Genomic DNA, 57,671 nt, shown 5'->3' on the forward strand with positions numbered 1-57,671 from the left:
GCGGCGTTGTCGTCGGCGGGTGTGACCGCTGCCGAGGTGGATGTGGTGGAGGCGCATGGCACGGGGACGCGGTTGGGTGATCCGATCGAGGCGCAGGCGTTGCTTGCGACGTATGGGCGGGAGCGGCCAGCCGAACGGCCGCTCTGGCTGGGGTCGTTGAAGTCGAACATCGGGCATGCGCAGGCGGCTGCCGGAGTGGCCGGTGTGATCAAGATGGTGATGGCGCTTCAACAGCGCGCGCTGCCGAAGACGTTGCATGTGGATGAGCCGACGCCGTTGGTGGACTGGGCTTCGGGTGGGGTTCGGTTGCTGACGGAGCAGCGGGAGTGGGAGGCGGTCGAGGGGCGTCCGCGGCGGGCTGGGGTGTCGTCGTTCGGGATCAGTGGTACCAACGCCCATCTCGTCCTGGAGGAAGCGCCCTCCGCCCCCGAACCGGAAGCCACCCCCGCCCCCGAACCGGAAGCGACCCCGGAACCTGAAGCGACCCCCGAGCCCGACACCTCCCCGGTGCCGCTGGTGCTCTCCGCCCGTACCCCGGACGCGCTGCGCGACCAGGCACGTCGCCTGCTGCCCCTGCTTCGGGACACCGCCGGGCCCGCCGCCCGCGACCTCGCCTTCTCCTTGCTGACGTCCCGTTCGCTGTTCGACCACCGTGCCGTGGTCGGCGGGGACCGGCGGGCATGGGAGGAAGGGCTCGCGGCGCTCGCCGACGGTGCGCCCGGCGCGGACGTGGCGGCGGGCGAGGCCTCCGCCACCGGGCCGGTCGTGTTCGTCTTCCCCGGTCAGGGTTCGCAGTGGGCCGGTATGGCACGGGAGTTGCTGGACGAGTCGCGGGTGTTCGCGGCTCGGATGGAGGAGTGCGAGCGGGCTCTGGCGCCGTTCGTGGACTGGTCGTTGCTGGACGCCGTGCGCTCGGGGCAGGCGTGGGACCGGGTCGATGTGGTCCAACCCGCCCTCTTCGCGGTGATGGTGTCGCTGGCGGAGGTGTGGCGGTCGTTCGGTGTGGTGCCGGACGCGGTCGTGGGCCACAGCCAGGGTGAGATCGCCGCCGCCGTCGTGGCGGGCGCGCTCTCCCTGGAGGACGGGGCCAAGGTCGTGGCCCTGCGGAGCCGGGCGCTGGGTGTGCTGGCCGGACGCGGCGGCATGGTCTCCGTGGCCCTCGCGCACGACCGCCTGGCCGACCTGATCGCCGACCGCCCCGGACTGTCGATCGCCGCCGTCAACGCCCCCTCCGCCGGGGTGGTCTCCGGCGACCCCGACGCCCTGGCCGCTTTGCTCGCGCACTGCGAGGCGCAGGGCGTACGGGCCCGGCGCATCGACGTGGACTACGCCTCGCACTCCGCCCACGTGGAGGAGATACGAGAGACGCTCTTGGAGGCCCTGAGCGGACTGAGGCCGACCGCCGCCCACGTGCCGCTGTACTCCACCGTGGAGGGCGGCTGGCTGGACACCGCTCGGATGGACGCCGACTACTGGTACCGCAACCTGCGCGCCACCGTCGGCTTCGCACCGGCCGTCCGCACTCTCGCCGAGTCCGGGTACACGGGGTTCATCGAGGTCAGCCCGCACCCCGTGCTCACCATGGGCATCGAGGAGACCGTCCACGAGGCGGGCTGTGAGGCCGTCGTGCTCGGTACGCTCCGGCGCGACGAGGGCGGGCTGCGGCGCCTGCACCACGCGCTCGGCGAAGCCTTCGTACGCGGGCTCCCCGTCGACTGGAAGCCGGCCCTCGCCGGCACCGGTGCCCGCCTCGTGGACCTGCCCACCTACCCGTTCCAACGCCGCCGCTACTGGCTGGAGGCCCCGCGGGCGTCGGACTCCGCCGCCCCGGCCGACGACGGACTGTGGCGGGAGATCGAGGCCCAGGACTCCGCGGCCCTCGCCGACACCCTGGGGGTCGACCCCGGGGCGGTCGGCGAGGTGGTGCCCGCCCTGTCCGCGTGGCGCTCCGAACGGATACGGGGGCGGCGCGCCGACAGCTGGCGTCACCGTCTGGGGTGGCGCCCGCTGACGCTCGCGCCGAGGGCGTCGCTGTCCGGGCGATGGCTCGTCGTGCTTCCGGCGACCGACAGCGGTGCCGATGTGCTGGCCGCGCTGACGGCGGCCGGGGCCGAACCGGTCCCCGTCGTCGTCTCCGCCCCCGACCAGGACCGGGAATCCCTCGCGACCTCCCTGCGTGCCGCGTCGGGCGCGGAGCCCGTGGCCGGCGTGTTCTCCTTGCTGGCCGAGGAGACGCGCCCGCACCCCGCCCAGCCCGACGTGCCCGCCGGGCTGTCCCTGACCCTCGCCCTCGTCCAGGCGCTCGGCGACACCGGGACGGACGCCCCGCTGTGGTGCGCCACCCGGGCCCTGGCGGCCGTGGGCGGCGGCGAGCGGCCGGGAGCCGGTGCGCAGGCCGCGGTCGCCGGACTGGGCCGGACCGTCGCCCTGGAACGGCCCGACACCTGGGGCGGCCTCGTCGACCTGCCCGCCGTGCTGGACGAGCGGGCCGCCGACCGGCTGGGCGCGGTCCTCGCCACCGTCACCGACGAGGACCAGGTCGCCGTGCGCTCCTCCGGCGTGTACGGCCGCCGTCTGCTCCCGGTCGGTCCCGGCCGCCCGGCCGAGGCCCGCCACAGCCCGAGCGGCACCGTACTCATCACCGGTGGCACCGGCGGGACCGGGGCGCAGGTCGCCCGCGAACTCGCCGAGCGGGGAGCCGCCCACCTCCTGCTGCTCAGCCGCCGCGGACCCGACGCCCCCGGCGCGGACGAACTGCGCGCCGAACTCGCCGCGCTCGGCGCGCGGGTGACCGTCGCCGCCTGCGACGTCGCCGACCGCGCGCAGCTGGCGGCGGTCGTCGCCGCGATCCCCGAGGAGGAGCCGCTCACCACGGTCGTGCACGCCGCCGGGGTCCTCGACGACGGCACCCTCGACGCCCTCGACCCGGCCCGCCTCGCCACCCTGATGCGCGTCAAGGTCACCGCCGCCCGCACCCTGCACGAGGTCACCGACGGCATCGGCCTCGCCGACTTCGTCGTGTTCTCCTCCTTCATGGGCGTCCTCGGCAGCGCCGGCCAGGGAAACTACGCCGCCGCCAACGCCGCGCTCGACGCCCTGGTCGCCGAACGCCGGGCCGCCGGACTACCCGGCACGTCCGTCGCCTGGGGCGCCTGGGCCGGCGGCGGCATGGTCGACGACCGGATCGCCGAACGCCTCCGCCGCCTCGGCATCACCCCCATGGAACCCCGGGCGGCCGTCCGGGCCATGACCACCGCCCTCGCGGACCACGACGAACTCTGCCTCGTCGCCGACGTGGACTGGCAGCGCTTCCGCGAGGCCGCCGGACTGCGCTCCACGGCACTGCTGAGCAGCCTGCCCGGGGCCGCCGGCGCGCGGACCCCGGCGCAGACCGGACCCGCCGAGCAGGACGGGCAGGTGCGGGGGCAGCTCGCCGCGCTCCCCGCCGCCGAACGGTCCCGCCACATCACCGACCTCGTCCGCACCCACGCGGCGACGGTGCTGCGCCACGGCGCGGCCACCGACATCGCCCCGGGCCGGGCCTTCGCCGAACTCGGCTTCGACTCCCTCACCGCCGTGGAACTGCGCAACCGGCTCGGCACGGCCACCGGACTGCGGCTGCCCACCACCCTGCTCTTCGACCACCCCACACCGCAGGCACTCGCCGCCCATCTCCTCGCCGAACTCGCCCCGTCGGGCCCAGGGACCGAGGAGGCCGACGCGGCCCTCCCCGGGGGGACGGTCGCCGTGGACGACGACCCGATCGCGATCATCGGCATCGGCTGCCGCTTCCCCGGCTCCGCCCACGGCCCGGACGCCTTCTGGCAACTGCTCACCGAAGGACGGGACGTCATCGCCGACTGGCCCGCGGACCGGGGCTGGGACGCCGACAGGCTCTACGACCCCGACCCGGACCGGCCCGGCACCACCTACAGCCGACGCGGCGGATTCCTCCACGACGCCGGCGGCTTCGACGCCGCCTTCTTCGGGATCTCGCCCCGCGAGGCCCTGGCCATGGACCCGCAGCAGCGGCTGCTCCTGGAGACCTGCTGGGAGACCGTCGAACACGCCGGTATCGACCCCACCGCACTGCGCGGCCGCCCGGTCGGCGTGTTCGTCGGCACCAACGGCCAGGACTACCCCGGCGTCCTCCACGGCGCGCCCGGCGTCTCCGAGGGCCACGTCATGACGGGCAACACCGCCAGTGTGATGTCGGGCCGGATCTCGTACGAACTGGGCCTCGACGGGCCCGCGCTGACCGTGGACACCGCGTGCTCCTCCTCGCTGGTGACCCTGCACCTGGCGGCCCAGGCCCTGCGCCGGGGCGAGTGCGCGCAGGCCCTCGCCGGGGGTGTCACCCTCATGACCACGCCCAAGCTGTTCGTCGAGTTCAGCCGCCAGCGCGGACTGGCCCCGGACGGCCGCTGCAAGGCGTTCGCCGCCGGCGCCGACGGCACGGGCTGGGCCGAGGGCGTCGGCATGCTCCTCCTGGAACGCCTCTCGGACGCCCGCCGCGAAGGCCACCGGGTGCTCGCGGTGCTCAGCGGCACCGCCGTCAACCAGGACGGCGCCAGCAACGGCCTGACCGCGCCCAGCGGGCCGGCACAGCAACGCGTCATCCGGGCCGCGCTCGCCGACGCCCGGGTCACGGCCGCCGAGATCGACGCAGTAGAGGCGCACGGCACCGGCACCCGGCTCGGCGACCCCATCGAGGCCCAGGCCCTCCAGGCCGTGTACGGGGCCGGACGGACCGCCGACGAGCCGCTGTGGCTGGGGTCGGTCAAGTCCAACATCGGCCACACCCAGGCCGCCGCCGGCGTCGCCGGCGTCATCAAGATGGCGCTCGCCATCGGCCACGGCGAACTGCCCCGGACCCTGCACGCCGACGAGCCCAGCACCCACATCGACTGGGACACGGCGGGCCTACGGCTCCTCGGCGAGCCCACCCCGTGGCCCCGGACCGGACGCCCGCGCCGCGCCGGCGTCTCCTCGTTCGGCATCAGCGGAACCAACGCGCACGTGATCGTGGAACAGGCACCCGACACGGGCGAGGCGGACGCCACGGACGAGGCGGGCGGCAGGGCCGGGGAGACCGCGACCGGCGGCGCGGGGCGGACGCGCCCGTCCCCGGCCCGGACGCTGCCGCTGCTCCTGTCCGCCCGGACGCCCGCCGCGCTGCGCGCCCAGGCGGCCCGACTGCTCGCCCACCTCGACACGAGCCCCGGCACGCCGCTGCCCGACGTGGCCCTGGCGCTCGTACGCGGACGGGCCGCGCTGGAGCACCGGGCCGCCGTGCCCGGGGACGACGAGACGGCCGCGCGTCGCGCGCTGGGGGCGCTGGCCGCCGGAACATCCGACCCGGATCTGGTCACCGGCCTGGCGGCACCCGGGCGTACCGTGCTGCTCTTCCCCGGTCAGGGAAGCCAGCGGGTCGCCGCCGGAGCCGCGCTGTACCGCGACGAGCCGGTGTTCGCCGACGCGCTGGACGACGTACTCGCCCACTTCGCCCCCCACCTCGACGTGCCGTTGCGCGACATCCTGTTCGCCGCCGAGGGCGACGAGCGGGCCCCGCTGCTGGACCGCACCCGGTACACCCAGCCCGCGCTGTTCGCGCTGGAGGTGGCGCTGTTCCGGCTGCTGGACCACTGGGGAGTCGTCCCGGACCTGCTCATCGGCCACTCGGTCGGCGAACTCGCCGCCGCACACGTCGCCGGAGTGCTGGACCTGCCCGACGCCTGCGCCCTGGTCGCCGCTCGTGGCCGTCTGATGGACGAACTGCCCGGCGGCGGCGCCATGATGGCGGTCGAGGCCGGTGAGGACGAAGTGCTCCGGGCACTCGGCGAACTCGGCCTCCTCCAAGACACCGCCGACGGCACGGTCGGCATCGCGGCCGTCAACGGACCGGCGGCCACCGTGATCAGCGGTGACGAGGACGCCGTGCTGCGCGCGGTCGAGGAGTTCCGCCGCCAGGGCCGCCGGACCCGGCGGCTCACCGTGAGCCACGCGTTCCACTCCGCCCGGATGGACGGCATGCTCGACGCCTTCCGCGAGGTGGCCGAGGGCCTGACGTACGCCGAGCCCCGCATCCCCGTGATCTCCAACCTGACCGGTGAGCCCGCCCCCGCCTCCGAGTTGTGCTCCCCGGAGTACTGGGTGCGGCACGTGCGCGGCGCGGTGCGGTTCATGGACGGCGTACGGCGTCTGGTGGCCGAGGGCGCGACGACGTTCCTGGAGGCCGGGCCGGGCGGCGTGCTCTCCGCCCTGGTGCCCGCCTGTCTGCCGGAGGACGGGCCCGGGGCGCCCGGCGTGACGGCGATCCCGTTGCTGCCCAAGGGCCGGCCGGAGGCGGCCTCGGTCGTCGCGGCCCTCGCCCGCCTGCACGTCCGTGCGGTCGCCGTCGACTGGACCGCGGGGCACGAGGGCACCGCCGCCCCGCATGTCGACCTGCCCACCTACCCGTTCCAGCACGAGCGGTTCTGGCCGCGCCCGGCCGCGCGGAAGGGCGAGGACGGCGCCCCCACGGGCTCCGACGCCTTCTGGGACCTGGTCGGCACGGCCGACGCACCGTCGGTCGCCTCGCTGCTGGGACTCGACGAGCGGGCGCCACTCGGTGACGTACTGCCCGCGCTGTCCGCCTGGCGCGCGCGCCGGGACCAGGAGGCGGCCGCCGCCCGGCACCACTACCGCGTCGCCTGGCAGCCGCTGACCCTGCCCGCCCGCATCCGGTTGTCCGGTTCGTGGCTCCTCGCGGTGCCGGACGACCCCGCGGTCACGGAGACGGCCGAGGCCGTCGAACGAGCCCTCACGGAGCACGGCGCCGAGACGACCGTCGTCCGGATCGGTGCCGGCACCGGGCGCGCGGAGCTGGCCGGACAACTCCCCGCCGGGGCCACCGGTGTCCTCTCCCTGCTGGCCCTGACCGACCTTCCGCACCCGGACCACGCGCCGCTCGGGGCGGGGCTCGCCCTCACCCTGACCCTTCTTCAGGCCCTCGGCGACACCGGCAGCCGCGCCCGGCTGTGGTGCGTCACGTCCGGCGCGGTCGGGGCGGGCCAGGACACGCCGCCGTCGCCCGCCCAGGCCCGGGTGTGGGGACTCGGCAGGGTCGCCGCCCTGGAACACCCCGACCGCTGGGGCGGTCTGGTCGACCTGCCCGAGCGGCTCGACCCCGCAGCCCTGCGCGGTCTGTGCGCATGCCTGGGGGGCGTGGCCGGCGTCGACGCCGGCCACGGCGACGGTACGACGGACGGGCTCGCCGGTGAGGACCAGATCGCGGTCCGCCCGTCCGGCCTGCTCGGCCGACGGCTGGTAGCCGCTCCGGAGAGCCTCCCGGCCTCCGGCGGCCGTGTCATCCCCGGCGACGCCGCCGCCACCGGCGACGATGTCACCCCCGGCGGCGCCCTAGCGGCCCCCACCGGCTGGCGCCCCCAGGGAACCGTTCTGGTCACCGGCGGCACGGGCGGTATCGGCCGGCACGTCGCCCGCTGGCTGGCCCGGGAAGGGGCCGAGCACCTCGTGCTGGCCGGCCGGCGGGGAACGGCCGCCCCCGGCGCGGCGGCGCTCGTCGCAGAGCTGGAGCAGGCGGGGGCCCGGGTCACCGTGGCCGCCTGCGACCTCGCCGACCGGGACGCGACGGCCGCGCTCGTCGGGCGGCTCCGGGCGGCCGGGGACACACCGCGCGCGGTCTTCCACGCCGCGGGCACCGTCTCCGACACCCGCACCGAGCAGTGCGCACCCGCACAACTCCACGCCGAACTGGCCGCCAAGGCGGCCGGAGCCGACCACCTCGACGCACTCCTCGCCGACGAACCGCTCGACGCCTTCGTGCTGTTCTCCTCCATCGCGGGCACCTGGGGCAGCGGCGGCCAGGCCGCGTACGCCGCCGCCAACGCGCATCTGGACGCCCTCGCCGCCCGGCGCAGGGCCCAGGGGCGCACCGCGCTCTCCGTCGCGTGGGGCCCCTGGGAGGGCACCGGCATGGCCGACGGCGACGCAGGCGCCGGACTGCGCCGGCACGGCCTCGTCGGCCTGCGGCCCGAAACGGCGCTGACCGCACTCCGCCAGGCGCTGGACACGGGACGCACCGAGGTCGTCGTCGCCGATGTGGACTGGCGGCGGTTCGTCCCCGTCTTCACCTCCGGGCGCCCCAGCAGGCTCCTGGGAGCACTGCCCGAGACCGCCGGGGCGGCCGGGGCCGCCGAACCCTCCGAGGGCGGGCCCGCGGCCGACGCCGCCCTGCCCGAGGACCACGCCGACGGGTGGCGCGACCGGCTCACGGCTCTCCCCGACGCGGAGGGCGACCGGCTCCTCGTCGAACTGATCACCACCGAGGCGGCGGCGATCCTCGGCCATGAGTCGGCCAGGCGGGTCGACCCCGAACGCCCGCTGCGCGACATCGGCTTCGACTCCATCACGGCCGTCGAACTGCGCAACCGGCTCGTCTCCGCCACCGGCTTCCGCCTGCCGGTCACCGGGCTCTTCGACCACCCCACGGCGACCGGCCTCGCCCGGCACATCCGTGAGGGCCTCACGGGCGCCGCACCGCCCGCCGCCGTCCCGGACACCACCGCACCCCCGGCCCCGCACGCCACCGATCCCGCCGACGACCCGCTCGCCGTGGTCGCGATGGCCTGCCGCTTCCCCGCGGGCGTGCGCGCCCCGGAGGACCTGTGGCGGCTGGTGGCCGACGAGGTGGACGCCATCGGCGCCTTCCCCACCGACCGGGGCTGGGACCTGGACTCCCTGTACGACCCCGACCCGGACCGGCCGGGCACCTTCTACAGCTCCGGCGGCGGATTCCTCGACGGGGCGGGCGACTTCGACGCCGGCTTCTTCGGGATCTCGCCCCGCGAGGCCCTGGCCATGGACCCGCAGCAGCGGCTCCTCCTGGAGACCTCCTGGGAGGTCCTCGAACGCGCCGGGATCGACCCGCTGTCGGTCCGCGGCAGCCGGGGCGGCGTCTTCGTCGGCGTGGCCTCCCAGGGCTACGGCACCGGGCCGGGCACATCCTCCGACGGCGTCGAAGGGCATCTGCTGAGCGGCAACGTCACCAGCGTGGCGTCCGGCCGGATCGCCTACACGCTCGGTATCGAGGGCCCGGCCGTCACCCTCGACACGGCCTGCTCCTCCTCACTGGTCGCCCTGCACCTCGCCGGTCAGGCGCTGCGGGCCGGTGACTGCTCCTTCGCGCTCGTCGGCGGCGCCGCCGTGATGGCCGCACCGGACGTGTTCGTGGAGTTCAGCAAGCAGGGCGGTCTCTCGCCCGACGGCCACTGCCGCTCCTTCGCCGACGGCGCCGACGGCACCGGCTGGGGCGAGGGCGCCGGCATGATCCTCGTCGAGCGGCTGTCCGACGCCCGGCGCCTCGGTCACCCCGTGCTCGCCCTGGTCCGTGGTTCGGCGGTCAACCAGGACGGCGCCAGCAACGGCCTCACCGCCCCCAACGGCCTCGCCCAGCAGCGAGTGATCCGCGAGGCGCTCGCCCACGCCCGCCTGACCACCGCCGACGTCGACATGGTCGAGGCGCACGGCACCGGCACCGTCCTCGGCGACCCCGTCGAGGCACAGGCACTGCTGGCCACCTACGGCCAGGGCCGCCCGGTGGACCGGCCGCTCTGGCTGGGCTCGTTGAAGTCCAACCTAGGCCACACCCAGGCCGCGGCGGGCGTCGCGGGACTGATGAAGACCGTTCTGGCCATGGGGCACGCGACGCTGCCCAGGACCCTGCACGCCGACGACCCCACCTCCCGGGTCGACTGGTCCGGCGGCGCCGTCCGGCTCCTCGACCGGGCCCGCCCCTGGCCGGCCCCCGGCCGTCCCCGGCGCGCCGGAGTCTCGGCGTTCGGCATGAGCGGCACCAACGCCCATGTGGTCCTGGAGGAGGCGCCCCCGGAGCCGGCCGTCCCGGAGCCGCCGACCGCCGCCCAGGACACCGGCGACCGGCCCGACACCCACGCGGCGCCCGCGCTGCCCTGGCTCCTCTCCGCCCGCTCGCAGCCGGCCCTGCGCGAACAGGCCGCGCGGCTGCACGCCCACCTCACCGACCGACCCGAACTGCGGCCGGCCGACGTCGCCCACGCGTTGGCGACCACCAGGTCCGCCCTCCCGCACCGGGCCGTCGTCGTCGGCACCGGCCGCCGTGAACTGCTGGACGCGCTGGCCGCCCTCGCGGACCGGTCGGCCGCGTCCGCAGCCGTCGAGGGACAGGCCCGCGGCGGCGGCCGTACCGTCTTCGTCTTTCCCGGCCAGGGTTCCCAGTGGGCGGGGATGGGGTCGGGTCTGCTGGATGCTGCTCCGGTCTTCGCGGAGCGGGTGGCGCAGTGCGAGCGGGCGCTGTCGCCGTACGTGGACTGGTCGTTGACCGGTGTGCTGCGCGGCGAGCCGGGTGCGCCGTCGTTGGAGCGGGTGGACGTGGTGCAGCCCGCGTTGTGGGCCGTGATGGTGTCGTTGGCGGCGCTGTGGCGGTCCTGCGGTGTGGAGCCTTCGGCGGTGGTCGGGCACAGTCAGGGGGAGATCGCGGCCGCCGTGGTGGCGGGGGCGCTGTCCCTGGAGGACGGGGCCAAGGTCGTCGCCCTGCGCAGCCGGGCCCTCGTGGCGCTGGCCGGGGCCGGCGGCATGGTGTCCCTCGCCGTCTCCGAGGACCGGGCCCGCGCCCTCCTGGCACCCCACGGCGACCGTGTCTGCGTGGCCGCGGTGAACGGCCCCGACGCGGTGGTGGTGGCCGGCCGGCCGGACGCGCTCACGGACCTCCTCGCGGCCTGCGAGAGGGACGGCGTACGGGCCCGGCGCATCCCCGTCGACTACGCGGCCCACTCGGACCAGGTGGCCCGGGTCCGCGACGACCTGCTCGCCGCGCTGGCCGACGTGACGCCCCGCACGGGCGGGACACCGCTGTACTCCACGGTCACCGGCGAACCCCTCGACGGAACGCTGCTGACGGCGGACTACTGGTACCGGAACCTGCGTGAACCCGTCGAGTTCGCGCGTGCCACCGCACGGCTGCTGGACGCCGGATTCGACCTCTTCGTCGAGACGAGCCCGCACCCCGTGCTCACCGCCGGCGTCGAGGGAACCGCCGAACGGGCGGGCCGGACCATCACTACCGTCGGGACGCTGCGTCGCGACGACGGCGAACCCGCACGGTTCCTCGCCTCGCTCGCCGAGGCATGGACCACCGGAGCCACGGTGGCCTGGCCGGACGTCGTGGCCGAGGCCGCGCCCGGCGCCCGACCCGTCCCCCTGCCCACCTACGCCTTCCAGCGGACCCGGTTCTGGCTGCCCACCCCGGGCCGTACCGCCCCGGGGGCCGACGCGGCCGGCGGCGCCGAACAAGACCGCTTCTGGGCGGCGGTGGACAGCGGCGACCCGGCCGGGCTGGCCGCCGCCCTCGGCGCGGACGCCGACGCCACACCGGAGGGCTTCGCCCCGGCGCTGCGCGAGGTGCTGCCGGTGCTGTCCGGCTGGCGTCGCGCCCGGCTCGACCGGGACGCCGTACGGTCCCTCGGCTACCGGGTCCGCTGGCAGCCGGTGGCCGACCCGCCCGCCGCGCCGCTCGACGGCGACTGGCTCCTCGTCGTACCGAAGCAGCACACCGACGACCCGCTCGTCGGCGCGTGCCAGGACGCGCTGCGGCTCGGCGGCGCGCGGGCCCGTACCGTCACCGTCGACGCGGGCGACGCGGCCCGGACCGCGCAGGACGTCGCCGACGCCGTCGCGGACGCGACCCGGCCGGTCTCCGGCGTGCTCTCCCTGCTGGCCCTGGACGAGCGTGCGGCGGCGGACGGGACTCCGGTGCTCGCCGGAACCGCCGCCACCCTCGAACTGCTCAAGGCCCTGGACACCCTGGGGATCGACGCCCCGCTGTGGTGCGTGACCGGCGGCGCGGTCGCCGTCCACCCCGACGAGCGGCTCACCCGTCCGGGCGGGGCCCAGCTGTGGGGGCTCGGCCGGGTCGTCGGCCTGGAACAGCCGGGCCGCTGGGGCGGCATCGCCGACCTGCCGCCGAGCCCCGGCCCCGACGAGGCGCGCCGCCTCGCCGCCTTCCTCGCGGGCGGCCACGAGGAGGACCACCTCGCCGTACGGCCCACCGGCGCTCACGCGCGCCGGCTCGTCCACGCCCCGGCCCCCGACGCCTCGGCGGGCCGCGACTGGACGCCGGCCGGAGGCACCGCCCTGATCACCGGCGACACCGCCGTGCTGGGCGCGGACATCGCCCGCTGGCTGGCCCGGCGCGGCGCCCGCCAGGTCGTCCTGGCCGGGGACCGGAGCGCGGATCAGGTGGCCGTGGCCGCCCTGCGTGACGAACTCACCGAACTGGGAGCCGAGTTGACGGTTCCCGATGGCAGGGACCCCTTGGCCGGCCTGCCCGGCGGGGCGCCCCTGACCGTCGCCGTCCACCTCGCCCGCGCCCACGACCCCGGCGCCTCGCTCGCCGAACTCACCCCCGAGGACCTGGAGGGCGCCCTGCGTTCCGCCCTCGGCCCGGTGGCCGACCTCGACGCGCTGCTCGACGGCCACCCGGCACCGGACTCCGTCGCCCTCGCCGTGCTGTTCCCGCTGAGCGGTGTCTGGGGGGCCGCCCGGCGGGGCGCCGCCACCAGCGCGTACGCCGCCCTCGAAGCGCTGACCCGCGACCGCCGCGACGGGGGGAACCGCTGCGTCACCCTCGCCCTCGGCGGCCTGGAACCCGCGCCCGCCGGATCCGACACGGTGGAGAGCCCGCTGGACGCGAACACCGTCCTCGCGGCCCTGCAACAGTCGCTGGACCACGACGAACCCGCCGCGATCCTCGCCGACGTCCGCTGGGACCGCCTCGTGGCCGCCGTGCCCGACCCCCGAGCGCTGCGGCTGCTCAGCGAACTGCCCGAGGCCGCCTCCGCCCCGGGGGACGCCACGCGGGACGACGAGGACGACGCGGCCGCCGAACTCGCCCGCCGGCTCGAACCGTTGGACGAACCCGCGCGACGCCGGCTGCTGCTCGACCTGGTGTGCGACCACGCGGCCGCGGTCCTCGGCCACACCGGCCGCCAGGCCGTCCCGGCCGACCAGGCGTTCTCCGCCGTCGGGTTCGACTCGATGCTCGCCGTGTCCTTCCGCAACCGGCTGCGCACGGCCACCGGCGTCCCCATCGCCGCGACGGTGGTGTTCGACCATCCCACCCCCACCGCCCTCGCCGACCACCTGTACGACGGGTTGTGCGCCCGTCCCGGACCGGCCGTTCCCGCGCTCGCCGAACTCCGGGCGCTGGAGGCGGCCCTGACCTCCGCAGACCCCCGCGCCGAGGGCGCCGACGAGCTCGGCGCGCGCCTTCAGGACCTCGTACGGACCTGGGCCCGGCGCACGGCGCCCGACACCGGCCCGGCGGACACCGACGCGATCGGTTCGGCCAGCGCCGACGAACTGTTCGACCTGCTGGACAACAACTTCGGAATGGCCTGAGGAGCACCGCGAACATGCCGGACGAACAGAAGCTTCTTGAGTACCTCAGGCGGGCGACCGCGGACCTCGGGCAGGCGCGCCAGCGGCTGCGCGAGGAGGAGGACGCCAGGCACGAGCCGATCGCGATCGTCTCGATGAGCTGCCGCTACCCCGGTGGCGCCGACGACCCCGAGCAGCTGTGGGACATGGTGTCCTCCGGCACCGACGCCATCTCCGAATGGCCGGCCGACCGGGGCTGGGACACGGCCGCCCTCTACGACCCGGACCCCGACCGGCCGGGCACCTCCTACACCCGGCACGGCGGATTCCTGCACCGGGCGGGGGAGTTCGACGCCGCGTTCTTCGGCATGTCGCCGCGCGAGGCCCTCGCCACCGACCCGCAGCAGCGGCTCCTCCTGGAGACCTCCTGGGAGACGCTGGAACGCGCGGGCATCGACCCGGCGGTCCTGAAGGGCACCGCGACCGGCGTCTTCGTCGGCGCCATGACCAACGGCTACGGCGACGGCTCCCGGGACCAGTCAGACGTCCAGGGCCTGCTCCACACCGGCACCGCCGGCAGTGTGATCTCCGGCCGGATCTCCTACACCCTGGGCCTGGAGGGCCCGGCGGTGACGGTCGACACCGCGTGCTCGTCCTCGCTGGTCGCCCTGCATCTCGCGATACGGGCGCTGCGCTCCGGCGAGTGCTCCCTCGCCCTCGCGTGCGGTGTCACCGTCATGCCGCACCCCGACCCCTTCGTCGCGTTCAGCCGCCAGCGCGCCCTGGCACCCGACGGCCGCTGCAAGGCCTTCGCGGCCGGGGCCGACGGCACCTCGTGGTCCGAGGGTGTGGGTGTGCTGCTGCTGGAGCGGTTGTCGGACGCGCGCCGCCACGGTCGCCGGGTGCTGGCGGTGGTGCGGGGCAGCGCGGTGAACCAGGACGGGGCGAGCAACGGTCTGACGGCGCCGAACGGTCCCTCGCAGCAGCGGGTGATCCGGGCGGCGCTGGCGGACGCCCGGCTGCTGCCGGGTGACGTGGACGCGGTGGAGGCGCACGGTACGGGAACCCGGCTGGGTGACCCGATCGAGGCGCAGGCGCTGCTCGCGACGTACGGCCAGGACCGGCCCGCCGACCGGCCCCTGCTGCTCGGCTCGCTGAAGTCCAACATCGGGCACACCTCGGCCGCCGCCGGGGTGGGCGGCGTCATCAAGATGGTCCAGGCGCTGCGCCACGAGGTGCTGCCCCGGACCCTGCACGTCGACGCGCCGAGCCCGCAGGTCGACTGGTCGGCGGGCGCGGTCGAACTCCTCACGGAGGAACGCCCCTGGGCCTTCGACCCCGACCGCCCCCGCCGGGCCGCCGTCTCCGGGTTCGGCGTGAGCGGCACCAACGCCCACGTGATCCTGGAGGAGGCACCGGAGTCCGCCGAGACCCCGGAGGCTCCGGAAACCGCCACCCCCCTGCCGCTGGTGCCCTGGGTCCTCTCCGCCCGTGGCGAGGACGCCCTCACCGACCGGGCCCGCCAACTGCTGGCCCTCGCCGACGCGGACGCCTTGATACCGGGCGCCGTCGCCCGCGCCCTCGCCACCGGCCGCTCGCCGCTCGAACACCGCGCCGTGGTGGTCGCGGGCGACGCCGAGGGATTCCGCACGGGACTCACCGCGCTGGCGACCGGCGGCGAGGCCGCCAACCTGGTCCGAGGGCTCGCGGGACCCGCCGGCCGGACCGTGTTCGTGTTCCCCGGCCAGGGGACCCAGTGGACCGGCATGGCCCTCGAACTCCTCGACACCTCACCGGTGTTCGCCGCCCGCATGGCCGACTGCGAGCGCGCCCTCGCCCCGCACGTCGACTGGTCCCTCACCGACGTCCTGTCCTCCGCCACCGACCTGGAACGCGTCGACGTGGTCCAGCCCGTGCTGTGGGCCGTCATGGTCTCCCTGGCAGCGCTGTGGCGCTCGGCCGGTGTCGAGCCGGACGCCGTGCTCGGCCACAGCCAGGGCGAGATCGCCGCCGCAGTCGTGGCGGGTGCGTTGTCCCTGGAGGACGGCGCAAAGGTCGTCGCCCTGCGCAGCCAGGCCATCACGGCCATCGCCGGACGCGGTGGAATGGCCTCCGTCCCGCTGCCGCCGGAGGAGTTGGCCGGCCATCTCGGCCCGTGGGGCGACCGGCTGTCCGTCGCCGCCGCCAACGGCCCGGCCGCCACCGTGCTGTCGGGCGACACCGAGGCGATCGACGGCATCGTGGCCCAGTTGCAGGCCGAGGACGTACGGGCCCGCCGCATCCCCGTCGACTACGCCTCCCACTCCGCGCACGTCGAGGAGATCCGCGAACGGCTCCTGGAGTGCCTCGCGGACATCGAGCCGACGACCGGCCAAGTGCCGTTCTTCTCCACCGTGGACCTGAACTGGCAGGACTCCGGCGCGCTGGACGCCGAGTACTGGTACCGCAACCTGCGGCAGACCGTGCGGTTCGAGGAGGCCACCCGCACCCTGCTCGCCCAGGGCTTCCGCTTCTTCGTCGAGTCCAGCGCCCACCCGGTGCTCACCGTGGGCATCAGCCAGACCGCCGAGGCCGAGGAGTCCGACGCCGTCGCCGTCGGCACCCTCCGCCGCGACCAGGGCGGCCTGGACCGATTCCTGCTCTCCCTCGCCGAGGCCCACACCGGCGGACTCGCGCCGGAGTGGGACACCCTGCTCGCCGGGCACCCGGGCGACACCGTCGACCTGCCCACGTACCCCTTCCAGCGGCGCAGGTACTGGCTGGAACGGCCTTCGGCCCACGCCGAGGACACCGCCGCCACCGACCCGGCGGACGCCGCCTTCTGGGAGAGCGTCGGCGGACAGGACCTCCCGGCGCTCACCACGACGCTCGGCGTCCGCCCCGAGGATCCGCTGACGGTCGTCCTGCCCGCCCTGGCCGACTGGCGCAGGCGGCGCGACGAACGCGCGACCGTGGACTCCTGGCGCTACCGGGTCGACTGGCGGCCCCTCGCCGACGCCCCGGCCGGCCGCACCGCCGCCGCTCCGAACGGCACCTGGCTGGTGGCGGTCACCGACGGCACGGAGGGCGACCCGGCGCGGGAAGCCGCGGTCCGGGCGCTGCGCGAGGCCGGCGCCGTCCCCGTGCCCGTCGTCCTGACCGAGGCGCACACCGACCGGGCCACGCTGACCGCGCACCTGTCCGAGGCGAGCACCGGCCCCGTCCACGGCGTCCTCTCCCTCGTCGCCCTCGACGAGCGCCCCCACCCGAGCCACCCCCACCTTCCCCTCGGCCTCGCGCTCACCCTGACGCTCGTGCAGGCCCTGGGCGACGCCGGCGTCACCGCCCCGCTCTGGTGCGCCACCCGGGGAGCGGTCACGACGGGCCGCGACGACGCGGTGACCAGTCCCGGACAGCACATGGTCTGGGGCCTCGGCCGGTGTGCCGCACTGGAGCACCCGCAGCGCTGGGGCGGTCTGGTCGACCTGCCCGACACGCTCGACGAGCGGGCCGCCGCCCGGCTGTGCGGCATCCTGGCCGGCCGGGACGACGAGGACCAGGTCGCCGTACGCCCCTCCGGCGCGTACGGCCGACGGCTGGTCCGCGCCCGGCCCGCCGACCCCGCCCGCGCGGACGCCTGGCAGCCGCGCGGCACGGTCCTGGTCACCGGCGGCACCGGCGGCGTCGGCGCGCACCTCGCGCGCTGGCTGGCCAAGGGCGGCGCCGAGCACCTCGTCCTGGTCGGCCGCCGGGGCGCCGACACCCCCGGCGCGGCCGACCTCACCGCCGAACTGACCGCGCTCGGCACCCGGGTCACCGTCGCCGCCTGCGACGTCGCCGACCGCGACCGGCTCGCCGAACTGGTGGCCGGGCTCGAACAGGACGGCCCCCCGATCAGGACCGTCATCCACGCCGCCGGCACGGGCCTGCTCGTGCCGCTGTCCGACACCGACCCCGACGAGTTCGCCGACACCCTCTACGCCAAGGTCGCCGGCGCGGAGAACCTCGACGCCGTCTTCGACCGGGACGACCTGGACACCTTCGTCCTGTTCTCCTCCATCTCCGGCGTCTGGGGCAGCGGCGACCACGGCGCCTACGCCGCCGCCAACGCCCACCTCGACGCGCTCGCGGACCGGCGCCGGGCCCGGGGCCGCACCGCCACCTCCGTGGTGTGGGGCATCTGGGACCCCGAGGGCGGCGCGGGCATGGCCGCCAACCTCGTCGAGGAGCAACTGCGCGGCCGGGGCATCCCCTTCATGGCCCCCCAGGTCGCACTCACCGGGCTCCAGCAGGTCCTGACCGACGACGAGACCGTCGTCCTCGTCACCGCCGTCGACTGGGACCGCTTCGCGCCCGTGTTCACCTCGGCCCGGCCCAGCCCGCTCATCGGCGACCTGCCCGAGGTCCGCCGCGCGCTCGCCGAGGAGACCGCGCCCGCCCAGGACGGCGACGACACCGCCTCCTCGCTGCGCGACCGCATCGCGGACCTGCCCCCCGCCGACCGCGACCGCCTGCTCACCGACCTCGTACGCGGCCACGCGGCCGCCGTGCTCGGCCACGGCTCCGCAGACGCCATCGCCCCCGAACGCGCCTTCCGCGAGCTGGGCTTCGACTCGCTGACCGCCGTGGAGATGCGCAACCGGCTCAACGCCGCCACCGGTCTGCGGCTCCCGCTCACCGTCCTCTTCGACTACGCCTCGGCCGACGCGCTCGCCCGGCATCTGCGCGAAGAACTCCTCGGCCCCGACACCGCCGCCCCGACCGGGCCGGCCGTGCCCGCCCATGTGCCCGCCGACGCCGACGACCCGATCGCCATCGTCGGCATGAGCTGCCGCTACCCCGGCGACGTCCGCACCCCCGAGGACCTCTGGCGGCTCGTCGCCGAGGGCCGGGACGTCATCTCCGCACTGCCCGCGGACCGCGGCTGGGACCTGGACGGCCTCTACGACACCGACCCCGACCGGCCCGGCACGACCTACAGCTCCGAAGGCGGATTCCTCTACGACGCCGGGCAGTTCGACCCCGCCTTCTTCGGGATCTCGCCGCGCGAGGCGCTGGCCATGGACCCGCAGCAGCGGCTGCTCCTGGAGACCTCCTGGGAGGCCCTGGAGCGGGCCGGCATCGACCCCGCCTCCCTGCGCGGCGGACAGGTCGGCGTGTTCGCCGGCGCCGCCTACCAGGGCTACGGCGGCCTGAGCGACGTACCCGAGGAGGTGGAGGGACACCTCATCGCCGGTATCTCCACCAGCATCCTGTCCGGCCGGATCGCCTACACCCTCGGCCTCGAAGGACCGGCGGTCACCGTCGACACGGCCTGCTCGTCCTCGCTGGTCGCCGTCCACCTGGCGGCCCAGGCCCTGCGCTCCGGCGAGTGCTCCCTGGCGCTCGCGGGCGGTGTGACCGTCATGGGCACCCCGCTGTCCTTCACCGGCTTCAGCAGACAGCGCGGTCTCGCCGCGGACGGCCGCTGCAAGTCCTTCGGCGCCGACGCCGACGGCTTCGGCATGGCCGAAGGCGTCGGACTGCTGCTCCTGGAGCGGCTGTCCGACGCCCGCCGCAACGGCCACCGTGTGCTCGCCCTCGTGCGGGGCTCGGCCGTCAACCAGGACGGGGCCAGCAACGGGCTGACCGCCCCCAGCGGCCTGGCGCAGCAGCGGGTCATCCGCAGCGCGCTGGCCGGCGCGGGCGTGCCCCCGGCCGAGGTCGACGTCGTCGAGGCGCACGGTACGGGCACCCGGCTCGGCGACCCGATCGAGGCGCAGGCGCTGCTCGCGACGTACGGGCAGGACCGCCCCGCGGACCGGCCGCTGCTGCTCGGCTCGCTGAAGTCCAACATCGGGCACAGCCAGGCCGCCGCCGGCGTCGCCGGGATCATCAAGATGGTCCAGGCGATGCGCCACGAACTACTGCCCCGCACCCTGCACGCCGAGGTGCCGACCCCCAACGTCGACTGGTCCGTGGGCGCCGTGGAACTCCTGACGGAGTCCCGGCCGTGGACCCGGGGCGGCCACCCGCGCCGCGCCGGCGTCTCCTCCTTCGGGCTCAGCGGCACCAACGCCCACGTGATCATCGAGGAGCCGTACGACGAGGAGCCCGGGGAGGCGCCCGAGGGCAACGCCCCCGGGACCGCCGTGCCGTGGCTGCTCTCCGGCCGGACCCCGGAAGCGCTGCGCGAGCAGGCCGCGCGACTCCACACCCATCTGACGGACCGTCCGGAACTGCGGCCCCACGACGTCGGCCTCACCCTGGCCACCGCCAGGTCCGCCTTCGAGCACCGTGCCGTCGTCGTCGGCGCCGACCGGGCCACCCTGCTCACCGGCCTGGCCGCGCTCGCCGCCGGAGAGAACGACCCCGCCGTGGTGCGCGGCACCGCGGCCACCCCGGGCCGTACCGTCTTCGTCTTCCCCGGCCAGGGCTCGCAGTGGGTCGGCATGGCGGTCGGGCTGCTGGACTCCGCGCCCGTCTTCGCGGAGCGGATCGCCGAGTGCGAGCGCGCCCTGTCGCCGTACCTGGACTGGTCGTTGACGGACGTGCTGCGGGCCGCCCCCGACAGCCCGCCACTGGACCGGGTGGACGTGGTCCAGCCGGTGCTGTTCTCCATGATGGTGTCGCTGGCCGCGCTCTGGCGGTCGTACGGCGTCGAGCCCTCGGCCGTCGTCGGGCACAGCCAGGGCGAGATCGCCGCCGCCGTCGTGGCGGGGGCGCTGACCCTGGAGGACGGCGCCAGGATCGTCGCGCGGCGCAGCCAGATCCTCACCGCGCTGGTCGGCCGGGGCACGATGCTCTTCGTCGCCCTCCCCGACGAGGAGGTACGCGAACGGCTCGCGCCCTGGGCGGGGAAGCTGTCCGTCGCCGCCGTCAACGGGCCCGCCGCCGTGACCGTCTCCGGTGACCCCGAGGCCCTGGAGGAGTTCGGCGAGCGGCTGTCCGAGGACGGCGTGATGCGCTGGACGATCCCGGGCGTCACCTTCGCCGGACACTCGCCCCAGGTCGACGAGGTGCGCGGGGAACTCCTGGACGCGCTCGCCGGTGTCGCGCCGCGCCGCACCGACATCGCCTTCTACTCCACCGTGACCGGGGGCGTCGTTGACACCACGACCCTGGACACCGAGTACTGGTACCGCAACCTCCGTGAGCCCGTCGAGTTCCACCGGACCGTCGCCGCGCTGATCGAGGACGGCCACGACACCTTCGTCGAGACCGGCCCGCACCCGGTGCTGACCGTCTGGATCGAACGGAGCCTGGAGGCCGCGGACGTCACCGGCCGGGTCACCGGCACCCTCCTCACCGACGACGGCGGCCCCGACCGGTTCCTGACCGCCCTGGCCGCACCGCACGTCCACGGCGTCCCCGTCGACTGGTCCGCCGTGTTCGCGGGCGCCGACGCCCGACCCGTCGAACTGCCCACCTACGCCTTCCAGCGGCAGCGGTACTGGCTGGAGCCCACCGCCACGGCCGCCGGCACCGCCGCCGGGGCGCCGGGCGCGGACCGGCCCGGCGACACCGCCTTCTGGGACGCCGTCGAGCGAGGCGACCTCACCGCCGTCGCCACCGCGCTGAACCTGCCCGACGAGGACGACAGCGTCCGCACCTCCCTGGGCGGAGTCCTCCCCGCGCTCGCCGACTGGCAGCGCGGCCGTCGCAGCCGCACCGCCATCGACGGCTGGCGCTACCGCGTCACCTACAAGACCCTGCACCCCGCCCCCGGCACCCCCGCCCTCACCGGCACCTGGTGGGTCGTCGTACCGGCCGACGCGGCCACGCACCCCATGGTGACGGGCGCGCTGCGGGCCCTCGAACGGCACGGCGCCCTGGCCGTACCGGTCGAGATCGGCGCCGCCGACAACGACCGGGCCGCGCTCGCCGCCCGGCTGGGCGCCGCGGCCGCCCCGGACGGCGGCGTGCTCTCGCTGCTCGCCCTCGCCGAGCAGCCGTACACCGACGGGACGGCTCTGCCGACCGGGCTCGCCCTCACCACCACCCTCCTCCAGGCGCTCGGCGACGCCGGGATCAACGCCCCCCTGTGGTCCGTCACCTGCGGCGCGGTGTCCGTCGGCCGCTCCGACGCCCTCACCGCACCCGCCCAGGCGACCCTGTGGGGACTCGGCGCCGTGGCCGGCGTGGAGTACCCGGAACGCTGGGCCGGACTGGTCGACCTGCCGGCCGACCTCGACGACCGCTCCGGCGGCCGGCTCGCTGCCGTACTGGCCGGCCTCGACGGCGAGGACCAGGTCGCGATCCGGCCCTCGGGGATCTACGGCCGCAGGCTGGTAAGGGCCCTGCCCGGCGACGAGACGGCCCCGGTCGCCTGGAAACCGGACGGCACCGTACTGATCACCGGCGGCACCGGCGCCCTCGGCGCCCATGTCGCCCGCAGGCTCGCCCGCTCCGGCACCCGGCACCTGCTGCTCACCGGCCGACGGGGCCCCGACACCCCCGGTGCCGCCGAACTCGTCGCCGAACTCGCCGACCTGGGCGCCGAGGCGAGGGTCGCCGCCTGTGACGCCGCCGACCGCGACGCGCTCGCCGCCCTCCTCGCCGGCATCCCCGACGACCGCCCCCTGCGCGCCGTCGTGCACGCCGCCGGTGTCCTCGACGACGGCGTCCTCGACACCCTCACCCCCGAACGGGCCGCCGGAGTCCTGCGCCCCAAGATGGACGCCGCCCGCAACCTGGACGCCCTCACCCGCGACCTGGACCTCAGCGCGTTCGTCCTGTTCTCCTCGCTCGCCGGCACCCTCGGCGGCACCGGCCAGGGCAGCTACGCCGCCGCCAACGCCTACCTCGACGCCCTCGCCGAGCACCGGCGCTCACTCGGCCTTCCGGCCACCGCCGTGGCCTGGGGCCTGTGGGCGGGGGACAGCGCCGCCAACTCCGCCCGCGAACAGCTCGTACGCAACGGCATCCCGCCGATGGACCCGGAACTGGCCGTCACCGCCCTCGAACAGGCCGTGGAACAGGGCGAGAACAGGTTGATCCTCTGCGACTTCGCCTGGGACCGGTTCGCCCCCGCCTACACCGCGCTGCGGCCCAGCGCCGTCCTGCGCGAACTGCCCGAGGCCCGCGACATCCTGGCCGCCGCCGGGGCCGACGGGCAGGACACCGGGGCGGACTCCCTCGCCGGACGCCTCGCCGCCCTGTCCGTACAGGAGCGGCAGGAGGAACTGGTCCGGCTGATCCGCACCGAGGTCGCCGCCGTCCTCGGCTACCCCGACCCCGCCGACGTCGACCCCGACCGTGTCTTCAAGGACCTCGGCTTCGACTCGCTCACCGCGGTCGACCTGCGCAACCGCCTCTCCGAGGTCACCGGGCTGCGTCTGTCGGTGACCCTGGTCTTCGACCACCCCACCGTCACCGCCCTGGTGGACCACGTACGGTCCGAACTGGGCGGCACGGCACCGGTGTCGACATCCGCCCCGGTGGTGCCCGACTCGCCGGCCATGCCGGTCGTCGACGACGACGCCATCGCCGTCGTCTCGATGAGCTGCCGCTACCCCGGCGGTGTCACCACCCCGGAGGAGCTGTGGCGGCTGGTGTCCTCGGGCGCCGACGCCATCACCGAGTTCCCCACCGGCCGTGGCTGGGACCTCGACGAGCTGTACGACCCGGACCCGGAGAAGATCGGCCGGACCTACGCCCGCGAGGGCGGATTCCTGCACGACGCCGACCACTTCGACCCCGCGTTCTTCGGGATCTCCCCGCGTGAGGCGCTGTCGATCGACCCGCAGCAGCGGCTGCTCCTGGAGATCTCCTGGGAGGCCTTCGAACGGGCCGGTATCGACCCGGCGTCACTGAAGGGCAGCAGGGCCGGCGTCTTCGTCGGGTCCAGCTACCGCGACTACGGCTCCCGCGTCCAGGAGCCCACCGAGGAGACCGAGGGCTACCTCGGCATCGGCAGCGCGGGCAGCGTCGCCTCCGGCCGGATCTCCTACACCTTCGGCCTGGAGGGCCCGGCGGTCACCGTGGACACGGCCTGCTCGTCCTCCCTGGTCGCCGTGCACCTCGCGGCCCAGGCCCTGCGCTCCGGCGAGTGCACGCTCGCCCTCGCGGGCGGTGTCACGGTGATGTCCACCCCCGGCGCGTTCATCGAGTTCAGCAGGCAGCGAGGGCTCGCCGCCGACGGCCGCTGCAAGCCCTTCGCCGAGGCCGCCGACGGCACCGCCTGGGCCGAGGGCGCCGGCCTGGTCGTACTGGAACGGCTGTCCGACGCCCGCCGCAACGGCCACCCGGTGCTCGCCCTGGTCCGCGGCTCGGCCGTCAACCAGGACGGCGCCAGCAACGGCCTCACCGCCCCCAACGGACCCTCCCAGCAGCGCGTCATCCGGCAGGCACTCGCCTCCGCCGGGCTGAATAGCGCGGACGTCGACGCGGTGGAGGCGCACGGTACGGGCACCCGGCTCGGCGACCCGATCGAGGCGCAGGCACTGCTGGCGACGTACGGCCAGGACCGGCCCGCCGACCGGCCGCTGCTCCTCGGCTCCCTCAAGTCCAACATGGGACACGCCCAGGCCGCCGCCGGTATCGCGGGCCTGCAGAAGATGGTGCTGGCCATGCGGCACGGAGTCCTGCCGCGCACCCTCCACGTCGACGCGCCGACCCCGTTCGTCGACTGGTCGGCGGGCGCCGTGTCGCTGCTCACCGAGGACACCCCGTGGCCGGACAACGGCCACCCGCGCCGCGCCGGCATCTCCTCCTTCGGCGTGAGCGGCACCAACGCGCACACGATCCTGGAACACGTACCGGACGAGTACGCCCCGGACGGCCTGGACGAGGCCGGTGATGACGCCGCTGACGACGGGACCGTCCTGCCGTGGCTGCTGTCGGCCCGCAGCCGGGCCGCGCTGCGCGCCCAGGCCCAGCGGCTGCTGGAGCACACCGACGCCCGGCCCGGCCTGCGCCCGGCCGACATCGCGCACACCCTGGCCACCGGCCGCAGCGCCTTCGAGTACCGGGGCGCCGTCGTGGGCGACAGCCGCGAGGCCCTGACCGGCGGACTGAAGGCACTCGCCACCGGCGGAAGCGCGCCCGGCGTCACCCAGGGCACGGCCGTGGCGGGGAAGGTCGCCTTCCTCTTCGCCGGACAGGGCAGCCAGCGCGCCGCGATGGGCGCCGAACTGTACGCCCGGTACCCCGTGTTCGCGGACGCCTTCGACGAGATCTGTGCCGAACTGGACCCGCTGCTCGACCGCCCGCTGCGCGAGGTCGTCTTCGCCCCGGCCGGTTCGGACGCGGCGGCCCTCCTGGACCGTACGGAGTACACGCAGCCCGCGCTCTTCGCCGTCGAAGTCGCCCTCTTCCGGCTGGTCGAGCACTGGGGCGTGGTACCGGACCTGCTGCTCGGCCACTCCATCGGCGTACTGGCCGCCGCCCACGTCGCGGGGGTCTTCACCGCGCCCGACGCCGCCGCGCTGGTCGCGGCCCGGGGCCGGCTGATGCAGGCACTGCCCGAGGGCGGCGCCATGGTCGCGCTCACCGCGTCCGAGGCGGATGCCACGGCGCTCCTGGCCCCCTACGACGGCCGCGTCGCGGTGGCCGCCGTCAACGGGCCGGCCTCCGTCGTCGTCTCCGGCGACGAGGACGCCGTCCTCGACCTCGCCGAACAGTGGCGCGACCGGGGCGGCAAGGCCCGTCGGCTCACCGTCAGCCACGCCTTCCACTCGCCGCACATGGACGCCATGCTCGACGAGTTCCGGCGGGTCGCCGAGAGCCTGGACTACCGGGCGCCGCGCATCCCGCTGGTCTCCGACGTCACCGGCGAACTCGCCACCCCCGAGCAGCTGGGATCGCCCGAGTACTGGGTGCGGCACGTCCGTGAGGCGGTGCGCTTCCACGACGGCATGCGGCGGCTCGCCGCCGAGGGCGCCGTCACCTACCTCGAACTGGGCCCCGACGGCTCGCTGACCGCCATGGGACGCGACTGCTTCGCCGAAGCCGACCCCATCGGCTCCGACGACCCGGTGGACCCGTCCGCCGCCGGCCCCCTCGTGCCGCTGCTGCGCAAGGACCGCACCGAGACCCGGGCTCTCACCGACGCCCTCGCCCAGCTGTACGTCCGGGGCACCGCCGTCGACTGGCCCACGGTCCTGGAAGCCACCGGCAGGGGCGGCCAGGTCGAACTGCCCACCTACGCCTTCCAGCGCGAGCGCTACTGGCTGGAGGCCACCGCGGCATCCGGAGGCATGGCCGCCGCTGGGCTCCTGCCGGCGGACCACCCGCTGCTCGGCGCCGCCGTCCCGCTCGCCGACACCGACGGAGTCCTGTTCACCAGCAGGCTCTCCGTACGCACCCACCCCTGGCTGGCCGACCACGGTGTCTTCGGCACCGCCCTGTTCCCCGCCACCGCCCTGCTGGAACTGGCGGTCCGGGCCGGCGACCAGGTCGGCTGCGGCCAGGTCGAGGAACTCACCCTGGAAACCCCGCTGGTGATCCCCGCACAGGGCTCGGTGGCACTGCAACTGACCGTCGGCGCCCCGGACTCCACCGGCGCCCGCCCGCTCAGCGTCCACACCCGCCCGGGAGACACGGACGACATGGGCTGGACCTGCCACGCCCGGGGGCTGCTCGTTCCCGCCGCCGACGAGACGGAACCGGCCGACTCCGTGACCTGGCCGCCGACGGGCGCGCAGCCCGTGCGGATCGACGGGCTGTACGAGCGGTTCGCGGAGGGCGGCTTTGGATACGGGCCCGCCTTCCAGGGGCTGCGCGAGGTGTGGCGGCTCGGCGACGACGTGTACGCGGAGGCGAGCCTGCCGCCCGAACAGCAGGCCGAGGCCGCGAAGTTCGGGCTGCACCCCGCGCTCCTCGACAGCGCCCTGCACGCGCTGATCTTCGGTGTCCTCGAAGGGACCGACCAGGGGTGGCTGCCGTTCTCCTGGAACGGCATACGCCTGCACGCCTCCGGGGCCCGCGCCCTGCGCATCCGACTGACCCCCGCGGGCAACAACGCGGTCTCCGTCCAGGCCACCGACACGGCCGGACAACCGGTCGTCTCCATCCGCTCCCTGGTGCTCCGCCCGGTCAACCCCGACCAGGTACGCGCCGCCCGGACCGCGCACCACGACGACCTGTACCGCGTCGAATGGCCCACGCTGTCCCGGCCGGCCGCCGCCGACTCCGACGGCTGGGCCGTCATCGGACCCGAGGCACCCGACTGGGCGGCCCACGGCATCACCCGCTCCGCCACCGGCCTGGAAGCGCTGTCCCGCGAGATCGCCGGGGAAGCCGGGGGAGTGGCTCCGCCCACGGTCGTCCTCGCGCACGTCCCCGCCGCTCCGGCCGGACTCGGGCAGCCCGACGCGGTACGGCACGTCACCGGGCACACTCTCACCCTCGTACAGGAGTGGCTGGCCGACGACACGTTCGCCGACGCCAAGCTGGTGCTCGTCACCCGGGGCGGCGTCCCGGTGAGCGCCGACGGGGTCGCACAGGACCTGGCCCACGCCGCCGTGTGGGGGCTGGTGCGGTCCGCGCAGACCGAGAACCCGGGCCGTTTCGTCCTCGCCGACCTCGACGACGCCTCCGAGGACGCGCTCGTCGCCGCCGTAGCCAGTGGCGAACCCCAACTCGCCCTGCGTGAGGGCCGGACGCACATCGCCCGGCTGACCAAGGTGCCCGTCACCGAACAGCCCGGGACACCCGACTGGGGACGCCCCGGCACGGTGCTGATCACCGGCGGCACCGGCGCCATCGGCTCCGTCCTCGCCCGGCACCTGGCGGCCGAGCACGGTGTGAAGCGCCTGCTGCTCACCAGCCGCCGGGGCCCTGCCGCCGAGGGCGCCGCCGACCTGGTCGTCGAACTCGCCGCACTCGGCGCCCACGCGGAGATCGTGGCCTGTGACGCCGCCGACCGGGACGCGTTGGCCCGGCTGCTCGGCGCGCTGCCCGAGGACCAGTCGCTGACCGCCGTGGTGCACGCCGCGGGCACGATCGCGGACGGCGTCGTCGACGCGATGACACCCGTCCGGCTGGACACCGTCCTGCGGCCCAAGGTCGACGCGGCCTGGAACCTGCACGAGCTGACCGAGGGCATGGACCTGTCCGCGTTCGTCGTGTTCTCCTCCATCGCCGGTGTCTTCGGCGGCATGGGCCAGGGCAACTACGCGGCCGCCAACTCCTTCCTGGACGCGCTCGCCCACCACCGCCGGCAGCGCGGCCTGCCCGCCGCGTCCCTCGCCTGGGGCCTGTGGGCCAACAAGGGCGGCATGAGCGGAGGTCTCGACGAGGCGGACTTCCGGCGCATCGCCCGGGGCGGCATCATCGCCTTCTCCCCGGCCGAGGGCGCCGCCCTCTTCGACACGGCCAACGCCTCCAGCGAACCCGTCGTCCTGCCCCTGCGCCTCGACACCACCGCCCTGGCCGCCCAGAGCGGCGCCGACGGAGTCCCCGCCCTGCTGCGTGGACTCGTACGCCCGGCGGCGCGCCGCAGCGCGGCGGCCGGCGAGGCGGCACCGGACGCGGCCGACACCCTCCGGCGCACCCTCGCCGGACAGCCCGAGCACCGGCGGCTGCGCACCCTGCTCGACCTGGTGCGCGGGCACGCCGCCATCGTGCTCGGCTTCCCCGGCCCCGCCTCGGTCGACGCCGAACGCGGACTGCTGGAACTCGGCTTCGACTCGCTCACCGCCGTCGAACTGCGCAACCGGCTCGGCGCCGCCACCGGCCTGAGGCTGCCCGCCACCCTGCTCTTCGACCACCCCACGTCCGGTGCCGTCGCCCGCCAGCTGGCCGTCGAGCTGGCCATCGAGGACACCGGCCCCGACCCCGCCGCCGACACCGCGGGACTGGCCGAACTCGGCCGCCTCGAAGGCGCCCTGGACAGCGGCACGGCCACCCCCGAGCTGATCAACCGGCTCCAGGAACTCATCGGCAGGCTGCGCCCGGACACCGGTGCCGCGGCCGAGGACCGCTTGGAGGAGCGGATGGACACGGCCAGCGACGACGAGCTCTTCGAGTTCATCGACAACGAACTCGGCATGTCGTGAACCCCCTGCCCCCATCCGCGCGACGGCGGCTCCCCACGCCCGGCCCCTCCCGCACGAAGGCCCCGAAGGTGACGGTGCACAGTGACTGACGGCACGCTCAACGACGACAAGCTCCGCGACTACCTCAAGCGGGTCGCGGCCGACCTGCACCGCACCCGGCGGCGGCTCCAGGAGGTCGAGGGCCGGCAGCAGGAGCCCGTGGCCATCGTCGGCATGGGCTGCCGCTATCCGGGCGGGGTCGACTCCCCGGAGAAGCTGTGGCAGCTCGTCGCCTCCGGCACCGACGCGGTCGACGCCTTCCCCGCCGACCGGGGCTGGGACCTCGGCGCCCTGTACGACCCCACCCGGGAGCGCCCGGGCACGACGTACGCCGCCGAGGGCGGATTCCTCACCGGCGCCGCCGACTTCGACCCCGGCTTCTTCGGCATCTCGCCCCGTGAGGCGCTCGCCATGGACCCGCAGCAGCGGCTGCTGCTGGAGACCACCTGGGAGGCCTTCGAACGAGCGGGCCTCGACCCGGGCGCGCTGCGCGGCAGCGACACCGGGGTCTTCGTCGGCGTGATGTACCAGGACTACGGACTGCGGCTGCGCCAGGTCCCCGACGACATCCAGGGGTACATCGGCAACGGGAATTCCGACAGCGTCGCCTCCGGCCGGCTCTCCTACACCTTCGGCCTGGAGGGCCCGGCGGTCACCGTCGACACCGCGTGCTCCTCCTCCCTCGTCGCCCTCCACCTGGCCGCGCAGGCGCTGCGCCGGGGGGAGTGCGGGCTGGCGCTGGCCGGTGGCGCCATGATCATGTCGACACCGGTGCCGTTCGTCGAGATGAGCCGACAGGGCGGGCTCGCCGCCGACGGTCGCTGCAAGTCCTTCGCCGCCGGGGCCGACGGCACCGGCTGGGGCGAGGGCGTCGGCATGCTCCTGCTGGAGCGGCTCTCCGACGCCCGCCGCAACGGTCACCCCGTGCTCGCCCTGGTACGCGGCACCGCCGTCAACCAGGACGGCGCGAGCAGCCGCCTGACCGCCCCCAACGGGCCCGCCCAGCAGCGGGTCATCCGACGGGCGCTCGCCGACGCCGGGCTCACCCCCGCCGACGTCGACGTGGTCGAGGCACACGGCACCGGTACGCCACTCGGCGACCCCATCGAGGCACAGGCCCTGCTGGCCACGTATGGCCAGGACCGGCCCGCCGACCGGCCGTTGCTGCTGGGCTCGCTGAAGTCCAACCTGGGGCACACCCAGGCCGCCGCAGGCGTCGGCGGCATCATCAAGATGGTCATGGCGATGCGCCACGGCACCGTGCCGCCCACCTTGCACGCCGAGCGGCGCACCCCCACCGTCGACTGGTCGGCCGGCGCCGTGGAACTCGTCACCGAGGCCGTCGCCTGGCCGGAGACCGGCGCCCCGCGCCGCGCGTCCGTGTCGTCCTTCGGGATCAGCGGCACCAACGGGCACATCGTCCTCGAACAGGCGGGCACCGAGCCGGACTCGGCCCCCGAGGGCGAGGCCGACCCGTCCGGCACGGCCGACGAACCCGGCCTCCCGACCGCCCTGCCCTGGTCCGTCTCCGCCCGCAGCCGCGAGGCCCTGCGCGCCCAGGCCCGCCGTCTCGCCGCCCACCTCGACACGCACCCCGGTCAGCGGCCCCTCGACATCGGCCACGCCCTGGCCACCACCCGGGCCGCCCTCGAACACCGTGCCGTCGTGGTCGCCGCCGACGAGGAGGGGTTCCTGCGCGGCCTGAGGGCCCTGGCCGAGGACACCCCGGAGCCCGGACTGGTCCGCGGGACCGGCACCCCCGGAGCCGACACCGTGTTCGTCTTCCCCGGCCAGGGCTCGCAGTGGACCGGCATGGCAGCCGAACTCCTCGACACCGCCCCCGTCTTCGCGGAGCGGATCGCCGACTGCGCACGTGCCCTGGCCCCCCACACCGACTGGTCCCTGACCGACGTACTGCGCGACGCTCCCGGCACCCCGCCGCTGGACCGTGTCGACGTGGTCCAGCCCGCGCTGTGGGCCGTGATGGTGTCGCTGGCCGCGCTGTGGCAGTCGTACGGTGTCGAGCCGTCCGCGGTCGCCGGGCACAGCCAGGGCGAGATCGCCGCCGCCGTGGTCGCCGGGGCGCTGTCCCTGGAGGACGGCGCCAAGGTCGTCGCGCTGCGCAGCAGGGCCATCGTCGCGCTCGCCGGGGCCGGCGGCATGGCGTCCGTGCCGCTGCCGGTCGACGAGGTCCGCGCCCTGCTGAGCGACGGGGACGGCCGGCTGTCCGTCGCGGCCGTCAACGGGCCCGCCTCCGTGGTCGTCTCCGGCGACCGGTCGGCGCTGGACGACCTGATCGACCGGCTCACCGCCCGCGACCTCAGAGTCCGGCGGATCCCCGTCGACTACGCCTCGCACAGCGCCCACGTCGAGCGCATCCACGACGAACTGCTCCGGCTGCTGGCCGACATCACCCCCCGCCCCTGCGACATCCCCTTCTACTCGACCGTCACCGCCGAACCGCTCGACACCACCGGCCTCGACGCCGGCTACTGGTACCGCAACCTGCGCCGGACCGTCGAGTTCGAACAGACCACCCGCGCCCTGCTGGCCGCCGGCCACCACGTCCTCGTCGAGGTCAGCCCCCATCCGGTGCTCACCGTCCCGATGGAGGAGACCGCCAGGGCGGCCGGGGCCGACGAGGCCGTGGTCATCGGCACGCTGCGCCGCGACGACGGCGGCCGGGCCAGGTTCCTCGCCGCCGTCGGCGAGCTGTACGTCCACGGCGTACGCGTCGACTGGCGTGCCGCCTACGCCGGATGGCGCACCCGCCGGGCCGACCTGCCGACCTACGCGTTCCAGCGCCGCCGGTACTGGCTGGAGGACTCCGCCGCGCCCCAGGGCGACATGGCCTCGGCCGGGCTCGCCGCCGCCGACCACCCCCTGCTCGGCGCGGTCGTCGCCCTCGCCGACGGGGACGGACTGCTCCTCACCGGCCGTCTCGCCACCCGCACCCACCCCTGGCTCGCCGACCACGCCGTCCGTGACGCCGCCCTGCTGCCCGGCACCGCCTTCCTGGAGCTGGCGGTCCGCGCGGGCGACCAGGTCGGCTGCGGCCAGGTTGAGGAACTCACCCTGGAGGCCCCGCTCGTCCTGCCCCCGGAGGGCGGCGTCGCCGTACAACTCGCCGTCGGCGCCCCCGACCGGGACGGGCGTCGCCCGCTGAGCCTGCACGCCCGCCCGGACGGCATCGACGACGTGCCGTGGACGTGCCACGCCCGGGGGCTGCTGAGTCCCGCCGCCGAGGAGGCGGCCCCGGGCGATCCCGCGGTGTGGCCGCCGGCCGGCGCGGTCCCCGTGGAACTGGACGGGCTGTACGAGCGCTTCGCGGAGGGCGGCTTCGCGTACGGGCCGGCGTTCCAGGGGCTGCGTGCGGCGTGGCGGCTGGGGGAGGAGGTGTTCGCGGAAGCGAGCCTGCCGTCGGAGCTGCAGGCCGAGGCCGCACGGTTCGGGCTGCATCCCGCGCTCCTCGACGGCGCCCTGCACGCGACCGGCCTCGGCGAGGCCGCCGAGGGCCGGATGCCGTTCGTCTGGAACGGGGCAGTCCTCCACGCGCAGGGCGCGACCGGTCTGCGGATGCGCATCACCCCCGCCGGTCCCGACACGGTGACACTGCGCGCCCTCGACCAGGCCGGACGGCCGGTCCTGACCGTGGCGGGCCTGGCCCTGCGGCCGGTCGGCGCCGGGAACTTCACGGCTCCGGCCGCCGGACGCCACCACGACTCCCTGTTCCGCCTCGACTGGACGCCGGTCCGCCCGGTGCCCGGCCCCACGGCGGCGTCCTGGGCGGTCCTCGGCCCCACCGAAGACACCCCCGGAGTCGCCCACCACGCGGACCTCGCCGCGCTCCGGGACACCGACGGGCCACTGCCCGAGTTCGTCCTCGCCGACCTCGGCGCGGCCCCGGACGACCGGGCCGACGAGCTCGCCGACACCACCCGTACCGCGGTGCACGACGCCCTCGCCCTCGTCCAGGACTGGCTCGCCGACGACCGGTTCACCGGGGCACGGCTCGTCCTCGTCACCCGGGGCGCGATCGCCGCCCGGCCCGGCGAGGACGTACCGAACCTGCCGCACAGCGCGGTGTGGGGGCTGGTGCGCTCCGCACAGACCGAGCACCCGGACCGCCTCCACCTCGTCGACCTCGACCCGGACGCCGACCTGCCGGCCGCCCTCGCCGCCGTGCTCACCGCCACCGGCGAGACGCAGTTCGCGGTGCGCGGCTCCGAGGTCCTCGTCCCCAGGCTGGCCAGGATCCCCGTACAGGACGACGACGCGGCCCCGCCCCTGGACCCCGACGGCACCGTTCTGATCACCGGCGGCACCGGTCTGCTCGGCGCCCGCGTCGCCCGTCACCTCGTCACCGCACACGGCGTACGGCACCTGCTGCTGACCAGCCGCGGCGGCCCGGACGCCCCCGGTGCGGACGGGCTGCGCGACGAACTGGCCGCGCTCGGCGCGCAGGTGAGCGTCGTCGCCTGCGACGCGGCCGACGCGGAGCGGCTCGCCGAGGTCCTGGCCGACATACCCGTCGGGCACCCGCTGACCGCCGTCGTCCACGCCGCCGGAGTGCTCGACGACGGCGTCGTCTCCTCGCTCACCCCCGAGCGGGTCGACGCCGTCCTGCGGCCCAAGACCGACGCGGCACTCAACCTGCACCGGCTCACCGCCGACATGGACCTCGCGGCGTTCGTGCTCTTCTCCTCCGCCGCCGGTACCTTCGGCGGCCCCGGACAGGGCAACTACGCCGCCGCCAACGCCTTCCTGGACGCCCTGGCCCACCACCGCCGGGCCCAGGGCCTGGCCGGTCGGTCCGTCGCCTGGACGCTGTGGGAGCGGCGCAGCGCCATGACCGGGCACCTCGGCGACGACGAGGTCCGCCGTATCGCCCGCTCGGGCCTGCCGCCCCTGACCGACACGCAGGGCCTCGCTCTTCTCGACTCCGCGCTCACCGTCGACGAACCGCTGCTGGTGGCCCTCAGGCTGGACACGGCCGCGCTGCGCGCCCGCGCCGAGAGCGAGCCCGTACCCCGGCTGCTGCACGGCGTGGTCCGGCTGCCCGCCCGCCGCCAGGCCGCCCTGGCCTCCGCCACCGACGGTGACGGTGACCGCGGGCCCCTGGCCGAGCGGCTCGCCGCCCTTGACGCCCCCGGCCGCCGCCGCGAACTCCTCGACCTGGTCCGGGGGCAGGTGGCCGCCGTACTCGGCCACCCGTCGCCCGAGGCCGTCGAGGCGGGCCGCGCCTTCCGGGACCTCGGCTTCGACTCGCTCGCCGCCGTCGACCTCCGCAACCGCCTCGGCAACGCCACCGGACTGCGGCTGCCCGCCACCCTCGTCTTCGACCACCCGACCCCCGAGGTCCTCGCGGCCCACCTCGGCGGCGAACTGCTCGGCGCGGACACCGGCCGCGTGTCCACCTCCGTCCCGGCCGCCGGCGGCGGGGGAGCGGCGACCGACGAGGACCCGATCGCCGTCGTCGCCATGGGCTGCCGCTATCCCGGCGGCGTCCGCTCGCCCGAGGACCTGTGGAACCTGGTCTCCTCCGGCACCGACGGCATCGCCGCCTTCCCGGCCGACCGCGGCTGGGACCTGGACGCCCTCTACGACCCCGACAGCGAACGCCACGGCACCTCGTACGCGCGCGAAGGCGGCTTCCTGTACGACGCGGCGGAGTTCGACGCGGGCTTCTTCGGCATCTCGCCCCGCGAGGCCCTCGCGATGGACCCGCAGCAGCGGCTCCTGCTGGAGACCTCCTGGGAGACGCTGGAGCGCGCGGGCATCGACCCGGCGACCCTGCGCTCCACCGCGACCGGCGTCTTCGTCGGCGTCATGCACCAGGACTACGCGGCCCGGCTCCTGCCTCACATCCCCGAGGAGGTCGAGGGCTTCCTCGGTGCCGGCAACTCGGGCAGTGTCGTCTCCGGCCGCGTCGCCTACGTCCTGGGCCTGGAGGGGCCGGCGGTGACCGTCGACACGGCGTGCTCGTCCTCGCTGGTCGCCCTGCATCTCGCGGTGCGTGCGCTGCGCTCCGGCGAGTGCGGACTCGCCCTGGCCGGGGGTGTCACCGTCATGTCCAGCCCCGAACTGTTCGTCGAGTTCAGCCGCCAGCGCGGCCTGGCCTCCGACGGCCGCTCCAAACCCTTTGCCGCGGCCGCCGACGGCGTCGGCTTCGGCGAGGGCGTGGGCATGGTGCTGCTGGAGCGGTTGTCCGACGCCCGCCGCAACGGCCACCGGGTGCTGGCCCTCGTGCGGGGCAGCGCGGTCAACCAGGACGGCGCCAGCAACGGGCTCACCGCGCCCAACGGTCCCTCGCAGCAGCGTGTGATCCGCGCTGCGCTCGCCGACGCCCGGCTCTCACCCGGTGACGTGGACGTCGTCGAGGCGCACGGCACCGGAACCCGGCTCGGGGACCCGATCGAGGCGCAGGCGGTGCTGGCCACCTATGGTCAGGACCGTGAAGAGCCGGTGTGGCTGGGGTCGTTGAAGTCGAACATCGGACACACCTCGGCGGCCGCCGGCGTGGGCGGTGTCATCAAGATGGTGGAGGCGATGCGCCACGGGGTGCTGCCCCGGACGCTGCACGTGGACGCGCCGACCCCGCAGGTCGACTGGTCCTCCGGCGCGGTGGAACTGCTCACCGAGGAGCGCTCCTGGCCCGCCGGCCCCGACCGGCCCCGCCGCGCCGGAGTCTCCTCCTTCGGTATGAGCGGCACCAACGCCCACCTGGTGCTGGAGCACGTCGAAGAGGACGTCGCGCAGCCCGCGCCCCCCGAGGGACCCGCCGTCCCCTGGGTCCTGTCCGGTCACACCCCCGAAGCGCTGCGCGCCCAGGCCGAACGGCTCGCCGACCACATCGACGCCCACCCCGAACACGGCGCCGCCGCCATCGGCCTGGCCCTCGCCACCACCCGCACCCGGCACGACCACCGAGCCGTTCTCGTCGGCGACCGCGAGCAACTGACCGCCGGACTGCGGGCCCTGGCGGCCGACGCACCCCTCGCCACCGTGGCCCGGGGCACCGCGACCGCCGTCGGGCGCACCGTGTTCGTCTTCCCCGGCCAGGGCGCCCAGTGGACCGGCATGGCACTGGACCTGCTCGACTCCTCGCCGGTCTTCGCCGCCCGCATGGCCGCCTGCGAACGCGCCCTCGCCCCGCACGTCGACTGGTCCCTGACCGGGGTCCTGGCCTCCGCCACGGACCTGGAGCGGGTGGACGTGGTCCAGCCCGCGCTCTGGGCCGTCATGGTGTCGCTGGCCGAGACCTGGCGGTCCTGCGGTGTCGAACCGGACGCCGTACTCGGCCACAGCCAGGGCGAGATCGCGGCGGCGGTCGTCGCCGGGGCGCTCACCCTGGAGGACGGCGCCAAGGTCGTCGCCCTGCGCAGCAGGCTGCTGCGCGCCGTCGCCGGACACGGCGGCATGGCCTCGGTGGCGCTGCCCGCAGACCGCACCCGCGAGCTGCTGTCCGGCTGGGGCGAGAAGATCTCGGTCGCCGCCGTGAACGGCCCGCGCTCCACCGTGGTCGCGGGCGAGGCGGCGGCCCTGGCGGAACTCCTCGCCTGGTGCGAGAAGGACGGCGTACGCGCCCGCCGCATCGAGGTCGACTACGCGTCCCACTCCGCCGAAATGGACCCCCTGCGCGCCGAACTCCTCGACGTCCTCGCCGACATCACCCCCGCCACGGCAGGCACCCGGATGTTCTCCACCCTGGAGGCCGACTGGATCGAGGGGCCCGAACTCACCGCCGACTACTGGTTCCGCAACCTGCGGGGCACGGTCGAGTTCGAGCCCGCCGTCCGGGCCCTGACCGGTGCCGGGTTCACCACCTTCGTCGAGTCGAGCCCGCACCCCGTGCTCGCCCCGGCCGTCCAGGAGGTGCTGGAGGACGGCGCCGTCACGGGTGTGGTCGTCGGCTCGCTGCGCCGGGACGACGGAGGCCGGGACCGGCTGCTGCTGTCGCTGGGCGAGGCCCACGTCCAGGGCGTGCCCGTCGACTGGCCCGCGGCCCTCGGCCGTGTCCCCGAAGTCCCGTCTGCCCCGCGACGCCTGGCACGCTCCCCCAAGCTCTTCGAGCAGGGGGTGCCCCCACTCGCCGCACCGGGCGCAGACCCAAGTACGTCCAGTACGAGGGCCTACGACCGGCACGCCGAGAGCACGCACCAGACGCCGCAGGGCCCGCCCTCCGGGCGGACGACGGGACTTTGCGGACACGACCTCGGCCGCACGAGCCGGCCGGTGGACCTGCCGACCTACGCCTTCCAGCGCACCCGCTACTGGCTCGACGCCCCCGTCCGCACCGGAGACGTGGCCGCCGCCGGGCTGGGCGCCACGGACCACCCGCTGCTGGCGGCCGCCGTGGACCTGGCCGATTCGGGGGAGCGGGTGCTCACCGGGCGGCTGTCGACCCGGACCCACCCGTGGCTGGCCGACCATGTCGTCTCCGGGACGAACCTGCTCCCCGGCACCGCCTTCCTGGAACTCGCCCTGCGCGCCGCCGACGAGGCCGACAGCGCCCTCGTCGACGAACTGACCCTCCAGGCCCCGTTGATCCTCCCCGAGCGGGACGCCGTTCACGTCCAACTGCGCCTCGGCCCGCCCGACGACAGCGGAAGGCGAACCCTCGGCCTGTACTCCCGGGCCGAGACCGACCCCGGCGCGGACTGGACCCCGCACGCCACCGGCACCCTCGCCCCCGGCGACGGCGCCGACGGCCCGTCCGCGCCCGCCACCTGGCCGCCGGCCGGCACCGAGCCGGTCGACCTGGACGGCGTGTACGACCGTTTCGCCGAGGCCGGTTACCGCTACGGCCCCGCCTTCCAGGGGCTGCGCGCCGCCTGGCGCGACGGCACCGACGTCTACGCCGAGGTCGCGCTCGAACGGCAGTCGGACACCGACGGTTACCTCGTCCACCCGGCCCTGCTGGACGGCGCCCTCCAGGCGTCCGCCCTCCTCGACGACCGGCCCGGCCCCGCCCGGCTGCCGTTCTCCTGGAACGGTGTCACCGCCCACGCCACCGGGGCCGCCGCACTGCGCGTCCGGATCGGCCCGGCCGGGCCCGACGCCGTGAGCCTGGACGCCTGGGACCCGACCGGGCAGCCGGTGCTGTCCGCCGAGTCGCTGGTGCTGCGCCCGCTGTCCCCGGACCTGCTGGCGGCGGCCGTGGCGGGCCGGGACGGCCTGTACCGCCTGGACTGGACACCGGCCCCCGGCGCCGCGGCCACCGCCCCGCTCACCGGCTGGGCGGACCTCGACGACACCGGCTCCGGCGCACAGCCCACGGCGGTCGTCTGGACCTGCCCCACCGCCACCGGCCCCGACGAGGCCGCCCGCGTCCGGGACACCGCGACCGCCACCCTCGCCGTCGTCCAGCGGTGGCCGTCCGACCCCCGCTCCGGCGACGCCCCCCTCGTGGTCGTCACCCGCCACGCGGTCGCGACCGGGCCCGGCGGACACCCCGCCGACCCGGCACAGGCCGCCGCCTGGGGACTGGTCCGGGCCGCCCAGACCGAACACCCGGACCGCTTCGTCCTGCTGGACCTGGACGACACCGCCGACTCGGCGGACGCCCTGCCCCACCTGCTCGGCCTCGCCCTCGCCACACGGGAACCCCAGCTCGCCGCCCGCGCGGGGAACCCGCTCGTACCCCGGCTGGCCCGGGCAGGGCGGCCCGGCACGCTGACACCCCCGGCCGGCGAAGCGGTCTGGCGGCTGGACACCACCGGTGAGGGAAGCCTCGACGCCCTCGCGCTCGTACCGTCCCCGGAGGCGGCTGCCCCGCTGGCCCCCGGCGAGGTCCGGGTGGCCGTCCGCGCCGCCGGCCTGAACTTCCGGGACATCGCGGTCTGCCTCGGCCTCGCCCCCGACCAGCGGATCCTCGGCAGCGAAGGGGCGGGCACCGTCCTGGAGACCGGCCCCGGCGTGACCGACCTCGCCCCCGGCGACCGCGTGTTCGGTGTCTTCGGCGGCGCCTTCGGCCCCGTCGCGGTCGCCGACCGGCGCACCCTCGCCCCGATACCGCCCGGCTGGTCCTACGCCCGGGCCGCCACCGTGCCCATCGCCTTCCTCACCGCCCACTACGGCCTGTTCGACCTCGGCGGCCTGAAGGCGGGCGAGACGGTCGTGGTGCACTCCGCGGCCGGCGGTGTCGGCATGGCCGCCGTCCAGCTCGCCCGGCACGCCGGGGCCGAGGTGTACGGCACCGCGAGCCCCGGAAAGTGGGACGTCCTGCGCGGCCTCGGCCTCGACGACGCCCACATCGCCTCCTCCCGCACCCTCGACTTCGCCGACCGCTTCCTCGACGCGACCGGCGGACGCGGCGCCGACGTCGTACTGGACTGCCTGGCACGGGAGTTCGTCGACGCCTCCCTGCGGCTGCTGCCGCGGGGCGGGCGTTTCCTGGAGATGGGCAAGACCGACATCCGCGACGCCGACACCGTGGCCGCCGCCCACCCCGGGGTCCACTACCGGGCGTACGACCTGGCGGAGGCGGGCCCGGAGCGGATCGCGCGGACGCTCGACCTGATCCTCGACCTGTTCCGGCAGGGCACGCTCACCCCGCTGCCGCTCACCTGCTGGGACGTACGGCGGGCCCCCGGGGCGTTCCGGTACGTCGGCCAGGCCCGGCACACCGGCAAGAACGTGCTGCTGCCGCCCACCGCCCCGAACCCCGACGGCACCGCCCTGATCACCGGCGGCACCGGCACCCTCGGCCGCCTGGTGGCCCGTCACCTCGTCACCGAACACGGGATGCGGCACCTGCTGCTGACCAGCCGCGGCGGCCCCGACGCCCCCGGCGCGGCCGAGCTGTGCGACGAACTGGCCGCGCTCGGCGCGGAGGTGAGCGTCGTCGCCTGCGACGCCGCCGACCGCGACCGGCTCGCCGAGGTCCTGGCCGGCATACCGGCGGAGCACCCGCTGACGTTCGTGGTGCACGCCGCCGGTGTGCTCGACGACGCCGTGGTCTCCTCCCTCACCGCAGGCCAGTTGGAGCGCGTACTGCGTCCGAAGACGGACGCGGCGGTGAACCTGCACGAGCTGACCCGGGACCACGACCTCGCCGCCTTCGTCCTGTTCTCCTCCGCCGCGGCCCTGCTCGGCGGTGGCGGGCAGGCCAACTACGCGGCCGCCAACGCCGCCCTGGACGCGCTCGCCGAACGCCGCCGCGCCGAGGGCCTGCCGGGCCTCTCCATCGGCTGGGGCATGTGGGAGGAACGCAGCGGCATGACCGGCCATCTCGGCGACGTGGACCTGCGGCGCATGAGCCGCAGCGGCGTCACCCCCCTGACCTCCGAGGAAGGGCTGGCCCTCTTCGACGCGGCCCTCCGCTCCGAGGACGCCTATCTGCTGGCCGCGCGACTGGACACCGCCGCGCTGCGCGCCGGCGGTGGGCAGGACGTACCGGCGCTGCTCAGCGGACTGGTCCGGGCGCCGCGCAGGCGGGCCGCCGCGGCGAACGGCGACGGCGGCGGCCGGGCCGCGGGCCTCGCCGAACGGCTCGCCGGGCTGTCCGAGGCGGACGCCCACGCCGCGCTGCTGGACCTGGTGCGCGGCCACGCGGCGGCCGTCCTCGGCCACCCCTCGCCCGAACTGGTCCAGCCCACCCGGGCGTTCAAGGAACTCGGCTTCGACTCCCTCACCGGCGTCGAGCTGCGCAACCGGCTGTCGTCCGCGACCGGCGTACGGCTGCCGGCGGGCATGGTCTTCGACCACCCCACCCCCGACGTACTGGCCCGCCACCTCGCGGCCACCACCGGCCGGCCGGCCCCGGCCAAGGCGTCCGCGCCCCTCGTGGAGCTGGACCGGTTCGCGGAACTGGTCGCCGGCCTCGCGCCGGACGCCCCCGACCGCGACCGGCTCTCCCAACGGCTGCGCGAGGTGCTGGCCCGCCTCGAAGCCACCGAACCCGCCGGACAAGTCACCGCGGACCACATCGAGTCCGCCTCGCACGACGAGATCTTCGACCTCATCGACAACCAGCTGGGCATCTCGTGACGCCCCGGATCCACGTACAGCCGTTTCCAGGAGAAGGCGAGAACGCACAGTGAGCGACCGGACCGAGCAGAAGCTCCGCGACTACCTCAACCGCGTCACCATCGACCTCCAGCAGACCCGGCGACGGCTGCGGGACGTCGAGGAGCGCAGCCGTGAGCCCATCGCCGTCGTCGCGATGAGCTGCCACTTCCCCGGCGGGGTGCACAGTCCGGAGGACCTGTGGGAGCTGGTGGCGGACGGCCGCGACACCTACTCCGGGATCCCCGCCGACCGGGGCTGGGACACCACCGGGCTGGCCGGCTCCGGCGTCCCCGTCACCGGGGCCTTCCTGGACGAGGCCGGCGGCTTCGACCCGGCCTTCTTCGGCATCTCGCCCCGCGAGGCGCTCGCCATGGACCCGCAGCAGCGGCTGATGCTCCAGACCTGCTGGGAGGCCGTCGAACGAGGCGGCATCGACCCCGTGTCGCTGCGCGGCAGCCGTACCGGCGTGTTCGCCGCCTCCATCGACCAGGGCTACATGTCGCTGGCCGACGGCGCGCCCGAGGGCGTCCAGGGCTTCCTGATGACCGGCAACGCGATCAGCGTCATGTCCGGGCGCGTCTCCTACGTCATGGGCCTGGAAGGGCCCTCGGTCACCGTCGACACCGCCTGCTCCGCCTCGCTGGTGGCGCTGCACCTCGCGGCGCAGTCGCTGCGCAACGACGAGTGCTCGCTCGCGCTCGTCGGCGGCGTCAACGTGATGGCCCTGCCGGGCGCCTTCGTGGAGATCTCCCGCCAGGGCGGCCTCGCCGCCGACGGCCGCAGCAAGCCCTTCGCGGCGGCGGCCGACGGCACCGGCTGGGGCGAGGGCGTCGGCGTGCTGCTCGTGGAGCGCCTCTCCGACGCCCGCGCCAACGGCCACCCGGTCCTCGCGGTGCTGCGGGGCAGCGCCATCAACCAGGACGGCGCCAGCAACGGCCTGACCGCCCCCAACGGTCCCTCGCAGCAGCGCGTGATCCGCGCCGCGCTCGCCGACGCCCAGCTGGCACCGGCCGATGTCGACGCCGTCGAGGCGCACGGCACCGGCACCCGGCTCGGCGACCCCATCGAGGCCGACGCCCTGCTCGCCGCCTACGGCCAGGACCGCGCCGAGGACCAACCGCTGTGGCTCGGCTCGATCAAGTCCAACATCGGCCACACCCAGGCCGCGGCGGGCCTGGCCGGTGTCATCAAGGTCGTCATGGCGATCCGGCACGGCGTCCTGCCGCAGACCCTGCACGTGGACGCGCCCACCCCGCACGTCGACTGGAGCTCCGGCGGCGTGCGGCTGCTCACCGAACGCCGCGACTGGCCCGTCGCGGGCCGCCCGCGCCGCGCGGGCGTCTCCTCGTTCGGCATGAGCGGCACGAACGCGCACGTCATCATCGAGCAGGCATCCGAGGCCGAGCAGCGGCCCGCCGCCGAGCAGGCGCCCGAGGGCGGTCGGCAGGGCGCGGCCGAGCCGATCGCCGGCGCCGGGCCGCGTACCGCGCCGGACGCCGGGTCCGGTGTTGCGTCCGGTTCCGCGTCCGGCGTGGACCCCCTGCCGACCGTGCCCTGGCCGCTGTCCGGCCGCAGCCCGGAGGCGTTGCGCGACCAGGCGGCCCGGCTCGCCTCCTGGCTCGCCGACCGGCCCGGACTCCGCCCTGCCGATGTCGGCCACTCGCTCGCGACCACCCGCTCCGCCTTCGAGCACCGGGCCGTCGTCGTGGCCGACCGGCCCGAGGGCTTCCTGCGCGGGCTCGCCGCCGTCGCGGCGGGCACCAGCGCCGCCGAGACGGTCAGCGGCCGGACCGGCGCGGGCGACGGCAGGACCGTCTTCGTCTTCCCCGGCCAGGGCTCGCAGTGGGCTGGCATGGCACGGCAACTCCTGGACGAGTCACCGGTGTTCGCCGCCCGCATGGCCGAGTGCGAACAGGCCCTCGCCCCGCACCTGGACTGGTCGCTGTCGGCGGTCGTGCGCGGCGAGCCCGACGCGGCGCCGCTGGACCGCATCGACGTCGTCCAGCCGGTGCTGTTCGCGGTGATGGTCTCCCTCGCCGCCGTGTGGCGGTCGTACGGGGTCGAACCCGACGCCGTCGTGGGCCACTCCCAGGGCGAGATCGCCGCCGCGTACGTCGCCGGCGCCCTGTCGCTCGACGACGCCGCCCGCATCGTCGCCGTACGCAGCCGCGCCCAGCTGGGACTGTCCGGCACCGGTGGCATGGCCTCCGTGGCGCTGCCCGCCGACACCCTGCGGGAGAGCCTGTGCGCCTGGGAGGGCCGTCTGTCGGTCGCCGCCGTCAACGGCCCGGCCTCCGCGGTCGTCTCCGGGGATCCCGAGGCCCTGGAGGAGTTCCTCCGCCAGTGCGAGGAACGCGAGGTGCGGACCCGGCGGGTCGCCGCCGACGTGGCGGGCCACTCCGCGCACATGGACCGGCTGCGCGACGGCATGCTCGACGCGCTCGCCGACGTCCGGCCCACCGCCGCCACGATTCCGTTCTGCTCGACGGTGACCGGCGGATCCCTCGACACGACCGGCCTGGACGCCGGCTACTGGTTCCGGAACATGCGGCAGACCGTCGAGTTCGACGCCGCCGTGCGCGACCTCGTCCGGCGCGGCCACAGCGTCTTCGTCGAGATCAGCCCGCACCCCGTGCTCACCGTGCCGACGCAGGACACCCTCGACGACCTCGCCGACCCCGACGCGGCGGTCCCGGCCCCGCCGACCCTGGTCACCGGCACCCTGCGCCGCGACGAGGGCGGCCTGCACCGGGTGCTCACCGCCCTCGCCCAGGTGCACGTGCACGGCGTGCCGGTGGACTGGACGGCCGTGTTCGCCGGGCACCGGCCCGAGCGGGTCGAACTGCCCACGTACGCCTTCCAGAACCGGCGCTTCTGGCTGGAGCCGCAGACCCGGCCCGGCACCGCGCCGGAGACCGCCGACCCCGCGGACGCCGCCTTCTGGGCCGCCGTCGAACGCGAGGACGTCGCCGCGGTCGCCGCCACGCTCGGCGTCGAGGCCGCCAGTTGGAGCGACATCCTGCCCGCCCTCTCCGCCTGGCGCCGCGACCGCCGTGACCGGGCCGTCCTCGACGGCTGGCGCTACCACATCTCCTGGCAGCGGCTCACGGCCAAGACCGCCGGACCGCTGCGGGGCCGCTGGCCGGTCCTCGTCCCGGACGGCCACACCGCCGACGCGGCGGTGACCCGTGCCGTCGAGGCCCTGCGCGAGCGCGGCGCCAACCCCGAACTCGTCGTCCTCGACCACACCCACACCGACCGGTCCCGGCTCACCGACCACCTGCGCGAACTGCTGGCCACCGGGCCCGGCACGGAGACCGCCCCCTCCGGAGTGCTGTCCCTGCTGGCCCTCGACGAGCGGCCGCACGAGGGCCTGCCCGCCCTGCCCGTCGGCCTGGCGCTCACCACCGCGCTCGTCCAGGCGCTGGACGACCTCGACGTCCGGACCACGTTGTGGTGCGCCACCTCCGGCGCCGTCCCGGTGCACCCGTCGGAGCCGGTGCCCCACCCGGTCCAGGCCCTCGTCTGGGGCTTCGGCCGCACGGCGGCGCTGGAGCACCCGAGCCTGTGGGGCGGTCTGATCGACCTGCCCGAGCAGTGCGACGAGCGCGCCGGGCACCTGCTCGGCGACCTGCTGGCCGGAGCCGGCGACGAGGACCAGCTCGCGATCCGGGCCTCCGGCGCCCACGCCCGCCGACTGGTCCGCGCCACCCCCTCCACCTCCGCGCCGTCGGCTCCCTGGCGGCCCTCCGGCACGGTCCTCGTCACCGGCGGCACGGGCGGGCTCGGCGCGCACGCCGCCCGCTGGCTCGCCCGGGGCGGCGCCGACCACCTGGTCCTCGTCAGCCGCCGGGGTGCCGACGCCCCCGGCGCCGACGAACTGGCGGCCGAACTCACCGCCCTGGGCACCGGTGTGACCCTGGCCGCCTGCGACATCACCGACCGCGAGGCGCTCGCCGCGCTCGTCGACCGGGTCGCCGCCGACGGACACCCCGTCCGCGCCGTCCTGCACACCGCCGCGGCCGCCCAGCTGTTCCCCGTACGCGACGAGAACCCGGCGAGCATGGCCGCGACCCTGGCCGCCAAGGTCCAGGGCGCCGCCAACCTCGACGCCGTCCTCGCCGACACCGACCTCGACGCGTTCGTCCTGTACTCCTCCGTCTCCGGGGTGTGGGGCAGCGCCGACCACGCCGCCTACGCGGCGGGCAACGCCTACCTCGACGCCCTCGCCGCCCACCGACGCGGCCGGGGCCTCGCCGCCACCTCCGTCGTCTGGGGCATCTGGAGCGCCGAGGGCGGCGGCCTCGCCACCAGCGACCTCGAACGCGCCCTCCTCGAACGCGGCATCCCCTTCATGGACCCGCGGCTGGCCGTCGGCGGGCTCCAGCGCGTCCTGGACGACGACGAGACCGTCGTCGTGGTCGCCGACGTCGACTGGGCCCGCTTCGTGCCCGTCTTCACCTCCGTACGGCCCAGCCCCCTCATCGCCGACCTCCCCGACGTCCGCGCCCTGGCCACCGCCGAGGACCGGACCGAACCCGACCCGGGCGACACCGACGGCGCCTCCGCGCTGCGCCGCACCCTCGCGGGTCTGACCGAACCGGAGGTCCGCCGGACCCTGCTGGAACTCGTCCGCACCAACGCCGCCGCGGTCCTCGGCCACGAGTCCGCCGACGCCGTCCTGCCCGACCGGGCCTTCCGTGAACTGGGCTTCGACTCACTGATCGCCGTCGAGCTGCGCAACCGGCTCAACCAGGTCACCGGCCTGCGGCTGCGCGCAACCGTCGTCTTCGACTACTCCTGCGCCGCGCTCCTCGCCGAGCACCTGCGCACCGAGCTCCTCGGCGACACCGCCCCGGCCGCGGCCCCGGCGGCCGTCGTCCCCGTCGCGGACCCCGACGAGCCCATCGCCATCGTCGCGATGAGCTGCCGCTTCCCCGGGGGCATCGACACCCCGGAGCGGCTGTGGCAACTGCTCGTCGACGGCGGCGAGGTGCTCTCCGGCATGCCCGCCGACCGCGGCTGGCCCCTGGACCGCCTCTACCACCCCGACCCCGACCACCCGGGCACCTCGTACGTCCGCGAGGGCAGCTTCCTGCACGACGCGGGCGACTTCGACCCGGCCTTCTTCGGTATCTCGCCGCGCGAGGCCGTCGCCATGGACCCGCAGCAGCGGCTGCTCCTGGAGACCTCCTGGGAGGCGTTCGAACGGGCGGGCATCGACCCGGCGTCCCTGCGCACCACCCCGACCGGTGTCTTCGCCGGCGTCAACTACCAGGACTACACCTCGCTCGCCGGTTCCTCGCCGGAGGGCGGCGAAGGACATCTGGTCGCGGGCGGAGCCGCCAGCGTGGTCTCCGGGCGCGTCGCCTACACCCTCGGTCTGGAGGGCCCGGCGGTCACCGTCGACACCGCCTGCTCCTCCTCCCTGGTCGCGACGCACCTCGCGGCGCAGGCCCTGCGCGGCGGCGACTGCTCGCTCGCCCTCGCCGGCGGTGTCGCCGTGATGGCCACCCCGGGCGTCTTCGTCGGCTTCTCCCGGCAGCGCGGCCTCGCCGCCGACGGCCGCTGCAAGGCGTTCGGCGCCTCCGCGGACGGCATGGGCCTCGCCGAAGGCGTCGGCGTGGTGCTGCTGGAGCGGCTCTCGGACGCCCGCCGCAACGGTCACCCGGTGCTCGCCGTGCTGCGCGGCAGCGCCGTCAACCAGGACGGCGCCAGCAACGGCCTGTCCGCCCCCAACGGCCTCGCCCAGCAGCGGGTCATCCGCCAGGCCCTCACCAACGCCGGGCTGACCGGGGCCGACGTCGACGTTGTCGAGGCGCACGGCACGGGCACCACCCTCGGCGACCCCATCGAGGCGGACGCCCTGCTCGCCACCTACGGGCAGGACCGTCCGCACGGCCGCCCGCTCTGGCTCGGCGCGCTCAAGTCCAACATCGGCCACACCCAGGCCGCCTCCGGAGTCGCCGGAATGATCAAGACCGTGCTCTCGCTGCGGCACGGCGTCCTCCCGCGCACCCTGCACGCCGACGAGCCCTCCCCGCACGTCGACTGGGCCTCCGGCGAGGTGGAACTGCTCACCGAGGCACGCGACTGGCCCGACACCGGCGCACCCCGCCGCGCGGGCATCTCCTCCTTCGGCTTCAGCGGCACCAACGTGCACGCCATCCTCGAACAGGCACCCCCCGCCTCCGACGCGGACGCAGACGCAGAAACGGACGCGGACGCCGGCCCGGAGCCGCGGCACGCGCCCACCGCGCCGGTCGTGCCCTGGGTGCTGTCCGCGAGGTCGCCGCAGGCCCTGACCCACCAGGCCCAGCGGCTGCGCGGCCACCTCGCCGGAGGCGGCGCCCCCGACCCGCTGGACACCGGCTACTCCCTGGCGACAGGCCGTACCCCCTTCGAACACCGCGCGGTGCTCCTCGGCACCGGCGGCGACGCCCCGTCGGCCGCTCTCGACGGGCTGGCCGGCGGCGAGGACACCCCGGGGCTGATCCGCGGCGTGGCCGACACCGACGGCCGCCGGGTGTTCGTCTTCCCGGGCCAGGGCGCGCAGTGGGCCGGTATGGCGGTGGAACTGCTGGACACCTCCCCGGTGTTCGCCGCCTCGATGGCCGCCTGCGAGCAGGCACTGACGCCGTACGTCGACTGGTCGCTCGACGCCGTGCTGCGCGGCGCCCCGGACACGCCACCCTTCGAACGGGTCGACGTGGTCCAGCCCGCACTGTGGGCCGTGATGGTCTCGCTGGCCGCGCAGTGGCGCTCCTGGGGCGTCGAGCCCGACGCCGTACTGGGCCACAGCCAGGGCGAGATCGCCGCCGCCGTGGTCGCCGGGGCCCTCTCCCTGGACGACGGCGCCAAGGTCGTGGCCCTGCGCAGCCGGGCCATCCTCGCCCTCGCCGGGCACGGCGGCATGGTCTCCGTGGCCGTCCCGCGCGAGCGCGCCGTCGAACTCGTCGCCCGGTGGTCCGGGCGGCTCTCCCTCGCCGCCGTCAACGGACCGTCCGCCGTCGTCGTCTCCGGCGACACGGAGGCCCTGACCGAGCTGATCGCCGTCTGCGAGGAGGACGGCGTACGGGCCCGCACGATCGCGGTGGACTACGCCTCCCACTCCGCGCACGTCGAACGCATCCGCGCGGAGGTGCTCGGCGCACTGGACGGCATCACGCCCGTCGCGGGCCGGGTGCCGCTCTACTCCACCCTCACCGGTGACTGGCTGGACACGACGGAGATGGACGCCGGGTACTGGTACCGGAACCTGCGCGAGACCGTCGAGTTCGACGGCGCCGTACGCGCCCTCGCCGACCAGCGCCACCAGGTCTTCGTCGAGGTCTCGCCGCACCCGGTGCTCACCATGTCCGTGCAGGAGACCATCGAGTCCGCCACAGCCGCCGAGTCCGCCGAGGCCCCGCGGACCGTGGTGACCGGCACGCTCCGCCGTGACGAGGGCGGCCTCGCCCGCGCGCTCACCTCGGCCGCCGAACTGTGGGTGCGCGGCGTCCCGGTGCTGTGGCCGGTCCTCTTCGAAGGCACCGGAGCCCGCCGCACCGACCTCCCCACCTACCCCTTCGAACACCGGCGCTACTGGCTCCAGTCCGCCGAGCCGGCCGCCCCGTCGGGCACGGCGGACGAGACGGACGCGGTGGACTCCGCGTTCTGGCGGCTCGTCGAGCGCGGTGACGCCGCCGAGGCCGCCGGAGACCTGGCCGTGGACGCCGAGACGCTCGGCACGGTGCTGCCCGCCCTGAACGCCTGGCGCCGCAGGCAGCGCGAGGGCGCCGCCGTCGACACCTGGCGCTACCGCGTCGACTGGCAGCCGGTGCCCGACCCGCCCGCCGCGTCCCTGTCCGGCACCTGGCTCGTGGTCCTGCCCGAAGGGCACGACGACGCACCGGGCGCCCCGCTCGCACGGGACTCCGTGACAGCCCTCACCGAAGCCGGAGCCGACGTCGTGACCGTGCGGCTCACCGACGCGGACGCCGACCGTGCCACGCTGGGGGAGCGGCTCACCACCGCCCTGGAAGGCCGCACCCCGCAGGGCGTCCTGTCGCTGCTGGCGATCGCCGGACGACCGCACCCCGACCATCCCGCCGTCTCCGCCGGTTCGGCCCTCACCCTCGTCCTCGTCCAGGCGCTCGGCGACCTGGGCGTCGAAGCCCCGCTGTGGTGCGCCACCCACGGCGCCGTCACCACCGGCGACACCGACACCCTTACCGCACCCGACCAGGCACTGATCTGGGGCACCGGCATGGTCGCCGCACTGGAGCACCCCACCCGCTGGGGCGGTCTGGTCGACCTGCCGCCGAGCCTCAACTCCCTGTCCCGCGACCGGCTCCGCGCGATCCTCGCCGGTGCCACCGGTGAGGACCAGCTCGCCGTCCGCTCCGTCGGACTGCTCGGCCGACGCCTGGTCCGCGCCCCCCGCCCGTCCGGCACCCGGCCCGCGTGGAAGCCCCGGGGCACCGTCCTCGTCACCGGCGGCACGGGCGCCCTCGGCCCCCACGTCGCGCGCTGGCTCGCCCGCGGCGGCGCCGAGCACCTCGTCCTTCCCGGACGGCGCGGCGCCGACGTCCCCGGAGCCGACGAACTGCGGGCCGAACTCGCCGAACTGGGGACCGAGTTGTCCCTGCCCGCGTGCGACGTCGCCGACCGCGACCAGATCGCCGGACTCCTCGCCGGACTGGAGGAGCAAGGCACCCCCGTCACCGCCGTGTTCCACGCCGCCGCCTACATCCAGCTGGCCTCCCTGGACGACACCCCGCTCGACGCCTTCGCCGAGGTCGTCGCCGCCAAGGCGGAGGGGGCCCGGCACCTGGACGAACTGCTCGACCGCGAGCTCGACGCGTTCGTGCTGTTCTCCTCCGTCGCAGGTGTCTGGGGCAGCAGCAACCACGCCGCCTACACCGCCGGCAACGCCTATCTCGACGCCCTCGCCGAACACCGCAGGGCCCGGGGCCTGAGCGCCACCACCGTCGACTGGGGCGTCTGGTCGGCCGCCAACCCGTGGGCCGTCCGCGAGACCGTCGACGAGTCCGACTTCTACCGGGTGCAGAAGCAGGGCCTGCCGCTCATCGAGCCCGACCTCGCGCTCGCCGGACTCCAGCAGGCACTCGACGACGACGAGACGGTCATCGCCCTCGCCAACGTCGACTGGGAACAGTTCGCCGCGGTCTTCGGCTCCGTACGCCCCAGCCGTCTGCTCACCGGCGTACCGGAGGCCAGGCGGCAACTGGAGGAGGCCGCGACGCCCGGCGCGAGCGCCGCCACACCGGCCTCCGACGTGCTGCGCGAGCGCCTGACCGGGCTGGCCGAGGCCGAGCAGCGCCGCGTCACCCTGGACCTCGTCCGCACCCACGCCGCGGCCGTCCTCGGCCATGACTCGCCGGAGGAGCTGCGGCCGGGCAGGGCGTTCCAGGAACTCGGCTTCGACTCGCTGACCGCCGTCGAACTGCGCAACCGGCTCCGCGCCGCCACCGGCCTCACCCTGCCCGCCACCCTCGTCTTCGACTACCCGTCCGCGGCCGTGCTCGCCGACCACATCCGCGCCGAGGTACTCGGCGAGCACCGGACGCCCGCCACGCGCGAGCCCGCGCCCGCCGGCACCGCGGCGGCCGACGAGCCGATCGCGATCATCGCGATGAGCTGCCGCTTCCCCGGCGGGGTGCACACCCCCGAACAGCTGTGGCGGCTGCTGGAGGAAGGCGGCGACGTCGTCTCGGAGTTCCCGACCGACCGCGGCTGGCCGCTGGAGGCCATGTTCGACCCCGACCCGGACCAGCCCGGCACCAGCTATGTGCGGCACGGCGGATTCCTCTACGACGCCGGTGAGTTCGACGCCGACTTCTTCGGCATCTCCCCGCGCGAGGCGGTCGCCATGGACCCGCAGCAGCGACTGCTCCTGGAGACCTCCTGGGAGACCTTCGAACGCGCCGGTCTCGACCCGGACCGCCTGCGCGGCACCGACACCGGCGTCTTCACCGGCGTCAACTACCAGGACTACGGCGCCTCCGTGGCCCAGACCCAGGAGAACGAGGGCCACCTCCTCACCGGCAGCGCGGCCAGCGTGATCTCCGGCCGGATCTCCTACACCCTCGGTCTGGAGGGCCCCGCCGTCACCGTCGACACCGCCTGCTCCGCGTCCCTCGTCGCGGTGCACCTGGCCGCCCAGGCGCTGCGCGCCGGGGACTGCTCACTCGCCCTGGCCGGGGGCGTCGCGGTGATGTCCAGCCCGGGCGCCATCATCAGCTTCGCCCGCCAGCGCGGCCTCGCCGCCGACGGCCGCTGCAAGGCGTTCTCCGACGCCGCCGACGGCATGGGCATGGCCGAGGGCGTCGGCGTGATCCTCCTCGAACGGCTCTCCGAGGCCCAGCGGCACGGGCACCCCGTGCTGGCCGTCCTGCGCGGCAGCGCCGTCAACCAGGACGGCGCCAGCAACGGCCTGACCGCCCCCAACGGCCCCTCCCAGCAGCGGGTCATCCGGGCCGCCCTCGCCAACGCCCGGCTCTCGGCGGCCGACATCGACGTCGTCGAGACCCACGGCACGGGCACCAGGCTCGGCGACCCCATCGAGGCCCAGGCCCTGCTCGCCACGTACGGCCAGGAACGCTCCGACGGGCGCCCCCTGCTGATCGGCTCCCTGAAGTCCAACATCGGGCACGCCCAGGCAGCCGCGGGCGTCGCCGGTGTGATCAAGACCGTCCTGGCGCTCCGGCACGGGCAGGTGCCGCGCACCCTGCACGTCGACCGGCCCTCGACCCAGGTCGACTGGACGGCCGGTGCCGTGGACGTGGTCACCGACACGACCCCGTGGCCGGTGACGGGCCGCCCGCGCCGTGCCGGGATCTCCGCGTTCGGCATGAGCGGCACCAACGTGCACGCGATCGTGGAGCAGGCTCCCGAGCCGGCCCCCGAGGAGAGCCCGCGGGACACACCCGACGAGGTGCCGGCCGGGACCGTCGCCTGGCCGCTCTCCGCCAAGTCCCCGGACGCCCTGCGCGGCCAGGCCGAGCGGCTGACCGCCCACCTGGCCGACACGCCGGGCCTCCCGCCCGCCGACATCGGCCGGGCCCTGACCACCCGCACGGCGTTCGAACACCGCGCCGTACTGGTCGGCGACGGCACCCGGCTGCCCGCCGCGCTGACGGCCCTCGCCGACGACGGCACCGCCCCCGACCTGGTACGCGGCGTCGCCGACACCGTGGGCCGCACGGTCTTCGTCTTCCCCGGCCAGGGGTCCCAATGGGCCGGTATGGCACGGGAGTTGCTGGACGAGTCGCCGGTGTTCGCGGCCCGCATGGAGGAGTGCGAACGGGCGCTGGCACCCTTCGTCGACTGGTCGCTGCTCGACGCCGTGCGCTCGGGCAGTGCCTGGGACCGGGTGGACGTCGTCCAGCCCGCGCTGTTCGCGGTGATGGTGTCGCTGGCCGAGGTCTGGCGGTCGTTCGGTGTCGTACCGGACGCTGTCGTCGGCCACTCCCAGGGCGAGATCGCCGCCGCTGTCGTGGCGGGCGCGCTGTCCCTGGAGGACGGGGCCCAGGTGGTCGCCCTGCGCAGCAAGACCCTCGACGCGCTGGCCGGCCGCGGCGGCATGGCCTCGCTGTCCCTGCCCGCCGACCAGGCACGGGAGGCCCTCGCCCCCTGGGCCGGCGCCCTGTCGGTCGCCGCGCTGAACGGCCCCGCCACCACCGTGGTCGCGGGCGACGCGGAGGCTCTGGCGGCCCTGCTCGCGCAGTGCGAGGCCCAAGGCGTACGGGCCCGGCGCATCGACGTCGACTACGCCTCGCACTCCGAGCACGTCGAGGAGATCCACGGCATCCTCATGGACGCCCTGGCCGGCATCAAGCCGCTGCCGAGCGAGGTCCCGCTGTACTCCACGGTGGACGGCGGCTGGCTCGACACCACCGGCATGCACGCCGGTTACTGGTACCGCAACCTGCGGCAGACCGTCGGCTTCGACCCCGCCGTCCGCGTCCTGGCCGCCGAGGGGTTCACCTCCTTCGTCGAGGTCAGCCCGCACCCCGTGCTCACCATGGCCATCGAGGAGACCACCGAGACCGCCGGACGCGAGGCCGTCGTCCTCGGCACCCTGCGCCGCGACGAGGGCGGCCTGCGACGCGTCCTGCTGTCGGCGGCCGAACTGTGGGTGCGCGGAGGTGCGGTCGACTGGACCGCCGCGTTCCCCGGCGAGAGCACGGCCGAGCTGCCGACGTACGCCTTCCAGCGTCGCCGCTACTGGATCCAGCCGCCCGCGGCGACGCCCCGCGGGCCCGGCGCCACCGGTCACCCGCTGCTCGGCACGGCCGTCGAGGTCGCCGACACCGGGGATCTCGTGCTCAGCGGCAGCCTGTCGACACGCACCCACCCCTGGCTCGCGGACCACGCGGTCTCCGGCGTGGTCCTGCTGCCCGGCACCGGCTTCGTGGAACTGGCCGTACGCGCCGGCGACGAGGCGGACTGCCCCCGGGTCGAGGAACTGACCCTCCAGGCACCGCTGGTGTTCGACCGGGACGCCGCCGTCCAGATCCAGGTGCGGGTCGGCGCGCCCGACGAGTCCGGGCGGCGCACCCTCGGCGTGTTCTCCCGGGGCGAGGACGGCGCCGGCACTCCGTGGACCGGGCACGCCACCGGCGTCCTCGCCCCCGCCGGGTCCACCGACCCGGCGGCCCACCCGTACGGCGCGGCATGGCCGCCCGCCGGGGCGGAACCCGTGTCCGTCGACGGCCTCTACGAGCGGTTCGCGGACGCCGGCTACGGATACGGCCCCGCCTTCCACGGCCTGCACGCCGCCTGGCGCCTCGGCCAGGACGTCTACGTGGAGGTCCGACTGCCGGAGGACCTGCACACCGGGGCCGCCGGCTTCGGTCTGCACCCCGCGCTGCTGGACGCGGCCCTGCACGGTCTGTGGCTGGCCGCCCCCGAAGGTGCCGACCAGAACGACGAACCCGGCACCGCCAGGCTGCCCTTCTCCTGGGAAGGCGTCCGCCTGCACGCCTCCGGCGCGACCGAACTGCGCGTGCGGCTGAGCTACGACGACACCGGTTCGGTGGCGCTGTCCGCCGCCGACCCGGCCGGCCGGCCGGTCGCCGACGTGGCGGCGCTGGCCATCCGGCCCATCGCCGTCGACGCCCTGCGCGGCGCCGCGGCACAGGGACGCGACTCGCTGTTCACCCTGGGCTGGACCGCCCTGCCCGCCACCACCGAGCCGCCCGTCGGCCGGTGGGCCGCCCTCGGCACCGAGCACCTGCTGCCCGAGACCCACGAGAACCTCGACGCGCTCACCGCCGCCGTGGACGGGGACGCCGCGGTGCCCGACGTGGTCGTCACGCTCTGCCCGCCCGGCGGGAACAGCGCGGACGCCGCCCGTACCGCGCTCGCCGCCACCCTGCGTCTGCTGCAGACCTGGCTGGCCGACGACCGCTGGGCCGACACCCGCCTGGTCCTCGTCACCCGGGGCGGTGTCGCCACCGCACGCGGCGAGGACATCGGCGACCTGGCGGCCGCCGCCGTGTGGGGGCTCGTGCGCTCCGCGCAGTCCGAACACCCCGACCGGTTCGTCCTCGTCGACGCCGAGGACCCGGCCGAGGCGCTCAAGGCCCTGCCCGCCGCGCTGTCCGCGACGGAACCCCAGCTCGCGGTACGCGACGGACGGACCCTCGCACCCCGTCTGACCAGGACCCCGCCCACGGATGCCGAGGCCGTGGCCGGCAAGCCGTGGGACCCCGAGGGCACGGTGCTCGTCACGGGCGCCTTCGGCGTCCTCGGCGGCCTGGTCGCCCGTCACCTGGTCACCGAGCACGGGGTACGCCACCTGCTGCTGACCGGGCGGCGCGGCGCCGACACCCCCGAGGCGACCGCCCTGGTCGACGAACTCACCGCCCTGGGCGCCCGGGTGGAGACCGCCGCCTGCGACACGGCCGACCGGGACGCCCTGGCCGGACTCCTCGCGGGTGTCCCCGACACCCACCCGCTCACCGCCGTGGTCCACTCGGCCGGCGTCCTCGACGACGGGGTCATCGGCTCGCTGACCCCCGAGCGACTCGACCACGTCCTGCGCCCCAAGGCGGACGCCGCGCTCAACCTGCACGAACTGACCCGCGACCTGCCACTGGCCGCCTTCGTGCTCTTCTCGTCCGCCTCCGGCACCGTCGGCAGCTCCGGGCAGGGCAACTACGCGGCGGCCAACGCCTTCCTGGACGCCCTCGCCCAGCACCGTCGCGCCCAGGGCCTGCCCGCACAGTCGATCGCCTGGGGCATGTGGGCCGAGCGCTCCACCCTGACCGGCACCCTCGACGAGGTCGACCTGCGGCGCATCGCCCGGGGCGGCGTGGGGGCACTCACCTCCGACGAGGGACTCGCCCTGTTCGACGCCGCGCTCGAACGGGACGACGCGGTCCTGGTCCCGGTCCGGCTCGACCTGGCCAGGCTGCGCTCCAGGGCGGGCACCGGCGCCGTGCCCGCCCTCTTCCGCTCACTGGTGCGCGGCGCCGCCCGCCGGACGGCGGCCACCGGCGGCGCCGCCGACGCGGCGGACACCCTGCGCGGGCGGCTCGCCGGCCTGGCCGCCGACGACGCCCGCGCCGTCCTCGCCGACCTGGTGTGCGCGCACGCCGCCGATGTGCTCGGGCACGCCGGAGCCTCGGCCGTCGACCCCGAACGCGCCTTCCGGCAGCTCGGCTTCGACTCGCTGACCGCGGTGGAACTGCGCAACCGCCTCAACGCCGCGACCGGACTGCGGCTCCCCGCCACCCTGGTGTTCGACTACCCGAGCCCGGCGGCCGTCGCCGGGTACTGCGCCGAACGTCTCGCCCCGGCCGGCACCCCGCCGGCCGCGGCGGCGCCGACCCCGGCCGACGACGAGATCACCCGCGCGCTGTCCACGATCCCGCTGGACAGGCTGCGCGACTCCGGCCTGCTGGAGGCACTGCTGCGCCTGGCCGGACCGGAGAACCGGGACGGCGGCACACCGGCGTCGTCCGAACGGACGTCCGGCATCGAGGAGATGGACGTGGACGGCCTCGTACGGCTGGCACTGGGGAGCGAGAGTGTCTGACCGCGTACCGGCCCGGAACGAGAGGTGAGGAGAGGGATGTCCACGGACAAGGTGGTCGAGGCGCTGCGCGCCTCCCTGCTGGAGAACGAGCGGCTGCGCGGCGAGAACACACGGCTGCGCGACGAGTCCCGGGAACCGGTCGCCATCGTCGCCATGAGCTGCCGCTTCCCGGGAGGGGTCCGCACCCCGGAGGACCTGTGGCGGCTGCTCGCCGAAGAACGCGACGCGGTCAGCGAGTTCCCCGCCGACCGGGGCTGGGACGCCGCCGCACTGTACGACCCCGACCCCGACACCCCGGGTACGTCCAACACCCGGGAGGGCGGCTTCCTGCACGACGCCTGCGGCTTCGACGCCGGCTTCTTCGGGATCTCGCCCCGTGAGGCCCTGGCCATGGACCCCCAGCAGCGACTCCTGCTGGAGACCTGCTGGGAGGCCGTCGAGCGCGGTGGCATCGACCCGCTGTCCCTGCGCGGCAGCCGCACCGGCGTCTACGCGGGCGTCATGTACAACGAGTACGGCGCCCGGCTGCAGCGGATACCGGAGGACGTCGAGGCGTTCATCGGCACCGGCACCGTGCCCAGCGTGGTCACCGGCCGGATCGCCTACATCCTCGGCCTGGAGGGCCCGGCCGTCACGATCGACACCGCGTGCTCGTCGTCGCTGGTCGCCCTGCACCTGGCCTGCCAGGCGCTGCGGGCGGGGGAGATCTCCCTCGCCCTGGCGGGCGGTGTCACGGTGATGTCCACACCGAGCCTGTACGTCGGGTTCAGCCGCCAGCGCGGACTGGCGCCGGACGGCCGCAGCAAGTCGTTCGCCGCGGCCGCCGACGGTGCCGGCTTCGGCGAGGGCGTCGGCGTGCTGCTCCTCGAACGGCTCTCGGACGCCCGGCGCAACGGCCACCCCGTGCTGGCGCTGGTGCGGGGCTCGGCGGTCAACCAGGACGGCGCCAGCAACGGCATGACCGCGCCCAACGGCCCTTCCCAGCAACGGGTGATCCAGCAGGCCCTGGCGGCGGCCGGCCTCTCACCGGCCGAGGTCGACGCGGTGGAGGCGCACGGCACGGGGACCCGCCTCGGCGACCCCATCGAGGCTCAGGCGCTGCTGGCCACCTACGGTCAGGGCCGCCCGGCGGACCGGCCGCTGCTGCTCGGCTCGCTCAAGTCCAACCTCACCCACACCCAGGCCGCCGCCGGGGTCGGCGGCGTCATGAAGATGGTGCTCGCGATGCGCCACGGCCTGCTGCCCCGCACCCTGCACATCGACCGTCCCACCCCGCAGGTCGACTGGACCGAGGGCAACATCGCCCTGCTCACCACGGCCACCCCCTGGCCGGACAACGGCCACCCCCGCCGCGCCGGCGTCTCCTCCTTCGGCGCCAGCGGCACCAACGCCCACACCGTTCTGGAGGCGGCGCCCGCCGACCTCGACACACCCCCGGACACCGGGGAATCGGCCCCCGCCCCCGTCGCCTGGCTGCTCTCGGGCAAGGGCGAAGCGGCGCTGCGCGGCCAGGCCGCCGCCCTCCACACCCACCTCACCGACGACCCCGAGGCGCGTCCTGTGGACGTCGGCCTCTCGCTGGCCAGCGGCAGATCCCGCTTCGCCGACCGTGCCGTCGTCGTCGGCGACGACCGTCCCGCCCTGCTGTCCGGCCTGGCCGCGCTGGCCGCCGGACGGCCCGACCCGGCGGTCGTCACCGCCCGCGCCCAGCCAGGCCGCAAGGCCGTCTTCGTCTTCCCCGGCCTCGGCTCCCAGTGGCCCGGCATGGGCGCCGAACTCCTCGACACGTCACCGGAGTTCGCCGCCCGGATCGCGGACTGCGAACAGGCGCTCGCCCCGTACATCGACTGGTCGGTCACCGAGGTGCTCCGTGGCACGCCGGGCGCGCCGACCCTGGACCGGGTGGACGTCCTCCAGCCCGTCCTGTTCTCCGTGATGGTGTCGCTGGCGGCGCTCTGGCGGTCGTACGGGGTGGAGCCTGCCGCGGTCGTCGGCCACAGCCAGGGCGAGGTCGCCGCCGCCTGTGTCGCGGGTGCTCTCACCCTGGAGGACGGGGCCCGCGTGGTGGCGCTGCGCAGCCGGGCCCTCGCCGGCCTCGGCGGGGGCGGAGGCATGGCCACCGTGGTGCTCTCCCAGGCCGAGGTCGCCCCCTACCTGGAACGCCGCTCGGGCAAGGTGACGGTCGCCGCCGTCAA

The 57,671-nt window shown here is 75.7% G+C and carries 5 protein-coding genes (1 of these 5 running past the window's edge); all 5 read left to right on the plus strand.

Going from position 1 to position 57,671, the window contains the following annotated elements; all coding sequences use genetic code 11:
- On the plus strand, positions 1 to 13,437 hold a 13,437-nt coding region (locus tag M8J73_RS02585; protein ID WP_372503880.1), incomplete at its 5' end, for a type I polyketide synthase.
- A 14-nt stretch (positions 13,438 to 13,451) separates the two neighbouring features.
- The gene (locus M8J73_RS02590; protein WP_249828176.1) at positions 13,452 to 28,376 is read left to right on the plus strand and encodes a type I polyketide synthase; all 14,925 of its coding nucleotides are present in this window, start codon (positions 13,452 to 13,454) and stop codon (positions 28,374 to 28,376) included.
- 81 nt (positions 28,377 to 28,457) lie between these two features.
- Positions 28,458 to 40,406 (plus strand): type I polyketide synthase, encoded by an 11,949-nt coding sequence (locus M8J73_RS02595; protein ID WP_249828177.1) that lies wholly within the window; start codon positions 28,458 to 28,460, stop codon positions 40,404 to 40,406.
- A gap of 49 nt (positions 40,407 to 40,455) precedes the next feature.
- Positions 40,456 to 55,476 (plus strand): type I polyketide synthase, encoded by a 15,021-nt coding sequence (locus M8J73_RS02600; protein WP_249828178.1) that lies wholly within the window; start codon positions 40,456 to 40,458, stop codon positions 55,474 to 55,476.
- 36 nt (positions 55,477 to 55,512) lie between these two features.
- Positions 55,513 to 57,671: the start of a type I polyketide synthase gene (locus M8J73_RS02605; RefSeq protein WP_055537120.1), read on the plus strand. It continues 4,180 nt past the right edge of the window; only the first 2,159 of its 6,339 coding nucleotides appear in the window; it begins with the start codon at positions 55,513 to 55,515; its stop codon lies off the right edge, out of view.

Origin of the sequence: Streptomyces neyagawaensis (assembly GCF_023516595.1) — a bacterium.
GTDB classification, from domain to species: Bacteria; Actinomycetota; Actinomycetes; order Streptomycetales; family Streptomycetaceae; genus Streptomyces; species Streptomyces neyagawaensis.

What these genes read in the sequence shown, in the direction of transcription:
- M8J73_RS02590 (WP_249828176.1), top strand. Translation starts at nt 13,452, where the DNA reads ATGCCGGACGAACAGAAGCTTCTTGAGTACCTCAGGCGGGCGACCGCG.